Here is a 57,671-nt window from a genome sequence, read left to right on the forward strand (position 1 = left end):
GTTAGCAAAATTGCCGCCGAATCCAAACTTAACCGTGAAACGCTTTACCGAACCCTTTCCGAGCACGGAAATCCAACGATCAGCACAACTAAAAAGATTATCAACGCGGCCGGTATCAGTTTTGCAGCGCTGACGAGTTAAGTGAAAATGCTCGCCATTGACCACCTGGCGAGCATCAATCTGGCTAAAACCCAACCGCCATGCCTTGTGGCGAAAGAATATCTTTCAGACCTTCGCGTACCAGTAACTCAGGGCTGATTTCTGCAATAGATTTAGCGCCGGTCAGCGTCATCGCAACGCGCATCTCTTTTTCTATCAGGTTGAGCAGATTGGTCACGCCTGCCTGGCCATGGGTCGCCAGTGCGTACAGATAAGCGCGCCCTAACAATACGGTGTCAGCGCCGAGTGCAATCATACGCACCACGTCCAGGCCATTGCGAATACCGCTATCGGCAAGAATCGCGATATCGCCTTTTACCGCATCGGCGATGGCTGGCAGCGCGCGGCAAGACGACAGCACGCCGTCGAGCTGGCGGCCGCCGTGGTTAGAAACCACAATCCCATCCGCCCCGAAACGCACGGCATCTTTGGCATCTTGCGGGTCGAGGATCCCTTTGATGATCATCGGGCCGTCCCAGAATTCACGGATCCACTCCAAATCGCTCCAGGAAATAGACGGGTCGAAGTTGTTCGCCAGCCAGCCAATATAATCTTCAAGGCCCGTCGGTTTTCCGAGATAGGTAGAGATATTGCCCAGATCGTGCGGGCGGCCATTCAGACCAACATCCCACGCCCATTGCGGATGGGTCACCGCCTGCCAGTAGCGGCGAAGCGCTGCATGTTGCCCACTCATGCCTGAATGCGCGTCGCGGTAACGGGCGCCGGGCGTGGGCATATCCACGGTAAACACCAGCGTAGAACATCCCGCAGCCTTAGCGCGTTCCAGCGCATTGCGCATAAATCCACGGTCTTTGAGCACGTAGAGCTGGAACCACATCGGGCGGTCAATTGCAGGCGCGACCTCCTCAATAGGACAGACTGAAACCGTAGACAGCGTGAACGGGATCCCTTTGGCGGCCGCCGCTTTCGCCGCCTGAACCTCGCCACGACGTGCATACATCCCGCACAAACCTACCGGAGCCAGTGCCACCGGCATCGACAGCGTCTCGTTAAACAGTTTGGTCTCAAGGCTCAGGGCGGACATGTTTTTTAGCACGCGCTGCTTTAACGCCACCTGCGCCAGGTCGTCAACGTTACGACGCAGCGTATGTTCGGCATAAGCCCCACCGTCAATGTAATGAAACAGGAATGGCGGCAGAATGCGTTTTGCCGCGGCGCGGTAGTCAGTTGCAGCAGAAATAATCATGGATTTTCGTCCCTTATTACGTCGGTGTCTTCATCGGGCAGGCGGCTGATACGCGCCTGGCGGGCTTCGTCTTCATGCAGGGTTTTAATGGTGGTATGGACAAACCCTAGGTGGGTTTTCGCCGCGAGGCGCGCGCGCTCCGGATCGCCTGCCAAAATTGCCTGCAACAGTTCGTTATGTTGTTCGGTGAGTCCCGCAAAAATCGCGGGCACCGTGTACATGCGTTGGCGGCTGTGCATCACCGAGGATTGCAGCAGGTCAAAAAATCCACGCATCGTCTGGAGTAACACGATGTTGTGCGAGGCTTCGGCTATCGCCAGATGAAAGCGCACATCGGCCTGAGCCGCCAGATCGGGGTCGTCGCTTTCCTTGAATTTAACCGTGGCATCAAAGCAGGCGATAAGCTTCTCTTTGTCAGCAGGCGTCGCACGCATTGCGGCATACCAGGCGGTGCTGGCTTCGATGGCATGCCGCGCTTCCAGAATGTCGTAGCGATAGTTTGGGTCGTTCTCAACCAGTGTTTTGAGTGGCTGAACGATACGTTGCTCGGACCACGCCTGAACTTCGTAACGCACAAATGTACCGCCACCGCGACGGCTAATTAACACGCCTTCGCTTATCAGTTTTTGAATCGCCTCTCGAATAGATGATCGCGAAACGCCCATCTCGGCGGCCAACTGACGTTCGGCGGGCAATCGCATACCCGCCTCCAGCTTACGCTCGCTAATTATTGCTTTTACGCGCTCGACCAGATGGTCGGCCAGGCGCGGTTGAGTGCTCATCAAGGGATCATCCAGGTTAAGACATAGGCCTGAAGGGTGGTGATAACACCGACCATGCAGGTGAAAATCAGGCTGTGTTTGACGGTGAAGCGGAACAGATCTGATTCGCGACCCACCAGACCGACAGCGGCACAGGCGATGGCGATTGATTGCGGCGAAATCATCTTACCGGTCACGCCGCCCGTGGTGTTGGCCGCAACCAGCAGCAGATCGGAGACGCCGATTTGTTGCGCGGTCGTCGCCTGCAATGCCGCAAACAGCGCGTTGGACGAAGTATCTGAACCGGTCAGGAATACCCCCAACCAGCCCAGGAACGGCGAGAAGAAGGTAAATGCGTGGCCGGTATGAGCCAGTGCCAGCGCAAGCGTTGCCGAAAGTCCGGAATAGTTAGAGATAAATGCGAACGCCAGCACCATGCCGATGGAGTAAATCGGCAGAGCCAGTTCTTTGAGCGTTTCACCGAAGGTTTCGATAGCTGCTTTCGGCTTCATGCGCAGATACACAATCGAGATAAGCGCTGCTACCAAAATCGCGGTGCCGGTGGCAGAGAACCAGTCGAACTTATAGACCGCCGCATAGGCCATGCTTTGCGCCACAACGGGTGGCATCTTCTCAACCATTTTGTCGAGGAATGGCACGGAGACGTTAAACACCCAGTCAGCCATAGCGCCACCCGGGGCGAAAAGCGCTTTAAACGGCGGGATACTCCACAGCGTGACGGTCGCCGTCAGGAAGATAAATGGCATCCAGGCGCGAACCACCTGGCCTAAAGTGTAGTTTTGGCGAGCCAGCGTTTGGTCGGTAACCGATGCGCCAATATCGCCAAAGCGGAAAATGCGAACCGGCTTCCAGACGCGCAGGAATGCGGTCAGACACACCAGAGAAACCAGCGAAGAAATAATATCCGGCAGTTCAGGGCCAAGGAAGTTGGAGCTGAGAAACTGTGCGATAGCAAACGAGCCGCCAGCGACCATCACCGCAGGCCACGTCTCTTTAATGCCGCGCCAGCCGTCCATAATCGCCATGATCCAGAACAGCACAATAATCGTCAGGAACGGCAACTGGCGGCCCACCATCTGACCGATCTCAAAACTGTCGAGGCCGGTCACCTGGCCTGCAACAATAATCGGAATGCCCATTGCACCAAACGCCACCGGGGCGGTGTTCACAATCAGGCACAGACCGGCGGCGTAGAGCGGATTAAAGCCGAGGCCAACCAGCAGTGCTGCGGTAATCGCCACCGGCGCGCCGAATCCGGCAGCACCTTCAAGAAATGCCCCGAAAGAGAAGCCAACGATCAGCATTTGCAGGCGTTGGTCGGGCGTGATGGAAAGAATCGATGAGCGGATTATGTCGAACTGCCCGGTTTTCACCGAGATTTTATAGACAAATACTGCGGCGATAATAATCCACGCAATCGGCCACAAGCCGTAGAAGAAACCGTAGACCACTGACGACAAGGCGCGGTCAACTGGCATGCGGTAGAAAAACAGGGCAACGAGTAATGCCAGACCAACGGTGATGGTGGCGGCGGTGTAACCTTTCATGCGCAGTTTGATAAGCGCAAAGAAGAAGAAAATAATCGGAATAGCGGCGATGAGGCTTGATAGCCAGATGTTCCCTGCCGGGTCGTAGACTTGTTGCCAGGCTTGCATGCAGGACTCTCCAGAACGTGATGTGCTTATTATTTTTCGCTTGATTGGTCAGACCAATATGGCGTTGTAGGATAAGTTATGCGTAAAGGTTAATCTTTTGTTAACTAATGGCAATGGTCGTGTAACGGATTTTGTCAGTATGGGTAAACCAGTCACATTTTTGGCAGGATTGGTAGGACCAATATTTGAGAGAAGCCCTCACCCCGGCCCTCTCCCCCAGGAGAGGGAGGAAACCGGACATCCCGTCAGGAGAGGGAGAAAACCGGACAATCCCCTCTCCCTTAGGGAGAGGGTTAGGGTGAGGGGGGAAACTACGAAATCTGCAATCTCAATGCGCTTTTGCGCCAGCGCACGACATCCACAGCAATAAACAGCAGCAAACTCACCCCCATAACGGGCAAGCAGTAGCCAAACATCACCGCGACTAACACCATGGCTGCACGCCAGAAGCCTGACAGTGCCAGCCACGCCTCGCTGAGTGTTTGTGCGGGATTGCTCGCAGAAGTCGCAGGGCGTCTGAGCCACCACATGCGATAACCCAGAAGTATCATTGCGCACAGTCCAAAACCAAATGCTGCCAGCAGCAGCTGATTAGGCAGGCCGAATAACACGCCCATGTGCGCATCAATCCCCCAACGTGTGAGTTTGGCCACCATAGGGAAATCGGCGAAATAGGTTCGGTCGATGACTTTAAAGCCATTTGGATCGACGGCGGCGGTATCGACGTGAGTGGGCCACGCGCGGTCAATTTCCGTCACGGTCCAGGCTTTGTTTGCTGAACGCGGCGCGCGGATCTCTACTTTGTTAGATTCAATTCCCGCAGTGCGTGCGGCGTGGAGTACCTTGTCCCATTGGCGATCATCCGTTTCAGGCATCACCATTCCTGGCATCATGGCATGATGTTCTGCGTGCGGATCGGCGTGTTGATGGGTCGTTTGCGGCATAAGCGCGGTGTTCACCTGCGGCGTCATCCACCCCAGCGAGCTGCGCATTTTGTCGATATTACCTCCCGCCCACTGTGACCAGGTCAGCCCTGTTGCCGAGAAAAACAGCAACCCGAGCAGTAACGTAGCACCCAGCGTAATGTGCCAGTGGCGCGCTGTTCTTTGCGGGGTTTGCCGCACTTTGAGTGTTCTCTTTGGACGCGACGTGAGCCACAGCACCACGCCACCTGATGCGGCAATCCACAACCATGAAGCCGCCAGTTCGCTGTAAATTCGCCCGATATCGCCAAGCAATAATCCGCGATGGAACTGGTCAATCCAGGTGCGCAGCGGGAGCACGCCGCTGGTGCCATACACCGTCATATCGCCATGGATCGTGAGGGTGGCAGGAGAAACAAAAATCGCTCGCGATTCGGACTCCCCAAGAGTCGGGTCAACAAACTGTACTCGGGTCGTATCGCCAGCTTCAGGGGCGGGGCGCACCGCATAAATAGCCGCATCTTCGCCGATATACTGGCGTGCAGCGGCAATTTGCTGTGAAAGTGGTAGGCTTGCTCCCGTATCCTGAGTGCGTAGCGCCTGATGGTAAAGCGCATTCTCAATTTGTGGTGTCAGTACGTAGAGTGTACCCGTCAGAGCTGCGACGAAAATAAACGGGCCGACGAACAGGCCGATATAGAAATGCAGGCGACGCAAAAGCGTCAGCAGCGCGCCACGAAAGGCGTGCTGAGAGTGGTTGGCAGACATCATTATCACTTCCGCTAGTTGTAACGTTAAAGGAGATTTTTTTTAACGAAACAGCGCGGCAGGAGGGGCGCGGGGCAGGGCTTCGGCGTCGTCATGCTGAGCCAGAAGGGGGGCGATAACGGGCGGTGGCGGCGCACGTGAAATTCGCCATGCCAGCCAGATAAAAGGAATAAACAGCCAGACGATCAGCGGAATATGCAGCAACAGCTGGCAGTATCCGCAGGCAATATCGTCCATCAATGAAGCGCCTGCACCCGGCATCAGATGGGAAGAGGCGGGCAATTTCATCTCTCCCATCTCCATCATCATGCCGCCCGAGTGAACCATCATTTGATGCTCGCCGTTCTTACCCGCACGCTTTTGCTCCAGTGATTTTGAAATCACCGGGGCGATAAAAAGCATCAGCATCGCCAGTAACGCGAGCGCTGATAACCATTTATGGCGTGAAAGCGTGAAAAGTGACGGCAACCGGCCTATCCGTTGTACAACTATTTTGTTGCGCGATTGTACACGGAATAAAGGGGAATGTTAAAACCATGATGCTGGTGACAAACCGGTTCCCAGGACGGATAAGCGCAGCGTGTCATCCGACGCCACTGACGCAAAGGGTGGATGACGTTAACGCTTATCCACCCTACAAAACCCGTTTATCACCCTTTGTCAGATAATCAGGCCTTCAGCGACGCCATATCAATCACAAAACGGTACTTCACATCGCTTTTCAGCATACGTTCGTAGGCTTCGTTAATATCCGGAATGTTGACCATTTCGATATCCGAAACAATCCCATGTTCGCCGCAGAAATCCAGCATCTCCTGGGTCTCTTTGATGCCGCCGATGCACGAACCGGCGACTGAACGACGTCCCAGAATCAGCGGTAAGGTGCTGACTGGCGGCTCAATGCTACCCAATAGCCCGACGTACACCAGTGTCCCGTCCAGGGTAAGCGTAGGCATATACGGATTAACGTCGTGAGCGTAAGGAACCGTGTCGATAATCAAATCGAACTGATTGCTGACTGACGCCATTTGCGCATCGTCGGTCGACAGTACAATGTGATGCGCGCCTAAGCGTCGGGCATCCGCTTCTTTACTGGCTGAACGGGTGAACAACGTAACTTCTGCGCCCAGGGCGCTCGCCAGTTTCAGCGCCATATGACCGAGCCCGCCGAGCCCAATTACCGCAACTTTGCTGCCTTTGCCGACATTCCAGTGGCGCAGCGGCGACCAGGTGGTGATACCGGCACACAGCAGCGGTGCGGCCCCTTTCAGGTCCATACCTTCCGGCATTTTCAGGACAAAATCTTCTGACGCGACAATCGCTTGCGAATAACCACCATAAGTCGGCTGGTGGTCGTGGCGGTCTACGCCATTGTAAGTCTGGGTGTTACCTTCTTCGCAGTACTGCTCCAGTCCTTCCTGACAGGGATGGCAAGTGCGACAGGAATCCACCATGCAGCCGATACCGGCGTAATCGCCCGGCTTGAATTTCGTCACATTGCTGCCAACAGAGGCTACGCGGCCTACCACTTCATGGCCTGGCACTAACGGATACTGACTGAAACCCCAGTCGTTGCGCGCCTGATGGAGGTCGGAGTGGCACACACCGCAGTACATCACTTCAATGACAACATCATCAGGGCGCGGTGAACGTCGCATAAATTCGAATGGGGCCAGGGGGGCATCTGCGGATTGGGCAGCATAACCGAGCACTTTCATCGTCATGTTAGTTCTCCGAATAAGGAATTATTTTTTATACTGATCGTCGCTAACGTGCTCCATCCATTCAACGGGGCTGCCGTTCAGTGACTCAGCAATAGCAATATGGGTCATGGCGTTGTCGGGTGTCGCACCGTGCCAGTGTTTTACGCCTTCGGGTATCCAGACAATATCGCCCTGATTAATTTCACGAATTTCCGCACCCCATTCCTGTAGCCAGCCATGGCCATGAGTGATAATCAGCGTCTGGCCGAGTGGATGAGTGTGCCAGGCGGTACGCGCACCGGGTTCAAATGTGACGGTAGCTCCACCGGTGCGGGCGGGTGGCGTGGTCTGGAAAGGTGCATCAATACGGACTCGACCTGTGAAGTAACTTTCCGGACCTGATTGAGATGGCTGGGATCCCGCTGGGGTAATTTTCAGTTTTTCTTCCATTTTTTCCTCCAAATCAGCATTTCTGCTGGGGTGAAATGGACAACAGTGACTCTGAAGTATAGGAAATTCATTCAGGCTTGCCGTGTTATCCAAAAATGAGACTTTATCACCCCAGATGTGGCGCGATTACCCCGCTAAATACGAATGGAGTTATGAGCTGTATTCATGAATCATTGCGGCTGGATGAGAGGATGGATGATCAAATTACGCATGTAGTATTCATTAAAGTTCGAGAAGCCACTTTTCTTAATCGCGATCTGTTTGTGATGGCTTACCGTCTTAATCGAGATGCCTAATTTATCGGCGATGTTTTTTGGCTGGATACCCTCAAGTAACATCGACACCACTTCTACTTCACGATGTGAATGGGTATTTCGATAGTAGAATTCAGAATTGAGGTAGCGTTCTCTTTTATTGTATTTCTGCAAGATATTTTGCAGTTCGCTCAGTTTTACCGTTGGTGGGATGAGAATGCCATCAGGTGAGATATTATTTGACTTCAGAATATAAAAAGCCTGTTTTTCAGCGATAAAATAGTTAACGGTATTTTCGTTATCTTCCTGCACACGTAATTCATTAAAAAAGTCATTTAACTGATTGTTACGTATGTGTTTAACTAAGTATCTCACCCCTTGGTAACAAAGGGTCGATAACAGAAGTTTTATGCCGGGTAACAAATAACTATTATCACTCAGAATAAAGATATTCTTCATCAGATGATTCGATGAGTGAGTCATGAAATAAATCCTTTTAACAAGTATTTAATAATGAAATATTCGCTTTTATTTTTTCATCATAAGTAGAGGGAGGGGGGACGTGACTTTAGCAGGTATTTGTATGAAGTAAATTAGCTTCTCGTTAAGTATTAATTAAGTAATGGCTTACATCAGATAATTATATTTATTTCTCAACCACTTTGAGCGTAACGAGTACGCTCCATTGTATTAAATCAGAAAAGTGCAATTATTCACTTGCCCAAACTTCACAATTTTCGCGTACCAGTTCGGTCAACAAACCGCCTTCACGAATGAACTGCCGAATACGAAGGGTGTCACTGTCGTTGCGGCGAACGTAGCCTTCAATCGCTTCTAAAGTTGAGGACGCCTGTAATTGCGCCGCGTAAGGGGCGAGAGTATCCAGCAGTGGCAAAATATCTTCTGCGAGCGTGCGTTGTTCACCGTTGCGCACATCCGTCAGTATCCCTTCTAAGCCAAAACGGCAAGCCTGAAAACGGTTAAAACGGTACAGCAGATAGTCTTCTGAACGTGGCACAAACGGGCGTTCGGTTAGCAGCCAGTGAGCCAGCGCCTGAATAAAACCGGCGATATTCACCGCACGAGTAATAGTTAATGGCGTATCCATCACGCGCACTTCGACAGTGCCAAAATGGGGGCTGGGGCGAATATCCCAGTGCAGGTCTTTCATCGACTGAACGATGCGGCTGGACTCAAGGCGCTGGTACATCCACTTAAATTCCTGCCAGTCGCTGACGAAAGGCGCCGGGCCGTTGTCCGGAAACGCCGAAAAGATATTCAGGCGCGATGAAGCATAAGTGGTATCTCCGCCCTGAATATAAGGCGACGAAGCGCAGAGGGCGATGACGTGCGGAACAAAGCGCGATAAACCATGCATTAAATAGATAGCGTCTTCTTCGTTTTCGCATCCCACATGAACATGCTGGCCAAACACCGTGGCCTGTTTCATTAAATAGCCGTATAGCTCAAGCGTCTGGTTGTAGCGTTCGCTTTTGCAGACCTCCTGACGTTCCCATTTTTGAAATGGATGAGTGCCACCGCCGCAGATGGCCAGATGGTGATCATTTGCCGATTGCAGGACGTGCTGGCGTAAGCTAACCAGCTGCGATTGGGCCTGAGTGATGTCAGCGCAGACACCGGTGGCAATTTCCAGCATGCTTTCGGTGATGTCATGTTTGACCTCACCTTCCGTCACAACGTCTTTTAGTGAGTCAATCAGCAGCGATGAGTCCTGGCTGAGATCGTTGGCAGGCGGGCTGATTATTTGTAATTCGAGCTCAATACCGAGGGTGTAGGGATCAGAATGGGCAAAATCACTGAGTGGCATATTGTCATCTCGCTTTTTGCACCCGCACTGAGTGCATTCATGCATTTAGTATAGCCAGCCGTTTGAAACTCACCCTTGTCAGCAGTGCGGTTTATATCACGAATATTTGGCTTAATATTTACCTTTTACATCAAAGCAATAAAAATCTTGTAAAGAATATTCAGCAAATAATAAGTGCAATAAGGGTTGCAGATGAATTTATCACCCATCATTATATGCGCTGTTTAGGAAGGAGTAATTATGAAAGATTTGGTTTCATTTTTAAGTCATTTTGGAATTGTTCTTGATCCCACAACGTCGATATTAGTGGTATTGGCTATTATTTTTATATTCGCCCTGGTAGTGCATTTTATTCTGCACAGAATTGTGTTGCGGGCGTTTGAGAAGCGCGCAAATTCCAGCCAACATTTATGGCTGCAGATTATTACAGAAAACAAGTTATTTCAACGCGTTGCTTTGACTCTGCAAGGGGTGATCGTCAATATTCAGGTGGTGCTGTGGATGCAGAAAGGCAGCGACATCAGCACCATATTGATAGTCTGTGCGCAACTGTGGATTATGCTGTACTCGCTGCTGTCATTATTTTCGCTGTTGGATGTTATTTATAACTTATCACAAAAATTTACTATTTCGTCGAATATCCCGCTTAAAGGAATATTCCAGGGGGTGAAACTCATCGCCTCAATCGTGATTGGTATCATGATTGTCTCGCGCATTATTGGTCAGTCACCGGCTATCCTGATTAGCGGCCTGGGTGCCATGGCGGCAGTACTCATGCTGGTGTTTAAGGACCCGATACTCGGCCTGGTTGCGGGTATACAGCTTTCGGCAAACCGCATGTTAAAGCTGGGCGACTGGCTGGAAATGACTAAATATGGCGCGGATGGTGCAGTCACGGATATCGGCCTGACCACCGTTAAAGTGCGTAACTGGGATAATACGATTACCACTATTCCCACCTACGCATTAGTTTCCGACGCCTTTAAAAACTGGAGCGGAATGTCGCAGTCCGGTGGCCGTCGAATTAAGCGCAGTATTAATATTGATACCACCAGTATTCATTTCCTGTCTGCCGAAGAAATACAACGTTTAACTCAGGCTCGCTTATTAAAGCCTTATATAGCCTCGCGTAGTAAAGAAATTGAAGATTATAACCGTGAGCATAATAGCGACGGCGGATCAGTACTTAACGCGCGTAGCATGACTAACGTCGGGACATTCCGCGTTTATCTGACCGAATATTTGCAAAATCACCCGCGCATTCGTAAAGACATGACCTTAATGGTGCGTCAGTTAGCGCCTGGTGCAGAAGGCTTACCGATAGAGATTTATGCTTTCACCAATACCGTGGCGTGGCTGGAATATGAGTCCATCCAGGCCGATATTTTCGAGCATATTTTTGCGGTGATAGATCAGTTTGGCCTGCGTATTCATCAGGCGCCGACCGGTAATGATATTCGTTCGATTGTGTTGCCAGGATCGTTGTAGGTCGGTTAAGCGTAGCGTCAACCGACAGAAATGGTGGATGACGCTCGCGCTTATCCACCCTACGTTTCTTTTCAATATCTCTTTTCGTAGGTCGGTTAAGCGCAGCGTCAACCGACAAAAATAGCCCCATCAATCGCGGTCAATTGAAAACCAACGCTTCCAGATAAAACGCCCCACGAAGTATTCAATTGCGCCTAACGCCAGGAACCACAGGCAAAAGATGATGGTGTAAAGCTGGTTCATATCCAGCAGATGGAACATCTTGATGAGCTTTTGCGCCAGTTCAACGGTCAGCGCCGGAGCCGGAAGCAGCAGGCAGGAAAAAAACGCCAGCAGTAAAATGCCGCCAGCGCTCATCAGGGTTTCAAGTGGGTGTTTCATTTGATCGTTACGCCGGAGTTAAAAGGGCATTGTCCGGGAAAATAACCGCTGATTCAAATCCCCGGTACACATGCACCGGGGAAATTAGGGCAGGGAACTACAAACCTTCGGTACTCTCTTTCTTCGCTTCTTTGGCAACAATCGCGCGATACCAGCGCGGATGGTGTTTGCTCGCCCAACGGCGGCTCACCTTGCCGACAATCATGCCTTTAATCGAGCCTTTCACCCAGAACGCCATATACATATGAATCAGAATGGCGTGGATCAAAATAATCGCGACAGTCGCATGAATCAGCAGGCTGTAGCGCACCAGTTTGATGGAAAAGTACGAGGCAAAATAAGGCCGCCAGATAATCACGCCGGTCACCAGCAGCACAAAAATCATGCTCATGATGGTCCAGAACATCATCTTCTGCCCGGCGTTATATTTGCCGACATCCGCCACTTTATGCTCGTTGCCTTTCAGTACTTCGACAATATTTTTGATCCACGGCCAGTCCTGCTTTTCCGGGATATTGTGATGCACGAAACGCACAAACATAAACATCAGCGCCACAAAAATCAGCACCCCAAAGAACGGGTGCAGAATGCGCCCCATTTGCGGGGTGCCGAAGGTTTCCGTCAGCCATTGCAGCGTTGGGAAAAACAGCGCGATACCCGAGAGCGACACGAGAAAGAAGCAAATCACCACCGTCCAGTGGCAGGCGCGGTCGATAAACTTCGTCCTGACGATCATTTTGCTCTGCTTACTCATGATGCTCCTCCTCGTCTTCATCCTCCTCTTCGTTAGGCCCAATACCGATGTAATGGAAAATCAGCCCGGCAAAAGTGGCGATAAAACCTGCCGCCGACAGCGGTTTGAGGATCCCTTTCCACAGGTTAATCGGCACGTCGATTTGCGGATCTTTTGGCAGATTGTGATACAGCTCAGGCTGGTCGGCGTGATGCAGCACGTACATCACGTGAGTGCCGCCCACGCCCTGCGGGTTGTAAACACCGGCGCGCTCAAAGCCGCGTTTTTGCAGTTTCGCGACGCGCTCGTCGGCGACCTCCAGCATCTCCTTCTTAGTGCCAAAGTGAATGGCACCGGTCGGGCAGGTTTTCACGCAGGCCGGCTCCTGGCCTACGCTTACGCGATCAACACACAGCGTGCATTTGTAGACGCGGTTATCGTCTTTGTTCAGGCGCGGAATATTGAACGGGCAACCGGCAATACAGTAGCCGCAGCCAATACAATGTTCCGACTGGAAATCGACGATGCCGTTGGCGTACTGGATGATGGCACCGGCAGACGGGCACGCCTTGAGGCAACCCGGATCCGCGCAGTGCATGCAGCCGTCTTTACGAATCAGCCACTCCAGCTTGCCGTTTTGCGTGGTCTCGCTAAAGCGCATTAACGTCCAGGATTTGGCGCTCAAATCGGCGGGGTTATCGTAAACCCCGACGCAATGACCCACTTCGTCGCGGATGTCATTCCACTCCGAACAGGCGACCTGGCAGGCTTTGCAACCAATACAGCTTGAGACGTCAATCAGCTTGGCGACCTCTTCCTTGTAGTCGCGGGCTTGTGGCGGCGGCGTAATGCTATTGGTAGCCGAACGCTTGATAATATCCTGAGATTGCATGGACATGAGTTCGCTCCTTACGCCTTCTCAATGTTGACCAGAAACGCCTTGTACTCTGGCGTTTGCGAGTTGGCGTCGCCGACGGATGGCGTCAGGGTATTGGCGAGATAACCTTTCTGCGCCGCGCCTTCAAAGCCCCAGTGCAGCGGGATCCCGACGGTTTCCACCTCCTGCCCGCCTGCATTCAGCGTTTGCAGACGTTGTGTGACGACCGCAACGGCACGAATAAACCCGCGCTTGCTGCTGACCTTCACGTGGTCGCCGTTGGCAATGCCTTTGGCTTTCGCCAGCGCCACGCTGATTTCCACAAACTGTTCCGGCTGCACAATGGCATTGAGCCGCGAGTGCTTGGTCCAGGTGTGGAAGTGCTCGGTCAAACGATAGGTGGTGCCGACATACGGGAACTCGGCCCGTTTACCCATGCGTCTGGCATCGGCTTCGTACAAGCGCGCGGCGGGATTGGACACCACATTTGGGTGCAGCGGGTTGGTGCCCAGCGGCGTTTCAAACGGCTCATAGTGTTCCGGGAACGGCCCTTCCGCCATTTTGTCGATGGCGAACAGGCGGCCTAAACCTTCTGGCTGCATGATAAACGGCCCCACACCACTGCCCGGAGGCGCGGTGTTGTAGTCCGGGATATCGTTGCCAACCCACTTCACACCATTCCACTGAATCAACATGCGTTTCGGGTCCCACGGTTTACCCTGTGGGTCAGCCGACGCGCGGTTGTAAATGATGCGGCGGTTAAGCGGCCACGCCCAGGCCCAGCCGAGCGTGTTGCCCAGTCCTGACGGATCGGCGTTATCGCGGTTCGCCATCTGATTGCCTTTTGACGTCCAGCTTCCGGCGTAAATCCAGCAGGCAGATGCGGTCGAACCGTCATCTCGCAATAGCGCGAACGAATCCAGTAACTGGCCCTTTTTCGCCAGCAAATTACCAGCCGGATCATAGAGATCTTCCAGCGCATAGCCGTTGTTCTCTTTCGCGACCTCTTCTGATTCCGGACGATCGGGCTGGTGGTAGTGCCAGCTCATTTTTAACAGCGGCTCCACGCCTTTGCCGCCTTCGCTGCGATACATCTCACGCATACGATGGTAAATCCCGGCGAGGATCTCGCCATCGGTCAGCGCTTCGCCCGGTGCGTCCGCACCTTTCCAGTGCCACTGCAACCAGCGTCCGGAGTTGGCAATCGAGCCGTCTTCTTCGGCAAAGCAGGTGGACGGCAGGCGGAAGACTTCGGTGTGAATCGACGCGGGAGAGACATCGTTCATCTCGCCGTGGTTCTGCCAGAAATTGGACGTTTCGGTAACGAGCGGATCGATGGTCACGAGGAACTTCAGCTTGCTGAGGCTGGCGACGACTTTGTTTTTGTCCGGGAACGAGGCAACCGGATTAAAGCCCTGGCAGATATAACCGCTGACTTTGTTGCGGTCCATCATGTCGAAGTACTTCAGCACGTCGTAAGACTGATCCCACTTCGGCAACCAGTCAAAGCCCCAGTTGTTGTCACGGGTCGCGTCGTCGCCGTAGTAAGCCTTCATCAGGCTGACGAAGAACTTCGGATAGTTGCTCCAGTAATTGACCTGGCCTGGCAGCGTGGCTTTTGGCGTGTTGGCTGCCAGATAGGTTTCAAGGTCTGTGTGCTTATCAGACGGCAGGGTCAAATAGCCTGGCAGGCTGGTGGACAGCAGGCCGAGGTCGGTTAAACCCTGAATGTTGGAGTGCCCGCGCAGTGCATTCACGCCGCCGCCCGCCATCCCCATATTGCCGAGCAGCAACTGGATCATCGCCATGGTGCGGATGTTCTGCGCGCCAACGGTGTGTTGTGTCCAGCCCAGTGCGTACAAGAAAGTGGTGGTGCGATCGGCCGCACTGGTGGAAGCCAGCACGTCACACACTTTCAGGAAATCAGCCTGAGGCGTGCCGCAAATATGCTCGACCACTTCCGGCGTATAGCGGGAAACGTGTTCTTTGAGCAGGTTCCACACACAGCGCGGGTCGCTGAGTTTCTCATCGCGTTTCGCATAACCATTTTCGTCGAACTGATAGTTCCACGTGGTTTTGTCGTACTGGCGTTTTTGCTCGTCGTAGCCGCTGAAAAGCCCGTCTTCGAAGCTAAAATCATCACGCACCAGCAGGCTGGCGTTGGTGTAATGCTTTACGTATTCGGCGTTGATTTTGTTATTGGAAATCAGGTACAGCAAGACGCCCGACAGGAAAGTAATGTCGGTGCCGGAGCGGATTGGCGCATAAATATCCGCCACCGAAGCGGTGCGGGTAAAGCGCGGATCGACCACAATCAGTGTGGCGTCGTTGTTGTTTTTCGCTTCCATCGCCCAGCGGAATCCCACCGGATGCGCTTCAGCGGCGTTGCCACCCATCACCATCACAACGTTGGCGTTTTTGATATCAACCCAGTGGTTGGTCATCGCACCGCGACCAAATGTTGGAGCAAGACTTGCTACCGTTGGTCCGTGTCAGACGCGCGCCTGGTTATCTACCGCTAACATCCCGAGTGAGCGCACAAATTTTTGCGTCAGCATGCCGGTTTCGTTGCTGGCCGCCGAGGCACATAACATGCCGGTCGAGAGCCAACGGTTGACGGTGACGTTCTGCTCATTCTTCTCAACGAAGTTGGCATCGCGGTCGTCTTTCATCAGCCGGGCGATGCGCGAAAACGCGTCTTCCCAACTGATGCGCTGCCATTTGTCAGAACCTGGCGCGCGATATTGCGGGTAACGCAGACGACTTTCGCTGTGGATGTAATCCAGCAGGCCTGCGCCTTTCGGGCAAAGCGCACCCCGGTTAACCGGATGGTCCGGGTCACCTTCGATATGAAAAATGGAAGATTTAGCGTTTTTCGCGCCATCGCCCAGGCTATACATCAGCAAACCACACCCTACGGAGCAGTATGTGCAGGTGTTGCGGGTCTCTTTGGCGCGTATCAGTTTGTAATCGCGCACCTCCGCAAGTGCTGCTTTGGGAGCAAATCCCAGTACTGCAGCGGTTGTCCCTGCCATACCGCCGGCACAGATTTTGAAGAACTTTCTGCGACTGACGTCCATCGTAACCTCATTGTTATGACGTATGAATGGCGGCGAAAATAGCAACCGTAGAAGGGGGGTTATTGAGCAAAATCAAATCGCTAAGCAATGGGGAGCAAATTACCCCTTCATGAGTAGGGGTAATGGCGGGAGATTAATCATAATGGAGATGATGCGCGAGCCTTAGCGCAACGTCGCCCGCCACTGTTCATCCGTGGCAAACCACTCCACCAGATAATCCAGCATCGAACGCAGTGTGGCGGGCATCTGTTTGCGGGACGTGTAAATCCCGTAAATCCCCATCGCCTGCGGTTGGTAGCCCGCTAACAGCTCGACCAGTTCACCTTTTGCCAGCAGCGGGGCAGCAGAATAGTACGGCTGGAGCGAGATCCCAGCACCCTGCAACGTACCCGCCAGCAGCACAACCGATTCATTAGCGCTGAGATTGCCGCTCACCGCAACGGCGGATTTTTCCCCGTCACGGTCAAAATGCCACAGACTTTTGCCAAACCAGGAATAGGTCAGGCAGTTATGGCTGGCGAGATCTTCCGGGTGATGCGGAGTGCCGTGTGCCGCCAGATAAGCAGGGGAGGCACACACCACCGAGGCGCAGGTGGAAAGCGGGCGGGCAATCAGATTGGGGTCCAGTTCGTTGGTGATGCGTAGTGCCAGATCGATGCGCTCTTCCACCAGGTTGACCGCGCGGTTGTTCATTTGCAGATCGACAGTCACTTGAGGATGGCGTTTCAGATACTGCGTCACGGCACCGGCCAGCGCGGTTTGTCCCAGCGACTGGGAGCAGGTGATGCGCAGCAGCCCGCGAATTTCCTCGTTGTGATTATCCTCGACCAAATCTATCGCTTCGGCGACGGCGAGCATTTTGCGCGAAAGCGTCAGGGTGCGTTCGCCTGCATCGGTCAGGCTTAACTTGCGCGTGGAGCGGTGCAGCAGACGCGCACCGCTCCACTCTTCCATCTGCGCCAGATAACGCGTCACCATGGCTCGCGACATCTCCAGGCGGTCTGCGGCGGCAATCATGCTGCCGAGATCGACAATGGTGACAAACACTTTTGCGGCGGTAATGCGATCCATGATTCGTCCGATTTATGCAATGAATAGTTGCTCATTATCCGGTTTTTGTCTCGATTTATGCAACGTAAGATGTGCCCAACGTTAAGACTATTCCAACATCAAGACAATTCAGGACACCTGCTATGTTTACTAAATCAATAATGACTCTGACCCTCGCAACCCTGACCACTCTGGCTCATGCCGCCAGCCCGTTGACAATGGAAGTTTATAATCCCGGTGAGAAGAGCGTGTTCCCGGTATCGTCCGAGATCGTCAGCGGCGAGAAAGAAGTGGTGCTGATTGACGCGCAGTTCCAGGGCAACGATGCCGGGCAACTGATCAACAAGATCAAAGCGACCGGCAAAACGTTGACCACCGTCTATATCAGCCATTCAGATCCGGATTTCTACTTCGGTCTGGACAAAATCAAGGCCGCCTTCCCGCAGGCAAAAATCATCGCTACGCCGGAAACTATCGCCGCGATTAACGCCTCAAAAGAGGGCAAACTGGCGTACTGGGGACCGATATTAAAAGAGAACGCGCCGCAATCGGTGATTGTGCCGCAGCCGCTTCAGGGCAACAGCTTCACGGTTGATGGGCAGAAAATCGAAGTGAAAGGCCCGACGGCAGACCGCACCTATCTGTGGATCCCGGCACTGAAAGCGGTGGTAGGCGGGGTGCCGGTTGCGGGCAATAATATTCACCTGTGGGTCGCCGATACCCAGACGGCAAAATCACGCGCCGACTGGCAGCAAACGCTGGAAACCATCAAAGCGCTGAAACCGGAAGTCGTGGTTCCGGGGCATTTCCTGCCGGGTGCGCCGCAAACGCTTGAATCAGTGACTTTCACGCAGAATTACCTGACGGCGCTTGAGTCTGAACTGCCAAAAGCCAAAGATTCAGCCCAGCTGATAGCGGCGATGAAAAAGCACTATCCTGACCTGAAAGATGAGTCGAGTCTGGAGCTTGGCGCGAAGGTGCTGAAAGGCGAAATGACATGGCCGCAGTAACGGGGAAGAGAGATGACAACTAACACTCTGCATTACATTTTCGACCCGCTGTGTGGCTGGTGCTACGGTGCGGCACCGCTTGTCGAGGCGGCTCGTAAAGTCCCTGGACTGTCGATTGCCCTGCATGGCGGCGGCATGATGGTGGGCAAGCATCGTCGTACCATCGATGCGCAATGGCGCGGACATGTGATTGAACATGATGCGCGGATTGCCGCCATGACCGGCCAGCCGTTTGGCGACGCGTATATCAACGGCCTGCTGTTGGATACCACGGCGGTGATGGACTCTGCTCCACCGACCTGTGCGATTCTGGCGGCGCAAAACATGGCCGGACGCGGGCTGGATATGCTGCACCTTATTCAGGTGGCGCACTATCAGCTTGGGCAGCGTGTGGCGGATTTGGCGGTTCTTGAGGCATTGGCCGGGCAATCTGGCTTGCAGGCCGAAGCTTTTACTGCGCAAATGCAGGCCATCAATGAGACATTGCTGGCTGCGCATATTGCCGAAAGCCGTGAGCTACTGGCGCAGGTTGGTGGGCGAGGCTTCCCAACTTTTGCGCTTCAGAATAGCAGCGGGCAGTTAGCGGTGCTGGATGCCGGGCGCTACCTTGGTGATGTCCCTGCCTGGCAGCAGATGTTGCTGGGCAAAGTGGCAGCGGGTTAATCCCGATACAGCAAATCCCCGTAAATTTCAGCCAGCAACCCGCCAGGTTTAAACTGTTTTTTAATCCACTGCGTGACCTGGCCGGTTGCCGCATGTTGAGTGGCAAGCAGCATGCGTGAATCCTGGCGCGGGTTGCTTATCTGCTTGGTCACCAACAGGCCGCTCTCTTGTGCTTCACGAACCATGTAATCAGGCAAAAAGCCCACCCCTTCACCCAGAATCTGGCACTGGCATTTGGTGTTAAAGTCCGGCACCAGAATCGCTTCCTGTCCGTGCAGCAACCAGCCCACTTTTTTGTTCAGCGTAAGCGCAGTGTCTTCCACCATGATATTGGGGTACAGGCGCAACTGGCTTTCAGCAATGGGCTCCGGCATAAACGCCAGCGGGTGAGTGGGGGCGATGGCAAACTCCCAGCGGATCGCGCCAATTTCGGTGTAGTCGATGCCGCCGCCGTCAAGCAGCGTGTCCGGCGCACCAATCGCGATATTGGCCTGGTTATTAATAATCGCGTCCCAGACGCCGTTGTACACTTCGGTGGTGATGGTAATCAGGCAGGTAGGAAACTGTTTTTTCAGGATTTGCAGCAGCTTTGCGGTGTGGCGCGGGGTGTAGAGCAGCTGGTTAATACAGATGCGCACCTTCACCTCAATTCCCTGAGAAATGGTATCGACGCCGCGTTTAATGGCATGGAAGTCGTTGAGCAACTCGGTGGCTTTACGATAAAAATAGTAGCCCGATTCGGTGAGCTCGATACTGCGGGTGTTACGCACAAACAGCACCACATCGAGATAGGTCTCGATTCTTTTGATGGTGTAACTGATGGCCGAAGTTGTTAACCCCAGTTCTACCGCCGCCTTGCTAAAGCTTGAAAGGCGCGCTGCGGTGGTGAATGCAATCAGGTTTTCTTCGGTAAAAATGGAATTCATGTGCCGCTCCCCTGTGACCTTTTGGTGGATGACGCTGCGCTTATCCACCCTACAAAACCGTAGGTCGGATAAGCGCAGCGTCATCCGACACCCGTCATCCGACACCCATCCCACTCCATTGTTGAATGTATTTGTAATCCTTATGATCCAACCCGGAGTCTTGAACAGAATTTAACACTGCGATTACATCTCATTTGAAGCGAATCACACTTCTGATAATCCTTTTCATCCCACGCCCACCAAGGCATTCGCCATCCACTCCAGCACACACTGTCAGGTGTTTAAACGCCATGTTTCATAGGTAAAAGATTGCGCTAAAGCACATTTTGCCTTCATTGTTGAATACTACTCAATAATGACTCCCCTTACGATGAATGATTTTTAAACGGATGTTAAAGCGCCGACAGTGTTGCTATTCTCAATTCATCAGAAATAGCAAAAGTATGGGAGTATGGATATGTCTCAGAAAGAACTCATTGCCGAATTTCTAAATGCCGCCGAACACGGCCAACTGGAAAATTTAAAACAATGCCTTAATGACGGCGTGGATATTGATGCCACCAACCGCCAGGGGCGCACCGCAATTACCCTCGCCAGTTTGCATAAAAAATATGATTGTGTGGAGTATTTAATTTCATCAGGTGCTGATATTAATAAACAAGACCAAACCTGTTTTAACCCTTTCTTGTTAAGTTGCCTGAATAATGACTTAACCTTGCTGCGTTTAATTTTACCGGCCAATCCTGATTTGAATTGTTTATCGCGCTTTGGCGGAGTGGGTATTACCCCTGCCAGCGAAAAAGGCCACGTGGAAATTGTCCGTGAATTAGTTACGCATACCGATATCAATGTTAATCACACGAACTTTGTGGGCTGGACGCCACTGCTTGAAGCCATTGTGCTCAATGACGGTGGGGCTAAGCAGCAAGAGATCGTCAGGCTGCTGCTGGAACATGGCGCTAACCCGCACATGACCGACAAATACGGCAAATCTCCGCTGTCACTGGCACGTGAAAAGGGTTATCACGAAATTGCCGAATTGCTGGTTAAGTTTGGTGCTTAAAACACAGGAGACGCACTATCGCAGGCTCAATTGAGCGGCAGTGCTTCTTTGCCAGAACGGCAGACGGTGCGTTTTTAAACTCAATTTTTACAAACGGTTATGTTGAGCAGGTATTTTCCCGGGCGGTCAATATTCACCTCCCTGAAAGCCAACAGATTTACACCTTGCTCAGCACCGATTGTGATAACGCACCAAACAGCTGCCGTTTAGCACTTGAGCATTGTCAGGACCGATTCCACCCCGGTGAACGGGTGAGTTTTCACAGTAACGGCATTGATATTGGCAACGATAAACGCATTGATATATCGCGTTGTATACGCTGGCAACCCGATGCACTTTATTTAAGCCAACAACGTAGACAACAAATTGACTGGCAAAATCTGGCGCAAATTATCCAGGCCAGTGTGATGGACAGTTCGTCATTATTCTATTTTCACAGCGATAATATTTTTTATCAGGAAATGAGTCGGTTGCTGCAATGGCATCGCAAGAAACTTATTTTAGCCTTGCAGGATGGAAATCTTTGCGCGATTGAAAATGAGATGACATCGCTGTTGGGATTAGGTATTGGGCTGACGCCAACAGGTGATGATTATCTTTCCGGATTAAGTGCGGTGTTATTTATTAGTGGCCATCCGGCACGTCAATATCGCCCGCTGTTTATTTCGGTATTAGCACGAGCCAAAAATAAAACCACGCTGCTCAGTGCCATTACGCTGCGTGAGGCTATTGACCAACGCTTTCGCGAAAGTATTCATAATTTTATTTATCACGTATTGAATGGCGAACAACAACATATTCAGCAGTTTATTAATGAAATTAAAAAAATAGGGTCAAGTTCAGGATGCGACATGCTTTGCGGCATGGCGGACGCCTTCGCGTTGACCAAAATTAACGGAGGAAATTATGTCGACCAGGATTGTGATTAAAAAGAATACCTATTTTGATTCTGTCTCACTGATGTCCATCTCAACCAAAGCTAACCAGCTTGACGGGGTTGAACAGGCGTTTGTGGCGATGGCCACCGAGATGAACAAAGGCGTGCTGAAAAACCTCGGCTTGTTAAACGACGAGCTGGAGCAGGCCAAAAATGGCGACCTGATGATCGTTATCAAAGGCACGAGCGATGCGGCAAACGACGCCACACTTGAGGCCATCGAAGGGTTGTTCACCCGCAAAGACACTGGCGGCTCACGCCACGAAGCCCGCTACGCCACCCTGACGAGCGCAAGCCACAACGTGCCGGAAAGCAACCTCGCGGTGATTTCTGTCAACGGAGCTTTTGCCGCTCGCGAAGCGCGTCAGGCGCTGGAAAACAATCTTAATGTGATGTTGTTTTCCGACAACGTTTCTCTGGAAGATGAACTGGCACTGAAACAACTCGCGCACAGCAAAGGCTTGCTGATGATGGGGCCAGATTGCGGCACGGCTATCATCAACGGCGCAGCATTATGTTTTGGCAACGCGGTGCGTCGCGGGTCTATCGGAATCGTCGGCGCGTCGGGAACCGGCAGCCAGGAGTTAAGCGTGCGCATTCATGAGTTTGGCGGCGGCGTTTCGCAACTCATCGGCACCGGCGGGCGTGATTTAAGCGAGAAAATCGGCGGCATCATGATGCTCGATGCGATTCAGATGCTGGAAGATGACGCGCAAACCGACGTGATTGTGCTGGTCTCAAAACCGCCTGCTGAAACGGTGGCGCGTAAAGTGCTGCAACGTGCGCAAGCTTGTCGCAAACCTGTTGTGGTGTGCTTCCTCGGTACCCAGCAAACCCCTGAAGATGAAGCGGGGTTACAGTTTGCCCGTGCCACCAAAGAGGCCGCGCTAAAAGCGGTTCTGCTCACCGGAATTAAGAAAGAATCACTGGATTTACATCCGCTTAACTGGCCGCTTATCGAAGAAGTTCGCGCGCGCCTTAAGCCTGAGCAGAAGTACATTCGTGCGCTGTTCTGCGGCGGCACGCTGTGTGATGAAGCGATGTTTGCCGCGCTGGAAAAATACTCTGACGTGTACAGCAATATTCACCCCAATCCGGAATATCGCCTCAAAGACGTGAATATCAGCGTTGCGCACACTTTCCTCGATTTCGGCGACGACGATTTCACCAACGGCAAACCGCACCCGATGATTGACCCGACCAACCGTATCAGCCGCCTGTTGCAAGAAGCGCGTGATCCGGAAGTGGGCGTGATTGCGATGGATTTCGTGCTGGGTTACGGCTCGCACGAAAACCCGGTCGGCGTGATGCTCGATGCCATCAAAGAAGCGAAAGCCATTGCCGCCCGCGACGGACGTCATCTGGAAATTTTGGGCTACGTACTGGGTACGGATTTGGACACCCCTTCGCTTGCGCAGCAGTGCCAGATGCTGACGGATGCTGGCGTTATCTGGGCAAGCAGCAGTACCAACACCGGTCTGCTGGCGCGTGAGTTTGTCTGCAAGGAGAAAGCACAATGAGTCTGTTCAACCAACCGCTGAACGTGATTAACGTCGGCATTGCGATGTTTAGCGACGATTTGAAAAAGCAGAACGTTCCTGTGACCCAACTGGACTGGACGCCGCCGGGGCAGGGCAACCTGGCCGTGGTGAAGTCGCTGGATGCCATTGCCGTACCTGAGCTTGCAGATAAAGTCGCCGCAGCCAACAAGCTTGCCGTTGAGCGCATCATTCAGTCGCAACCGGTTTTAGTGGGTTATGACCAGGCGATAAACGTGGTGCCGGGCATGACGCGCAACACCATTTTGCACGCCGGGCCGCCTGTCGCCTGGGAAAATATGTGCGGCGCGATGAAAGGCGCGGTCACCGGCGCGCTGGTGTTTGAAGGGCTGGCGGCGAATATTGATGAGGCCGCGCAGCTGGCTGCTTCCGGCGAAATCATCTTCTCGCCATGCCACGAACACGACTGCGTGGGGTCTATGGCGGGCGTGACATCGGCCTCGATGTTTATGCATATCGTCGAAAACAAAACCTACGGCAACCGCGCATACACCAACCTCAGCGAACAGATGGCAAAAATCCTGCGCATGGGAGCCAACGACCAGAGCGTAATCGACCGCCTTATCTGGATGCGCGATGTGCTCGGCCCAATGCTGCGTGATGCGATGAAGCTCGCAGGTGAGATCGATTTACGTTTGATGCTGGCGCAGGCGCTGCATATGGGCGACGAGTGCCACAACCGCAACAACGCGGGCACCACGTTGCTGATTCAGGCGCTGACGCCGTGGATTATTCAGACCAGGTTCACCGTTGCGCAGCAAAAAGAGGTGTTCGATTTTGTCGCCAGCAGCGACTACTTCTCCGGCCCGACGTGGATGGCGATGTGCAAAGCGGCGATGGACGCAGCGCACGGCATCGAATACAGCACCGTCGTCACCACCATGGCGCGTAACGGTGTGGAATTTGGCCTGCGCGTCAGCGGTCTGCCAGGCCAATGGTTTACCGGCCCGGCTCAGCAGGTGATCGGCCCGATGTTTGCCGGTTACAAACCGGCGGATTCCGGGCTGGATATTGGCGACAGCGCGATTACTGAAACCTACGGCATCGGCGGTTTTGCCATGGCGACGGCTCCGGCGATTGTGGCGCTGGTCGGCGGCACGGTTGACGAAGCGATTGATTTCTCACGCCAGATGCGCGAAATCACGCTCGGCGAAAACCCGAACGTCACCATTCCGCTGCTGTCGTTTATGGGGATCCCGACTGCCATCGACATCACGCGTGTTGGCAACAGCGGCATTTTGCCGGTGATCAACACCGCCATTGCCCACAAAGACGCGGGTATCGGCATGATTGGCGCCGGGATTGTGCATCCGCCGTTCGAATGTTTTGAGAAGGCTCTGCTCGCCTTTGGTGAGCGTTACTCTTTCTGAGGGATACCCCGATGACAAACGTTAAGCTTGAGTGGAAACGCGGTGACTGGGCGGCATATTTCGGGTTGATGACCAACAACCTGACTAACTTGCTGACCATGATGGGGTTACTCATTTTTGTGGTGGGTATTCCGACGGAGATTGTTTACGGGCGCATTGCGCCAGCCTTCGGGCTGGCGGTGCTGGTGGCGAGCATTTGCTACGCGTGGTTTGGCCTGCAACTGGCGAAAGAGACCGGGCGCAAAGATGTGACCGCGCTGCCTTCCGGGCCAAGTGCGCCGTCGATCTTTACCGTGACATTTTTGGTATTGATGCCGGTCTACCAGCAAACCGGCGATGCCGAATTTGCGATTCAGATTGGCCTGGTGTGGTGTTTTGTTGAAGCGATGATTCTGGTGGGCGGTTCGTTCCTGGGCGAAACCATCCGCAAGATGATCCCGCGAACCGTGCTGCTGTCGTGTTTGTCGGGGTTAGGTTTGTTGCTGTTGGCGATGAACCCGATGTTGCAGGCATTTGAAGCGCCAACGGTTTCCTTCATCGTGCTGCTGCTTATCTTTATTAACTGGTTTGGCAAAAAGCCGATTTTTGCCCGGATTCCTACTGGCTTATTGCTGTTGGTGGCCGGTACCGCACTGGCGTGGATTTCTGGCCTGCAAAGCCCGGAAGCCATCAAAGCGTCGATGTCCTCGTTCGGCTTTAACCCGCCATCGATTCATGTCGATAGCTTCCTGCAAGGCTTGCCGCACGCGCTGCCGTACCTGGCATCCGCGGTGCCGTTGGGACTGGCGAACTACATTTTTGACCTGGAAAACATCGAAAGCGCCCACGCGGCGGGTGACGAATACAACACCCGTAAAGTGATGCTGACCAACGGCCTTGCTTCCACGCTTGGCTGTCTGATGGGGAACCCGTTCCCGGTCACGGTGTATGTCGGCCACGCTGGCTGGAAAGCGATGGGCGCGAGCATCGGTTACACGCTGGCGTCCGGTGTGACGATGTTTATCGTGCCGCTGTTTGGTTTGGGCGCGTTCATGCTCGCCATTATTCCGATGACCGCGATTGTGCCAATTCTGGTGTTTATCGGCGTGGTGACCGCAAACCAGGTGGTGCGCGAAACGCCGAAAATAGAGGTGCCGGTTATCTTCATCTGTCTGTTCCCGTGGATAGCCAACTGGGCGCTGACCATGGTGAATAGCGTGATGGCCGCAGCGGGCACAACGGCGGCGAAAATCGGCCCGGAAGCGCTGGCGCACAAAGGCGTGTTTTATCAAGGGCTGGTGCATCTTGGCAACGGCGCACCGCTTGCCAGTATGTTGTGGGGCTGCGTGGCGATATTCGCGATTATCAACAAGCCGTTACGCGGTGCGGTGGCAGCGGCGGTCGGTGCGTTGCTGGCACTGTTTGGCGTGATCCACGCGCCGATGGTGGGCTTTGCGCAGGGCAGTTCGCTGATGTTCGTCACCGCCTATTTGATGATGGGCGCGATGTTTGTGGTGAAGCATGTGCTGGACAGACGTGAAGCGGCGTCAGAAGTGGCGGCTTCCGTTTAAAAAAATGGCGGATGACGCGTTGCTTATCCGCCCTACGTTTGAATGGCGTAGGGTCGATAAGCGTTAGCTGGTTTTCTCCCTCTCCTGGGGGAGAGGGCCGGGGTGAAGGCGTCCGTACCCTACAAGGATAAAATAATGAAACAACTCGTGGTGGTAGCCATTGGCGGCAACAGCATCATCAAAGATAACGCCAGCCAGTCAGTTGAACATCAGCAAATCGCAGTGAAAGAAGTCGCTCAAACGGTGCTGGAAATGCTCTCGTCGGACTACGACATCGTGCTGACTCACGGCAACGGCCCGCAAGTGGGGCTGGATTTGCGTCGTGCAGAAATCGCCCATGAGAAAGAGGGATTGCCCCTCACGCCACTGGCGAACTGTGTTGCCGATACTCAGGGCGGCATCGGTTATTTGATTCAACAAGCGCTGAATAACCGCCTGGTAAAATACGGCGAGAAAAAAGCGGTCACCGTGATTACACAGGTGGAAGTGGATCCCCGTGATCCGAATTTCACCCATCCCACCAAACCGATTGGCGCGTTCTTTAGCGAACAGCAAAGTGAGGCGCTGAAAGTCGCCCATCCTGACTGGCAGTTTGTCGAAGATTCCGGGCGCGGCTACCGTCGTGTAGTAGCGTCACCGGAACCAAAACGTATCGTCGAAGCGGACGCCATCAGTGCGCTGATCAAGCAAGGTTTTGTGGTGATTGGCGCGGGTGGTGGTGGCATTCCTGTTGTCCGCACCGAGCAAGGTGAGTACCAGAGCGTGGATGCGGTTATCGACAAAGATCTCTCCACCGCGCTGCTCGCCCAGGAAGTGAAGGCCGATATTCTGGTTATCACCACGGGTGTGGAAAAAGTGTGTATTCATTTTGGCAAGCCAGAACAGCGTGCGCTCGATGAAGTCACCGTCGAACAAATGGCGCATTTCAGCGCGCAAGGGCATTTTCCACCGGGAAGCATGCTGCCGAAAATCACCGCCAGCCTGACGTTCCTGCGCAATGGCGGTAAACGCGTGATTATCACTACCCCAGAAAAATTACCCGCCGCCCTGCGTGGCGAAACCGGGACTCACATTGTTAACACTTAAGAGCGGGAGAACTCGATGAATAATGCAGAAAAAAGCCGTCGTGAATTTTTAAGCGGTGGGACTAAAGTGGCTGCGGCCTGCGCACTTTTTGGCGCCACCGGTTCAATGGCGTATGCTGCTAAACCAGCTTCCATCGCCTGTGAAACGGACAATCGAATGAGCGCCATCAAAGAATCGCACTATTACCTCGACAACGTTCTGCTGGAAGCGGGATTTCGCCGCGACGGGCAAAATGTGGTGGGAACGGAAACCGAGCTGAAAACGCTGGAGATTAAAGACGGCAAAATTGCGGCGCTGCTCGGCAATAAACAGCATCCTGACGCCACACTTGCGCATTACGATGCGTCGGGAAAATTGTTGCTGCCTGCGATGCGCGACATGCATATTCATCTTGATAAAACCTTCTACGGCGGCCCGTGGCGCGTGCATAACCGCCCGGCGGGCACCACCATTCTGGATATGATTGCCCTTGAGCAAAAGCTGTTGCCGGAGTTGCAACCCGTCACTCAGGAACGTGCCGAAAAGCTGATTGATTTGATTCAGTCGAAAGGCTCGACCATCGCCCGCAGTCATTGCAACATCGAGCCGGTTTCCGGGCTGAAAAATCTCGAAAACTTAATGGCGGTTTTAGCGCGCCGCAAAGCGGGATTTGAGTGTGAGATCGTGGCGTTCCCACAACATGGTTTGCTGCATTCAAACTCGGTACAGCTGATGCGTGATGCGATGCAAGCGGGTGCCCACTACGTTGGCGGGCTTGATCCGACGAACGTCGACGGTGCGATGGAAAAGTCGCTGGATACCATGTTCCAGATTGCTATCGACTACAAAAAAGGCGTCGATATTCACCTGCATGAAACCAGCCCGGCGGGCATTGCCGCGGTGAATTATATGGTGGAAACGGTGGAGAAAACCCCGGAGCTGAAAGGCAAAGTCACTATCAGCCACGCCTTTGCGCTGGCGATGATGAACGAGCAAGAAGTGGACGCTATCGCCACGCGCATGGCGGCACAACAGATCACCATCGCTTCAACGGTGCCGATTGGCACGATGCATATGCCGCTCAAACAGTTACAAGAGAAGGGCGTGTTTGTGATGACCGGCACCGACAGCGTGATTGACCACTGGTCGCCGTATGGCCTGGGCGACATGCTGGAAAAAGCCAACCTCTACGCGCAGCTTTATATGCGTGTAAGTGAAGAGAACCTTTCGCGCTCGCTGGCGATTGCCACCGGCAACGTGCTGCCGCTGAACGACAAAGGCGAACGCGTGTGGCCGAAAGCGCAGGATGAAGCCAGCTTCGTGCTGGTGGACGCGTCCTGTTCCGCCGAAGCGGTGGCGCGGATTTCCCCACGCACCGCCACATTCCATAAAGGTAATTTGGTGTGGGGCGAGCTCGGCGTTTAGTGGTGGGCGGGTGAGTGGTGTCGGATGACGCTTCGCTTATCCGACCTACGAAGAGATAAGTGTTGTACTTATGTAGGGTGGATAAGCGAAGCGTCATCCACCATAAAGTTTATCAATTGCGCCAGTTTTGTAGGGTGGATAAGCGAAGCGTCATCCACCATAAAATGTATTAACTGCGCCAGAACGTTCGGGATAACAAAATCAACACCGGATAAATCTCCAGTCGCCCCAACAACATCGCCGCGCACATCAGGTATTTGGCACTGTCACTCAATGTGCCAAATCCTGCTGCGGTTTCACCAAATCCCAATCCCATATTGTTGATACAGGCCGCGACGGTGGCGAACGAGGTCAACAAGTCATATCCCTGCAGGTTGAGCATCCAGATAAAGAAACAGGTGCACACCACGTAGAGGAAGAAAAAGCTCCACACCGAGCGCAAAACCCGGTCATTCACCGGCGAGTTACCCACGCGAATACTCATAATCGCGCGCGGGTGCGCCAGTTGATGCACTTCATGGCGGCTTTGCTTAAATAACACCAGGAAACGCAGTGCTTTGATTCCCCCGCAGGTTGACCCCACACAGCCGCCAAAAAAACTCGCCAACAGCAGCAAAACGATGGTGTGTACCGGCCAGGAGGCGTAATCCGCTGTCGCCAGACCGTTGTCGGTAATCATCGAACTGGTGAGGAAAAAGGCGTGCACAAACGACGCAGGCAGCGAGTACATTCCCGCTCGCCAGACTTCGAGGGTAATAATCATAATGACGATACTTGCGACTATCAGGAAGAATCGCAGCTCGGCACTCTTGAGAAACGGGGTAATGCTGCGGCGTGCCAGCGCCACAAAATAGAGCGTAAAGTTGATCGCCGAGAGTAACGAAAATCCTCCCGCCACCATCTCGATAGCGTAGCTATTGTAAAAACCAATGCTCTCAGTCTGGGTTGAGAACCCGCCAAGTGAAACGGTAGAAAGCCCGTGACACAGCGAATCAAAGAACGGCATTCCCGCAAGCCAGAAGGCAAGCGTACACGCAGCCCCTAGCAGCAGGTAAGTCAGCCACAGGCTTTTTGCGGTATCCGCAAGGCGAGGAGTGAGGCGTTCTTCTTTAAATGGCCCAGGCATTTCGGATTGATAAAGCTTCATGCCCCCAATGCCAAGCAGCGGCAGTACGGCGACCGCCAGCACGATAACGCCTAACCCGCCGACAAAATTAAGCTGCGCGCGATAATAGAGAATCGACTTTGGCAGGCTTGAGACATCATGAAAAACAGAAGCACCGGTGGTGGTAATGCCCGAAACCCCTTCAAAGATGGCATCCGCAAGCGACACATTGTAGCTATCGTCAAGCCACAGCGGCATGGCGCTGATAACCGAGAACAGCAGCCAAAACAGCACGATGATGATAAATCCATCACGCGTTTCAAGCTGAATGTTGGTGCGCCCGGTGACGGCCCAACCTATGCCCCCAAGGGAAAAGGTGATGATAAAGGTATAAAGAAAACCAAACAGGCTGCGGTCTTTCTCAATTAATGCCAGCACCATGGGTGGGATCATGGTCAAGCTGTAAAGCACCACCAAAAAAGCGCAGAGGTGGATAACGATTCTAAAACGGGTTGATATATACATCAGATAAATCCAGATACCTGTGTTATTCAGATGCTAACGGGTATGTCAGTCAGGTACGGGTGGCAAAGTATAGGGTATTTTAGGGGGGGAAAGTGGTCTGCTGTGGCGGGATGAGAGATAAATCGAATGGGCAACGCAAAAGTTGCCCATTTTTAGTTAACCAGAATAGCGCTTACTTCTTCTTGTACACATCGGCTGTACCGTGAATTTTATTCTCGGTATCAGCAGAGGTCACAACGTAAAACTGGCCACCCAACTCATCTGCCTTTTTGGATAGCTCTTCTTTGGCATCACTTGGCGCTGTTTCGCCGCTGGTGGTGATAGTCCCGATTTTCACATACTGGTCTTTATGGTCGTTATAAGCTTCCTTGGTCAACAACTCAGCGGACATCGCGCCAAAAGACACTGCGCCCAAAGCGATAGTTGCAATAATGACTTGCGCTATTTTCATGACAAACCTCATTTGTTGGTTGTGGAAAATAAAATGCGATCCCTACGCTAATGACTATGGTTCAGATTTTGAGTTTTGCCACTTTTTATTGTTTAAAAATAGATAAATAGAAATATCTTATGCCTTTTTAAAAGGGTTTTAGAAACGATTTGGTTGCCAGCCAAAGAGAGGGTGAGGAAGTCATCAGGTGACACTTAGCTAACCCGAACGACATATTTATACCGACTTTGTGAGGTGCTCACTAACCGGGAAAAGAAAAGGTGTTGTATGGTGGATAAAAGTCAGAGGCATCCATCTTTAAGAATAAAATAGCGTGAGGCTGTTTATTCCCATCGCTGAAAGTGATGCCAGAATAATAAATTTAATTTTATCCAGACAATAAGTGTTTAATTAAAAATAAAAAACACTTTGCATTTTTATGTGCTACAAGGGTGATTTTTAATTACCGCGCTAACTGAGTGGGCTAAGTCATTCTCACGTCTGGTTTTATAGAGGCAGACTGGTTTTTAATTATTCAATAATACTAAATTATCAGGTTTTACATGCATATAATGCTTATGTATGTTGAGCCGTAAATGCGGTTAAGCTCACTCCTAAGTGGTATTTTCATCGGCATTGCGAGCATTACAACTGCTTACATAACACATGCCAGCAAAAAAGAACTCATTCGCAGCATTAAATGCTGATAACTTGACAGGATAGTTCTTATAAAAACCATTAATTATAAGAAAGTTGAATATATTGAATTGTTTTATATGTCGGTTTTTAGATATTAAACTATTCATTACCCCGCCGCGTTACATTCTTTGCAAGAATGCCTGATTGTTCTATCATGGAAATAGTGAAATCAATTCAGTCATTATTGAATTCATTCTCATTAGCGAAATAAACGTTTAACTATTTTAATGCAATACCAGCTATCTACTGGCGTGCCTTTATTGTGCCCGGCCAGGATAACTACGTGGTCACTATTAATTGGAATAACCTCATCATGGAAAATAACGAACTATCCACCGTCGTAGAAAAAAGACTGGTTGCCAGATTTCTGGATATGTTCATCAAGCTCGGTCTTATCCTGGCGCTAGGTTCCTTCTGTTTTACTATCGTTTCACCCTTTATGAATATGTTGCTGTGGGCGCTTATTTTGGCGGTCACACTGTATCCGTTGCATCAGCGTTTTGCGGCTCGCATGGGCGGAAAACAAGGCTGGGCTGCCACGGTGCTGGTATTGCTTGGGATTTTGTTAATCGTGGTGCCAACCGTTGCGATGTTGAGCTCTTTGGGCGATAGCGTCAGTAACCTGGTGGATAAAGTCGGCAACGATAGCCTGGTTATTCCGCCACCTTCTGCGAACGTCGCTGATATTCCTGTTGTGGGTGATAAAGCGTACGCGATGTGGAACAAAGCGTCGACGGATTTACCTGGTCTTATCAATAACTATCGTCCGCAGTTAGGGGATATCGCGAAACAAGTTGTTGGCGTGCTGGCTAGCATGGGCGGCGGCTTAATTGGCTTTGTCTTCTCCTTCATCGTGGCCGGTATCATGATGGCCTGGGGTGCGGCAGGTGCACTGAGCTCTGAGCGCATCGCCATTCGTATTACCGATGAACGCAGAGGCCTGGCGCTGACCAGACTGTGCACCAGCACCATCCGTGCCGTTGCGATGGGGGTTATCGGTGTGGCCTTCATTCAGGCGTTGCTGGCAGGGATTGTCATGGCCATTGCGGGTATTCCTGCGGTCGGTATCTTCTTTATCCTCGCGCTGATTCTGGGTATCGCTCAGGTTCCTGTTATCCTGGTTACCGCTCCGGCTATCGCCATTATGTGGATGACCGGCGATCACGGCACCGCGATGAATATCATCTTCACCATTCTGCTGGTGGTTGCAGGTATGGCCGATAACGTCCTCAAGCCTTTGTTGCTGGGACGCGGTGTGGATGCGCCAATGCCTGTGGTGCTGATCGGTGCGCTGGGTGGGATGGCGGCTAGCGGTATTCTCGGCATGTTCGTCGGGGCAACCTTGCTGTCCATCGGTTATCGTATCTTTATGGCCTGGGTCAACCAGGGTCCGGACGGGGCGGCGACGGTGGCGAGCGGACCAAATGCTCTTTGATAGTCGCTTTGGGCGCTTCCTGCTATCAGGGGGCGCCTGCCTGGTCTTGTCCGCATGTACTGTTTTGGGGCCTGATTATAAAACCCCACAGGTTCCGGAAATAAACCAGTGGCAGCCAACAACGAAGGGAATGTCTTCTAAAACGCCCTCGCAGAACTACGATCAGTGGTGGATCCAGCTCAACGATCCGACGCTGACGGCGCTGATCAACGAGGCGTTACGAAAGAACCCGGATGTGAAGATTGCCGGGCTGCGGATCCTGGAATCACGCGCCCAACTGGGGATTGCTGAGAGCTTAATGGGCCCGCAGGCGACCATCGGAACGGGTGAGGTGATTACCGGCGGCCAGCAACGTGAGAACCGCTACATCTCAAGCACCACCTATGGTGCAGGCTTCAATCTGGGCTGGGAAATTGATTTTTGGGGCAAGTTCCAGCGCGGTGTTGAATCAGCCGACGCGAATTACTTCGCCACTCTTGCACAGTACGATGATATTCAGGTGCTGATGGCCGCCCAGGTGGCGCAGATCTATGTGAATATTCGCACCCTCGAAGCGCGGCTGGACATCACCCAGAGCAACGCCAAAATTCAACGGCGCAGCCTCGAGATCACCGAGAAGCTGTTCCTCAGTGGCAACAGCGCTGAACTGGATGTGCAACAAGCGAAAACCCAGTACCTGTCGACGCTCTCCAGTATTCCTCAACTTGAAACCAGCCTGCGCCAGAGCCAGAACGCGCTGAGCGTGCTGCTGGCACGAAAACCAGGCCCACTGTCAGAAATGGCGACCAACACGGGCGAGCTGCCGCAAGGCAATCTGTCGCTGGTCTCCGATCTGCCTGCAGATTTACTACGCCGTCGGCCAGATGTGCGGGTCGCCGAACGCCAGCTGGCGGCTCAGTCGGCGCTTATCGGCGTGGCAGAAGCTGAACTCTATCCCTCCATTTCACTTATCGGCAGTGTTGGGATAAGCGGGCGTGATGGTGACAGCAGCACCCTGTCCTGGGCTGCCGGGCCAACGTTTAGCTGGAACCTGCTCGATCAAGGGCGGCTCGGAAATCAGGTGTTAGTCCAGGATGCTCGCTTCCTGCAACTGCATGAACGCTATCGTGATTCCGTGTTCCAGGCGGCGCGCGAAGTCGACGATGCCGCCATCGCCTATGCCAATGACAAAGATGAAATCGAGTTGCTGACCCAAACAGGGGAGGCGGCTAACCGTTCTCTGGAGATTGCTAATACGCAATATCGCGAGGGGATGGCTGACTTCCAGCGAGTACTGGATTCGCAACGAGCCTTGTTCAATCAACAGGAACGTCTGGTGAACAGCCGGGGTGCTCTGATGCGCGATCTGATAACGCTCTACAAAGCCCTGGGTGGCGGTTGGGAAAAAGGGCGACAGCGTCCGTTGGTCGACAAAGAAACAGACGCCCATTTACGTCAGCGGGATGACTGGATCCCACTGCTTGATGCCCCTCTGCCAGCAGCAACCGATCATAAAGAAGGTAAACAGCAATGACCGAACCCACATCCCCGGCGGGAAAAGCAAGTCGTCGCGGAGTGTTCACGCTCCTCGCGGCGATCGTTGTCCTGCTCTGCTGGTATTTAGCGGCTGACAGACTCACGCCGTATACCTCGCAGGCCAGGATCCAGGCGTTTGTGATCCCGATATCCGCCGAGGTCGCAGGCCAGATCCAGAAAGTGTATGTGAAGGACAATCAACAGGTTGAACCCGGTGCCCGGTTATTCGAACTGGATCCTGAGCCTTACGATATCGCACTGGCAAAAGCGCGTTCGGACTACGAAACGGTGCTGAGTTCGGTTAAGGCGAATACTGAAACCATTGCCGCCTCCAAAGCGGGATTGCAGGCGGCGACTGCCGCTTACCAGAATGCCGCTAAAGATGCTGAGCGCCAGGAGCGTCTGTACCGTGAAGACCCGGGCACGATTTCCGTTCGCCGCCTTGAAGTCGCCCAGGCCACACGTGAAACCGCCCGAAGCCAGATGGCAGCAGCGGCAGCTGACGTGCGCCGTGCCACTGAAGCCGCAGGCGTTGCGGGTGACAAAAACTCCCAACTGCTGAGTGCGCGTTCTGCGGTGCATAAAGCCGAGTTGGATCGAAAAAATACCGTTGTCGTTGCCACCAACCGTGGGCTGGTCACCGATCTGCGTACCGATATCGGCCAGTTCCTTGGGGCGGGTGCGCCCGTGATGACGCTGGTGGCGATTAACGATGTCTGGATTAGCGCCGACATGACCGAGAACAACATTGGCAATGTGAAGCCCGGTGCGGAAGTTGCCATTCTGCTCGACAGCATGCCCGGTCATATTTTCAAAGGGCAGGTACGCAGTATCGGTTACGGCATCAGTGCTTCCCAAAGTCAGCCTGCGGGCGTGCTGCCAACGGTCGACAACAACCGTGACTGGTTGCGTCAGGCGCAGCGTTTCCCGGTGAAGATTGCCTTCTCTAAAGATGACTTACCGCCCGTTGCAGGTTTGCGGGTCGGCGGGCAAGCAGATGTGCTGGTGTATGCGAACGGCAGTGGCCTGATGAGCTTTTTAGGTAGCATCTACATACGGTTGATGAGCCTGTTCTCGTATATCTACTAAGGTGCTGCACCATGCATAACGGAGATCGCGCCGTACTGAGAATTAGCATCGGGACAGCCGTTGCGGCGTTTGTCTGCTATGGGCTGGCGCTACCGATGCCTCATCTCGGCTGCATCATGGCCTGGATTGTGCTGTGTCAGGGCAAACCGTTACCGATCAAAAAGGGCATCGTGGTTGGCGTTGTGCTGATGGCGACCATGATTGGCGGGGTGTTGATGGTGCCTTTGCTGACGCACTATCCGATGCCCGCACTGCTGTTTACCGGCCTGTTGCTGTATTTGCTGATGTTGATGGGGCTAGGGGGAAAAGGCACCCAGGCGATGTTACTGATAACGGCGGTCACCATCATCCCGATTGCCGGTCTTATCGAACAGTCACTGGCGATAGGTATCGCCCAGATGATGGGCCTTGGCATCATCATTGGCACGGTAGTAAACCGGTTTGCGCTGGCGCTGTTTCCACCCCATCCCACTCCGGCTGCGGCGGCGAAGGTGGCGCTGGCACCTGATTCGCCACATCACCTGGCGTTACGCGCCGTGATGATTGTGATGCCTGTCTGGCTTCTGGCTCTGAGTAATCCCGCTTTCTATATTCCGGCGGTAATGAAGACCGTGATGCTGGCGCAGCAAACCAACACCCTGGCGGCGAAACAGGTCGGGCGCGAGTTGGTGTTTTCGACACTGATGGGCGCGGTGCTGGCGGTGGTGTTGTGGTTCGGGCTGAGTATCTGGCCCTCGCTGTTGATGCTGGTGCTTTGGCTGGCGCTGGTCAGCATGTGGGTTGGCCGACGGCTGGTGCGGCTGGTGGCTAACCGGTTCACGCCTTCTTTCTGGAGTAACGCCTGGGTTACCTGTCTCATCCTGTTTGGCCCGGCCATTCAGGATAGCGCCTCTGGTAAAGATGTCTGGCTGGCCTCTGCCATGCGTTGCTCGTTATATGTTGCGGTTGCCCTCTATGGATGGGCGTGTGTTGTGATTATTGAACGCTGGCACCCGAGTGGCCGGCCGGCGGTGGAAGCCACCCCTGGAGATTAATATGTTGCTGGTTTTACTAACGGGGATGCCGGTCATCCTGCTGAATATGTTGTTGCAGTCGTGGGTGTCTATCGGCTGTATTCGTTTTTATATTAAACGCTTCCACCACCGGGAAGGGATGCTGGCAGGAGTACTGGCGCTATTCGGCATCATTATCATCGTGCTGATGGGCAACCTGCTACAGATTATGCTGTGGGGGATTTTGTTCCTCTGTCTGGGGGAGTTTGAGACCCTGCAAGAAGCGGTTTATCACTCTGGCGTGAACTTCGCCACACTCGGATATGGCGATATCGTGATGAGTGCTGAATGGAAACTGCTGGGCCCACTGGAAGCGGTGAACGGTGCGCTGATGATTGGCCTGTCTGGTGCCAGTATGCTGGCGGTGTTGCAGCACCATATCCGCAAAGTGTTCGGGCAAAATAACTAACCTGATGCGCAGCCTGGTCTGGTTTCAAACAGGCTGCGTCTTATTTTTGCTGTGATCTTATCTAATACACCCGCTGATAACCCTTTCCCGCACGCACCGTTTGAACAAAATAACCCCTGTTTTTATGCTGGTATCTCTATTTTTCACATGAAGTGTATGCAAATAATTTCAAGGTGTAATTATATGTAATTTGATTTGTTCATTCATGTTATTAGTGACATCTTTGCCGCAGACGAACTCATAATGGAATGATTTAAATGAAGAAATTACTTGGACTCGCCGTTTCTCTTTCTTTACTTTCCGGCTCCGTTTTAGCCGCACCAGCCACTACAGCTGCACCAGAATGTGTCAAGACCAATCAAGCGCAGATTGAAGGTCTGTTTGATAAATGGAACGATTCTCTGAAAACCGGGAATGCGAAGAAGGTTTCTGAAAACTACCTTAGTGATGCGGTTCTGCTGCCAACGGTATCAAACAAAGCGCGCTTAACAGATGCCGAACGCGTTGACTATTTTGAGCACTTCCTGGCGAAGAAACCGACCGGGAAAATTGATACTCGTACCATTCGCCTGGGCTGTAATAAGGCTATCGATACCGGAACTTACACCTTTACCTTCGCAGATAAGTCCACGGTATCAGCACGTTATACCTTCACTTACGCATGGGATGGTAAAGAGTGGAAAATCTCTACTCACCACTCTTCGGCGATGCCAGAAGCTTAATAGACAACCTTGCAAGGAGCGGGCGATTGCCCGCTCTTTTTTTTGAAGAATGCAACAGATGTTAATGTTGTGTTATTCGTCAATTTAAGAAATAAAAAACGTATAAATTTAATAAAAGTAGAGATATGTAACGCGTATTCGTTATGACCCCTATCAAAAGTAGGGAGGGTAATTGTGCTATTATCCCGACTTTTCGCGTTGGGCTCTAGTTATGCAACAACCTGTTGTCCGTGTAGGGGAGTGGCTGGTCACACCGTCTGATAATCAAATCAGTCGGAAGGGACGTCAGCTGACTCTTGAACCGCGTTTAATCGATCTTCTGGTTTTCTTTGCCCGCCATCCTGATGAAGTCCTCAGCAGGGATGAGCTTATCGATAACGTCTGGACGCGTAACGTCGTCACCAGCCACGTTGTCACGCAGAGTATTTCCGAGCTACGCAAGTCGTTGAAAGATGGCGATGACTGTAGCCTTGAGTACATTGCGACAGTGCCAAAGCGAGGTTATAAGCTGACGGTGCCGGTCGTCTGGTGTACCGAAGAGGGTGAAGTGCCCGCGCCTGTTATCACGCAAGTGGCGTCTGTCGCGCTGGCGGATGAGGCTGCCCCGGCGTCTGCTGCACAAATGTCGCCAGATACCCCGACATCGGTAAAACCTAAACACACCGCCACGTTCTGGGTCTGGCTCATGTTCCTGCTGGCGCTGGGTACCTGTGTGGCACTGGTGGCCGCATCGACGATAAACTCGCCCCCGCCACGCAACCGGGCACGCTTGCTACTGAATCCGCGAGACATTGATATCCATCTGGTCAAGGGTAACTCCTGCACCAACTGGGCATCCCAGGACGCCTGGGCGGTAGGGCTGGGCAGCCTGATGACCACCTCGCTCAACACATTTTCCACCTTTATGGTGCACGACAAAACTAACTACAACACCAATGAACCCAGCAGTTCAGGTAAAGCGCTGACCATTGAGTTCGTCAACCAGCGCCACTACCGCGCGCAACAATGTTTTATGTCGGTGCAACTGGTGGATAACGCCGACGGTTCAACCATGATGGATAAGCGTTATTTCATTACCAGCGACAATCAGCTGTCGATTCAGAGCGACCTGATGACCAGCCTGTCGGAAGCCCTGAAACAGCCATGGCCGGAGCAAATGCAGGCGATGCTGAAACTTTATCAGCCGTCGCGCAGCTCAGCGCTGACGCAATTCTACCAGGCGCATCAGCTATTAATGAATGGTGATGTGGATTCATTATATAAAGCCAGTCAGATGCTGGATGATGTGATTAAAGACGCTCCTGACTTTTCTTATGCATTTGTCGAAAAAATGCTGGTAGATGTATTGCGCCATTCGCAACAAACGCTGGATAAAGAACAACTCAGTACCCTGCGTAGCGAAATAAACCAGCTGGGAGAAATGCCGGGAATAAAAGATCTGGCGGTTTATTATCAAATTAAAACCGTCTATCTGCTAGGCCAGGGAAAAGTCGATGAAGCGTACAACGCCATTAATACCAGCATCGAAAAAGAAATGTCGTGGATGAACTATGTGCTGCTCGGCAAAGTCTACGAAATGAAAGGGCAGAACCGTGAAGCGGCAGATGCTTATCTGACCGCTTTCAATTTACGCCCGGGTGATAATACCTTTTACTGGATTCAAAACGCCGTATTCCAGACCTCTGTGACTAACGTGGTCCCGTACCTGGACAATTTCCTCGCTTCAGAATAAATCAACCTTCATCGTGCTCAATATTATGAGCACGATGAGGTTAAACTTATGTTTCTCAACCGCATCCTGAATGTTATCTATATTTAACGCCATTCACTCAGAAGATAACACATTTCTAACACCGAAAATTAACTGTAAGTTATTGTAAGTTAACGTTGTTTATATTTATTTGATGTCAACATGTCATCCTTATGTGTTAAGGCAAAAAGGTCAAGTTGTCATTTGTCTGATGTTTGCTGTTATTTCACTTTATCTTTAGGACTTATTTTTTCTGAGTCAGTAATCTTGTCGGCAGTTGGTCGGGTCAATATACGTTTCAAAATGATTGCCTGTGCCGCCAAAATAAACTCAGGAGATAAGCAACATGGGTTCTGCCAAGAAGATAGGGCTATTTGCATGTACCGGCGTTGTCGCGGGTAATATGATGGGGAGCGGTATTGCATTATTACCCGCAAACCTCGCAGGTATTGGTGGTATTGCAATTTGGGGTTGGGTGATATCAATTATTGGTGCGATGTCTCTGGCTTATGTTTATGCAAGACTTGCAACCAAGAATCCACAACAAGGTGGCCCCATTGCTTATGCCGGGGAAATATCTCCTGCATTCGGTTTCCAGACGGGTGTGCTTTATTATCACGCCAACTGGATTGGTAATCTGGCAATCGGTATTACCGCTGTTTCTTATCTCTCTACATTCTTCCCAATATTGAATAATCCTATTCCTGCCGGGATTGCCTGTATTGCTATCGTCTGGATATTTACCTTCGTCAATATGTTGGGTGGTACCTGGGTAAGCCGCCTGACAACTATTGGTCTGGTGCTGGTATTAATTCCGGTATTGATAACCGCAATTGTCGGTTGGCACTGGTTTGACGCAGCCGTTTATCAGGCGAACTGGAACACTTCCAACACCACTGATAGCCACGCGGTGATTAAAAGTATCCTGCTTTGCTTGTGGGCCTTCGTGGGGGTGGAGTCCGCAGCCGTCAGTACCGGTATGGTGAAAAATCCGAAGCGTACTGTTCCACTGGCAACCATGCTGGGAACCGCGATGGCCGGTGTAGTTTATATCGCGGCCACTCAGGTGATTGCCGGTATGTACCCTGCGGCGCAGATGGCGGCATCGGGTGCACCATTCGCTATTAGTGCTTCAACCATTCTCGGCGGCTGGGCCGCACCAATGGTGTCCGCATTCACCGCGTTTGCGTGTCTGACTTCGCTTGGTTCATGGATGATGCTGGTGGGTCAGGCCGGTGTCCGTGCGGCTAACGACGGTAACTTCCCGAAAGTTTACGGTGAAGTGGATAACAACGGTATTCCGAAGAAAGGCTTGCTGCTGGCTGCGGTGAAAATGACGGCGCTGATGGTGCTTATTACCCTGATGAACTCCAGCGGCGGGAAAGCTTCTGACCTGTTCGGTGAGCTGACCGGTATCGCGGTTCTGCTGACCATGCTGCCTTACTTCTACTCCTGCGTTGACCTGATTCGCTTTGAAGGCATCAACATTCGCAACTTCGTCAGCCTGATTTGTTCGGTACTGGGCTGCGCGTTCTGCTTCATCGCCCTGATGGGTGCAAGTTCCTTCGAACTGGCCGGGACCTTTATCGTCAGCCTGATAATCCTGATGTTCTACGGCCGCAAAATGCACCAGCGTCAGCACGCTAACGATGCGACTGACAGCTCAACTGCCGACGCGCATTAATCCCTGAACCCTTTTCCTGGAGCGCCTTCCGACACCTGTCACACCGTGATGGGAGGGGCTCCCCATACCTGGAGATTCTACTATGAACGTTATCGCAATCATGAATCACATGGGCGTCTACTTTAAAGAAGAGCCTATCCGTGAACTGCATCGCGCCCTTGAACGCCTGGACTTCCGTATTGTCTATCCGAACGACCGTGAAGATTTGTTGAAACTTATCGAAAACAACGCGCGTCTGTGCGGCGTTATCTTCGATTGGGATAAATACAATCTGGAATTGTGCGAAGAGATCAGCAAATGCAACGAATATATGCCGCTGTATGCCTTTGCGAATACCTACTCGACTCTGGACGTTAGCCTGAACGATCTGCGTTTGCAGGTTCGCTTCTTCGAATATGCGCTGGGTGCAGCAGAAGACATCGCCAATAAAATCAAACAGAACACCGATGAATACATCGACACCATTCTGCCGCCACTGACCAAAGCGCTGTTCAAATATGTCCGCGAAGGGAAATACACTTTCTGTACCCCAGGCCATATGGGCGGTACTGCGTTCCAGAAAAGCCCGGTAGGCAGCATCTTCTATGATTTCTTTGGTTCAAACACCATGAAATCCGATATCTCGATTTCAGTTTCTGAGCTGGGTTCTTTGCTCGATCACAGCGGCCCGCACAAAGAAGCCGAAGAGTATATCGCTCGCGTTTTCAACGCGGAACGCAGCTATATGGTGACCAACGGTACGTCGACGGCGAATAAAATCGTCGGCATGTATTCCGCACCGGCGGGCAGCACCGTGCTGATTGACCGTAACTGCCACAAATCGCTGACCCATCTGATGATGATGAGCGACATCACGCCGATTTACTTCCGTCCAACCCGTAACGCCTACGGGATCCTCGGGGGGATCCCGCAGAGCGAATTCCAGCGCGCCACTATCGCAAAACGCGTAAAAGAGACGCCGAATGCCTCCTGGCCGGTGCACGCCGTCATCACTAACTCCACCTATGATGGCCTGCTGTACAACACTGATTTCATCAAGAAAACCCTGGATGTTAAGTCTATCCACTTTGACTCTGCGTGGGTGCCATACACCAACTTCTCACCGATTTATGCCGGTAAATGCGGTATGAGCGGCGGCCGTGTGGAAGGGAAGGTGATTTATGAAACCCAGTCCACGCACAAATTGCTGGCGGCGTTCTCGCAGGCTTCGATGATCCACGTGAAAGGTGATGTGAACGAAGAGACCTTCAACGAAACCTACATGATGCACACCACCACTTCTCCGCATTACGGTGTGGTGGCGTCTACCGAAACTGCCGCAGCGATGATGAAAGGCAATTCCGGTAAGCGTCTGATTGATGGCTCTATTGAACGTTCTATCAAGTTCCGCAAAGAGATTAAACGTCTGAAAGGCGAGTCTGAAGGCTGGTTCTTCGACGTCTGGCAGCCAGAACATATCGATGGCCCGGAATGCTGGCCGCTGCGCTCTGACAGCGCATGGCACGGTTTCAAAAACATCGATAACGAGCATATGTATCTCGACCCGATCAAAGTGACCATGCTGACGCCGGGAATGAAGAAAGACGGCACCATGGATGAGTTCGGTATTCCGGCGAGCATCGTGGCGAAATATCTCGACGAGCACGGCATCATTGTTGAGAAAACCGGTCCGTACAACCTGCTGTTCCTGTTCAGCATTGGCATCGACAAAACTAAAGCACTGAGCCTGCTGCGTGCGTTGACCGACTTCAAACGTGAGTTCGACCTGAACCTGCGCGTGAAAAATATGCTGCCATCGCTGTACCGTGAAGATCCTGAATTCTATGAAAATATGCGTGTTCAGGAACTGGCGCAAAACATTCACAAACTGGTTGAGCATCACAACTTGCCGGACCTGATGTTCCGTGCCTTCGAAGTGCTGCCAGACATGATCATGACGCCATATGTGGCATTCCAGAAAGAGCTGCACGGTCAGACCGAAGAGGTGTATCTCGAAGAGATGGTGGGCCGCGTCAACGCCAACATGATCCTTCCGTATCCTCCTGGTGTTCCGCTGGTGATGCCTGGTGAGATGATCACCGAAGAGAGCCGTCCGGTGCTGGAATTCCTGCAGATGCTGTGCGAAATCGGCGCCCACTATCCGGGCTTCGAAACCGATATTCACGGCGCATATCGTCAGGCGGATGGTCGTTACACCGTTAAAGTGCTGAAAGAAGAAAACAACAAGTAATTGAAGCTCAAGGGGAAGTGGTTAGCCACTTCCCCTTAGATTGCTGACAAAGGTCACTAAACAGGTGTTGCAGGGTGGATAAGCGATAGCGTCATCCACCCGTTTTGTCGGATGACGCTATCGCTTATCCGACCTACCGCTTATCCGACCCTGGAAAAGGTTTGTCATCAATCACTTCCCTTTTTTCACGCACCAGGGAGACCTCATGAAAAGACCCTCACAGCCGCGCGCGATCTATTACATCGTCGCGATCCAAATCTGGGAATACTTCAGCTTTTATGGCATGCGTGCCTTACTCATCCTCTATCTCACCCATCAACTTGGCTTTGATGACAGCCACGCCATCAGCCTGTTCAGCGCCTACGCCTCTCTGGTTTACGTCACCCCCATTCTCGGCGGCTGGCTTGCCGACCGCCTGCTCGGCAATCGCGCGGCGGTGATTGCTGGTGCGCTGCTGATGACGCTCGGCCACGTGGTGCTGGGCTTCGAATCGGATTCAACGCTGAGCCTGTATGTCGCGCTGGCGATCATTATTTGTGGCTACGGCCTGTTCAAATCGAATATCAGCTGCCTGCTCGGGGAGCTGTATGCCACCGACGATCATCGTCGCGACGGCGGTTTTTCGCTGCTTTACGCGGCGGGGAATGTGGGTTCGATTGCCGCCCCGATTGCCTGTGGACTGACGGCGCAGTGGTATGGCTGGCACGTCGGCTTTGCGCTGGCGGGGATTGGCATGTTTATCGGGCTGATGATTTTCTTAAGCGGCCATCGCCATTTCGCCCACACCCGAGGTGTGGATAAACAGGCGCTGCGCGCAAAGAAATTTGTGCTGCCAACCTGGGGCTGGCTGCTGGTGATGCTGTGTGTGGCGCCGGTGTTTTTCACGCTGCTGCTGGAGAATAACTGGTCCGGTTATCTGCTGGCGATGGTCTGCGTATTTGCGGCTCAGATGGTGGCGCGGATCATGGTTTCATCCCCACAGCACCGTCGCGCGTTATGGCAAATCGTTCTGCTGATGCTGACCGGCACGCTGTTCTGGGTTCTGGCGCAACAGGGCGGCAGCTCCATCAGCCTGTTTATCGACCACTTCGTTAACCGTCGCTTACTCAATATTGAAGTGCCAACTGCGCTATTCCAGTCGGTCAACGCGGTGGCGGTGATGGCGGGTGGCGTGGCGTTGGCCTGGTTGATTCGCCCGGAAGGTAACACGCGTTCGGTGTTACGCGTGTGGCTGAAATTTGCCTTTGGCCTGTTGATGATGGGCTGCGGATTTATGTTGCTGGCTCTCAATGCGCGCCATGGTGCCGTCACCGGTCAGGCCTCGATGGGGATGATGGTTGGCGGCCTGGCGCTGATGGGGTTTGCCGAACTGTTTATCGACCCGGTGGCGATGGCGCAGATAACGCGTCTGAACATGCCCGGCGTGACTGGCATGCTGACGGGGATCTACATGCTGGCGACGGGTGCGGTCGCGAACTGGCTGGCGGGGCTGGTGGCGCAACAGACTACCGAGTCAAGTATCAGCGAAACGGCGATTGCCGCTTACCAGCACTTCTTCTCGCAAATGGGTGAGTGGACGATTGGCTGCGTGGCGGTGATTGTGCTGCTGGTCACGGGAACGCGTTTACTGTTTAGCCCAACCGTATCGGGCCTGAATTTTACAGCCGCGCCATCCGACAAAACGGGTGCAAATGGTGGATGACGTTCTCGCTTATCCACCCGACAGCACTTTTCCCGGGTCGGATAAGCGTAACGTTATCCGACAACTGAAGTTTGATTATTGCTAAGTGAAATCAACCTGAAATGAGGAACCAACATGTCTGAACAACAAGCACCAGGTGCCGATGAGGCAATTGACCTTAATAATGAACTGAAAACCCGCCGTGAAAAGCTGGCTCAGCTTCGTGAGCAGGGTATTCCTTTCCCGAATGATTTTCGTCGTGACCACACTTCTGACCAGTTGCATGCGGAATTTGATGGCAAGGAAAACCAGCAACTCACCTCCCTGAACATTGAAGTCTCGGTGGCGGGCCGCATGATGACCCGTCGCATCATGGGCAAAGCGTCATTCGTCACCTTGCAGGATATGGGCGGGCGTATTCAGCTGTACGTCGCGCGTGATGCTTTGCCGGAAGGCGTCTACAACGAACAGTTTAAAAAATGGGACCTTGGCGACATCATTGCTGCCCGAGGCACGCTGTTCAAAACCCAGACCGGCGAACTCTCTATCCATTGCACCGAGCTGCGTCTGCTGACGAAAGCGCTGCGCCCGTTGCCGGACAAATTCCACGGTTTGCAGGATCAAGAAGCCCGCTACCGCCAGCGTTATCTGGATTTGATCGCCAACCAGCAATCACGCCATACCTTTAAAGTGCGCTCGCAGATCCTCGCCACCATGCGCCAGTTCATGGTGGCTCGCGGCTTTATGGAAGTTGAAACCCCGATGATGCAGGTTATCCCAGGCGGCGCATCGGCACGTCCGTTCATCACCCATCACAATGCACTGGATATGGACATGTACCTGCGTATCGCGCCGGAACTCTACCTGAAACGTCTGGTCGTTGGCGGCTTCGAGCGCGTCTTTGAGATCAACCGTAATTTCCGTAATGAAGGGATCTCGGTTCGCCACAATCCAGAGTTCACCATGATGGAACTCTATATGGCGTACGCAGACTACAACGATCTGATTGAGCTGACCGAGTCACTGTTCCGTACTCTGGCGCTGACGGTGCTGGGTAAAACGGAAGTCCCTTATGGTGATCAGACCTTTGACTTCGGTAAGCCGTTTGAAAAACTGACCATGCGTCAAGCAATTAAAAAATATCATCCGGAAACGGACATGGCAGATCTGGATAACTTCGATGCGGCGAAAGCTATCGCTGAGTCTATCGGCATTCACGTTGAGAAGAGCTGGGGCCTGGGGCGTATCGTCACTGAAATCTTTGACGAAGTCGCCGAAGCGCACCTGATTCAGCCGACCTTTATCACTGAGTATCCGGCAGAAGTTTCTCCGCTGGCGCGTCGTAACGACGTGAACCCAGAAATTACTGACCGCTTTGAGTTCTTCATCGGTGGGCGTGAAATCGGTAATGGTTTTAGCGAGCTTAACGATGCTGAAGACCAGGCTGAGCGCTTCCTCGAGCAGGTGAATGCGAAAGCGATTGGTGACGACGAAGCGATGTTCTATGACGAAGACTACGTGACCGCGCTGGAATATGGCCTGCCGCCAACGGCGGGTCTGGGTATTGGTATCGACCGTATGGTGATGTTGTTTACCAACAGCCATACCATTCGCGACGTGATTCTGTTCCCGGCGATGCGCCCGCAAAAATAAGTTTTCATCAAAATAGAGCCCCCATTTGCAGCGCCTGGGGGCTTTTTTATGGCTGTTTCGCAGTAATCCACCATAAGAGATGACGCGAGAAAGACTCTGTCATTCTAAAAAGAAGCGAAAACAGACTTCATCTATACTGGGGAGAGAAATAAAACACCTACTGCGCGCAGGTATAATGAAACAGTTAAATATTAAGCACTTAAAAATTTTACTGGATGTAGTGGCGACAAGAAGTTTTAGTCTTTCAGCAAAAAACACCGGGCTTACCCAGGCGAGTATCAGCAAATCCATTGCTGCGGTGGAGGAAATCCTCGGCGTAAAAATAATCGACAGGGAAAGCCGGCCTGTCAGCCTGACGCCGTTCGGCGAAACATTACTTCCCTATATCAGAAAGCATATTGCAGAAAGCGATGAGCTTGTTGGCTTTGTCGATAACTATAAAAAAGCGCCGGCTGGAGAGATTAATATTTATTCTCCTTCGGGTATGCAGGCCTACCTTTCCGTGAATGTTCTTCCCGCTTTGTTTGAACGTTTTCCAGATTTGAATGTGACGATGACCACTTCAAACCACAATCAATCCGATTATTTTAATGGTGTTGAATTTAATAACTCTTGCGATATTCTCATTTCCTACTCACCGCCAAAAAACGAAAATCTTATTGCCAGAAAAGTGAAAACCATCCGCATGAACGTTTTTTCCACTGCGGAGTTTCATCAGCAACATCCCTTTACCACGCCCGAGGAGTTAGCCAGACATCCTTTTATCTTACTGAGTGCCATGGCAAACAACGGTTATGAAAATGTCTTTGAATTTGTCCATTCAACAACCTCAATGGTTAAACCTGTCAGTGTTACCGGAAAATTAAAGTTTGATAATATCTATACGGCAATTAATTGTTGCAGAAATGGCATGGGCTATATGATTACATCAGGAATGTTGCTGCAAGATGTAAAAGGGATCCAACCGGTACTTGCAGAAGAGTGGGGAGTGTTTATTGATTGCTACGTCATTTACAGAGACAGAAAGACGCTTCCTTTCCGAGTGCAATCCTCAGTAGATTATATTATCGAGCTAATGAAGCAGGGCAAGGATGACTGAATGGCATTGCACGACTGAAAAAGACATGGGCATTCACTATGGGGTAATCAGACTCAACGACCGATCACATTTCATAGTTTATTACTGTCATGTCATTTCCAATAATAGATTCAAGCCGGGTTTTAGGGTGTCGGTTCAAGTTCTGTTTCTGCACTTTTTGCAGAAACCGCGCAGGAAAATTTAGAGAATAACTCACTCAGCATTTTGTGTAGCTCTATCGCATATTTGGTCGGTTTTAGACAACGACCTTCGCGCTCGAAAAGAGGTACAGGGAAGTAAGAGCAAAAGCGTTTTAGCATAATGCTGACTGTCGGTGGTGAGCACTTCATCACAACGCTTGCATTAAATATGGTCTTGTAGTTCATGACTGCTGAAAAATACAAAACGGAATTTAAATCAATATTTATTAAATGCTCAAAATCATGTTTCTCAACCATACACGTACACTTTCTCTTTATTTATTTCACAAGTATCTCATAAGAGATTATTAAAAATAAGGTCATTTAAAACAGTAAGCATTAAAATCAAATGCTGGATTACCGTAACGCCATGGGTAATACGCCTGAGGTTTCAGGTGTATGGCAGGTGTTTATCACGATCCTGATATTAGCGTTAATCGTTAATGCTGATGATTACTGTTTTTTAAATTGTTCGGATTGGTTAAATAATTTATAAATCATAAAGTAATATTCTGCCTTTTAAGGTGCGCAAACAAAACACGCCAGCGGCTTCGTTCATGGATTGCAAGAATACCAAAGCAACAGAAAACATAAACTATTTAAAATAGCAAAACAGAGAATACTATTATTCCAAAATGGATAGCGACGTTTCGAGAAAGGGGTAGGGCGGAGTGCCATCTCGTTGGGTTGCATAGGAAAATCCTATGACGGAATGCTCTTTTTCAGAGGCAAGATGGTATCGGTCTTTTCAGGCTCACCAATACTGTCATCGAGGTCCAGATAATGGCATTCCATACCTGGCTGTTATTTTCTGCAGCTTATCTTGCAACGACGATATCCCCAGGCCCCAATGTTTTGCTGGTGATACGCAACACGGTTCGCTACGGAGCTGCGGGAACTGCCGCAACAATACTGGGAAATCTTCTCACGCAATTAATTGTGGTGTTCCTGGTTGCGGCTGGCGTTGGCGCTGTGCTGTTGGCTATCCCACCTTTGTTTCTGGCGATGAAAATTGCAGGGGCAGGGTATCTGATTTACCTCGGGCTGAAACAACTGCTGAGTCGTTCGGCAAAAAAGAACAACGTCACAGTGGTACCCGTCGCACACGTGGCGGTGCAATCGAAGATCTTTTGGGAGGCGATGCTGGTTTCAGGTAGCAACCCCAAAACGCTGATATTTTTGTCGGCTTTCATGCCCCAGTTTATTGAGCATGGGCGGCCCCTTTCGGTTCAGTTCTTCGTGATGTATCTGTCCATCGCCGCCATCGTCGCGCTGGTGCATTCGGTGTATGCGCTGAGTGTTCGCCGCATCAGTCAGCAGGTGGGAACAAATGGTTGGGTCGATCGCGTTAAACGCCTTAGCGGTGTGATCTTTGTGGGTTTAGGCATCAAACTTCTGACCACCAAAGCGGCGTAGTGATTGTCTGATGCATGGTGGCGTAACGAAAAAAGGCCAGTCATGAGACCGGCCTTTTTCTTGTTCACGATGTGAAGCGGCTATTTGTGAAAAGTAGCCTTATCCCATCAAGCCTGAGTTGCAGGCTTTTGTTCGGTCTTCACCTGAGCATTTTCCAGCATTTTGCGTACCGGAATAATCAGCACGCACAGCACTGCGGCACAAATCAGTAATGCGATGGAACAACGTGCGAACAGATCAGGCAGCATATCCAGCTGATCGGCTTTCACGTGTCCGCCAATCAGGCCTGCCGCCAGGTTGCCCAGCGCACTGGCACAGAACCACAGCCCCATCATCTGGCCGCGCATTCTTTCCGGAGCCAGCAGCGTCATGGTCGCAAGGCCAATCGGGCTCAGGCACAGCTCACCGAGTGTCAGCATCAGGATGCTTCCCACCAACCACATTGGTGATACACCTGCGCCGCCGCTGTTGAGAACGTTTTGTGCCGCCAGCATCATCAGACCAAAGCCCGCAGCCGCACACAGAATACCGATGACAAACTTGGTGATACTGCTTGGGCGGATGTTTTTACGCGCCATCATCGGCCATGCCCAGCTGAATACCGGTGCCAGCAAAATGATAAACAGCGCATTGATTGACTGGAACCATACGGCAGGGATCTCAAAATCGCCGATCATGCGGTTGGTATAGTCGTTAGCGAACAGGTTGAATGATGTCGGTTTCTGCTCAAACGCGGACCAGAAGAAGGCCGCAGAGACCAGCAGAATAAAGCAAACCAGCAGTCTGGCACGCTCTTTACGATTCAGGCCTGCGAACATGAACAGGTAGATAAAATAGAGCGCCACAGAGGCCGCAATTACGTACACCAGCACGCTTGCCACCGCGACCGGGTTAATGACGATCACGCCCTGTGAAATCAGGGTCACGACGATAGCCACACCCACCGCCAGTGCCAGCAACCAGCCGCCCACACCGTTTTTCTTCGAAACCGGGCTGTTCCAGGTGGAATCAAGGCCTACTTCGCTGTCGTAGCGTTTCATCGCCGGAACAGCGAACACACGGAAAATAACCAGCGCAACCAGCATCCCGATACCACCGATACCGAAGCCCCAGTGCCAGCCGTGGGTTTTTATCAGCCAGCCAGAGATCAGCGGTGCGATAAACGAGCCCATATTGATGCCCATGTAGAACAGCGAGAAACCGCCGTCACGGCGCGCATCGCCTTTCTTATACAGCGTGCCCACCATCACTGAGATACAGGTCTTGAACAGGCCGGAACCCAGCACGATGAACATCAGGCCGATAAAGAACAGGTTGTCGCCCATGAACGCGGACAAGGCTATCGACAGGTGCCCCATGGCGATGAGAATTGAGCCATACCAGACCGCTCTTTGCTGCCCGAGCCAGTTATCGGCAAGCCACCCGCCCGGCAGCGCGGCCAGGTACATACAACCCGCAAAGATACCGACGATGGCCGATGCGTTCTCACGCGCAAGCCCCATACCGCCGTCATAAACGGTCGCCGCCATGAACAAAATGAGTAAGGGACGGATCCCGTAAAACGAGAATCGCTCCCACATCTCAGTGAAGAATAGTGAGCCAAGTGGATAAGGATGGCCGAAGAAGGTTCGGCTCTCGTTTTTATTTACCGAGGAATGCATAAGTTCTCCAAAGAAAGGGTGTCGTTGTATTTATAAGTAGCTAAATGCCCGGCGGTTATGGGACTTTCCGCTCTTTAACATTCAGCAATTATTATTAGGTTGTTGGTTTTGTCTAATGCCAACCGCAGAACTTTTAGACGAAAAGTCGTCTAATGTCTACTTTTACAGATTTTATAGCGGCAGATATGCGGGTGAGATCGGTATCCTGGGACGCAGGGATTGAATGAAGATTGTCCAGAGGCGTGTGGTTTTTTGGTGTGGCAGGGAGGTGGGACTCCCTGCCATGTGGATGAACAGCAGAACGGTTTTGTATGAGAACTATCTTGCATCACTCCTTGCAGGGTTGAGCTCGATAGTCTGGCGCACCTTTTAATCCAGCCTGAATTTAAGTGCGGTTAGCGATTATCAAAAGTATCATTTGAATAGTCGTTTTCCTGGGCTACAGAAATAGTGACATCATTAAATTGCAGGCCATTAACCGCAACAATACGGCCAAATTCTTTTGCCTCAATATGGCATTGGCTAAAACGAATGTTCTCCATCGGTTTTTCTGGGAATGCGACCAAATCAAAGGCCCTTGCAGGCAATGCATAATCAGGGGCTAAGGTGGCTTTAACATTCGATATGCTAATATTTCTTACCTTCGTCATCTGCAAGTGTTCGGGTATTTGCAAAGCAACGGACTGCCACATTTCCGGCAACTGCTCAAGATTCTCAAACAGTTTTCTGTTATATGAATTATGCCAGTCCATAATCCATGAGAATGGGAATTGAACATTCTTCATCTGTAGATTTTCTACAATCACGTCTTCGATAAAACCACCCCGTTCTTTGGATGATTTCATTCTGAATCCGCAATCAGAGTTTTCAAATTCAATGTCATGAATATGTACACCACGAATGCCGCCACTGACTTCACTTCCCAGCGTGATACCGTAGCCAGACTTGATTTTGCAATTATCGATTTCAATGTTTTCGGATATTCTGCCAACCCGATATCCATCGCCATCACGTCCAGATTTGATAACGATACAATCATCGCCACACGAGGCTTCACATCCAGTGACGCGAACGTTGGTCGAGGAGTCGATGTCTATACCATCGGTGCTTGGTCCGTGGTTATCACCGATTTTTACGTTACGAACCAGTACATTATTCGCATAGGTGATTTGCAAATTCCAAAAACCCGCGCGCTCAAAAGTCACATCAGAGATCGTGATGTTTTCAGCTTCGTAAATTAAGCAGGAGCGAGGACGCTTAACCAGATAGTCGGCAATCCAGCGAAGACCTTTTTTATCGTAGTCGACACGCATACCGCTATTTTTATCTGCACCGCAATAAATATCCCACCAGTGTTGGCCTTGCCCATCAATAAGGCCGGCACCTGAAATTTCTACATTATTAGCAGAGATTGCATTCAAAATTGCGGCAGGCCAGGACATTTCCACACCAGCCACTCTGGTTTCAATTTCGGGATAATCAGCAAGATCTGTTGAGCCCAGCAGAGTGGCTCCATGCTCAAATTTTAATTTGCTCCCTTCTTTTAAAAACAGGGCGCCAACCAAATAAGTTCCTTTTGAGATGAATACGCAGACACCTTCATCCGCTCCCTGATTAATAGCTTGCTGAATAGCATGGGTATCTTTTTCGATCCCGTTTCCAATTGCACCAAAGTCTCTGATATCAAGTTGTGTCGTCATGCTAAAAATCTCTTAATGGATGAAATAATTAAATACCGTTGATCTTATTCAAAGTTTTTTCCATATCCAGCGTGGTTTTTTTATTCAGTGGATAGAAATAAATCAGGATCATTGCTGAGGCAAATAAGCAGAATGCCGGGAGCAGATTGGCCATGGTATAAATGCTTTCTTGAACTTCCAGGCTTTGCACGATCCCGCCTGTAGAAGAAGACTGATAGTTAATTAATGCCAACATGAATCCGCCAATCCCACCGGCACAGGCTTGTCCAATCTTTCTGGCGAAGAAATTCACCCCGTAAACGGTGCCGTCTTCACGAGTACCCGTGACGTACTGATGATAGTCACAGACATCAGTCATAAATGCCCAGATCATCAGGTTGAACAGGCCCGCGCCAAGCGTCGCCAGGAACAGGAGAACCAAATAGATCTTAGGATCGGTGATTTGGCAAAAATACATAATCACATACATGGCGACGGAGAACAGCAGTGCACAAACGCTGGCTTCTTTCTTGCCAAAACGCTTTGTTAAGAAAGAGGCAGAAGGTGCCAGTAAAACCAAAGAACCAAAGGTAAACAATAGTGCGATGGACATGGCCTGTTTATCGTGGAAGTAATCGTTGAACAGGTAAGTCATATTGGTACCGGATAATCCCTGGTTAATCACAATAAGCAGATCAACCACCACCAGAACGATGAGCGCTTTATTTTTCAGCAGGCCTTTAACCAACTGGGAAACAGGCACGCTCTCTTTCGCTTCAACACGAACGCGCTCGGTTGTTAATTTACAGGTCAGTGTCAGGAAGATGAAAGCAAGGCATGCACAACCGATGGCTATCCAGAAGAAGTGCTGACCGGAAATGACCTGGCTGCCATCAACGAGAGTTTTGTACATCAGGATAGGAATGAAGAACCCTGTTGCACCACCACCGATTGCCGAGCCCACGCTTCTGTATGTGGAGAGGGAGACGCGATCATCCGGGCTGGAGCTGATTGCCGCTGACATTGCGCCATAAGGAATGTTAATCGTCGATAACAGCGCGCCGTATAAGAAATACGAAACACAGATATAAATGATTTTCCCTGTGTAGGAGAGTTCCTGTGCAAACGGCAAGAACAGCAGAATTGCAACGGCACAGAACGGATATTTCATTCTCCGGATCCAGGGATTAAATCGACCTGTTGCCGTCAGTTTTGACGTGTCGCACATGCGGCCAACGGTGACATCCACAAATGCATCAAACAGCTTGGTGCCAAAATACAATGAGCCAACGATAATCCCTGAGACCCCCAGCACGTTGGTGTAATAGATCATGAGGAAGCTATTCACCAGCCCTAAAATAAAACAGGTGCCCAAATCACCACACATGTAACCAATTTTATCTCGCATACCAAACGGCTTTATTGTTGTTATTTTAATTTTTTCATCGATCAGAACTTTGGAACTCATTGAGTTAACCCTCTTTATTCTCACGTAATAAAAATTAAAGAAATGTATGTGGGTGTGTACCAGTTTTCATCGCTGTCATACATCTAAGTGGCGTTGAGAATAATTGGTATGACAGGATTGTTTGTTGTGCGGGGTCACATAAATAAAAATTGAGCGTTATTACTCCAGTTATTGTGATTTTATTCACATCAGTGATGTTTGATTGTGCAATGCAATTTTTTAAATTGCACAAAAGACTGGAAAGTGGTTCACCAAAATTTATTATTAAACGATAATTTTATTGTTTTTCGGGAAAGGCTTTCTTATTGTTATTCGGCTTGTAATGCTTCGTGCAATGGTTCATCTGTTTGATTTTAAAGTGGGTTTTCAGTATGGGTTCTTAAGCGTAGGAGGGCTTTCCGGGAAAGAATAAGAGCCTTATTTAAGACGACATATAAACAATTGTCAGACAGAATATTTAATTGGTGCAATAACCTGGTTGGGTGTGACCTGCATCCCTGCGGATGATGACGAGAATTTTCTAAATGAATATGATAGACATGGTGGGGTTTATAGGTGGTGCTTGCACCACTATTTCATTTATTCCACAGGTGGTTTTAGTTCTTAAAAGTAAATCAACAAAAGACATCTCTTTAACAATGTATTCCGTTTTTGTGTTTGGTATTTCTCTATGGTTAATGTACGGTATTATGTCGAGTGCCTTACCTGTCATCATTCCCAATTTCATTACCTTTATTCTGGCAGGCTCTATTCTTATTATGAAAATAAGAAATGATATTGTTATGAAAAACAGAGAATGAATTCAGAACGGTATCTCGCATGACGACGGCGAGTACACAGAGCGTAAGAATTTCCAGCACGACAATAATGAACGAAACACCCCGCCGCTGTGCGGGTTTTTTATTGCCTGTCTTAAGAGTTCGCGACTACACCAGGTGTTGCAAGGGAGGAAGTGCTTGAGTGAAATGGTACGCCCTACAGGGCTCGAACCTGTGACCTACGGCTTAGAAGTGCGAAGGTTATATGCTTTTAAGCCTTTAAATAATCACCTAAAAATAAATAAAATTCTTTATAAACATGATAATAACTGAAACATTGTGTTGATGTAAATTGATCGATGTTGATGCTTATAGCTATAATTTACTTACACCAGCCGTTACATTAGAATTTGGTGTAAGTATTCTTTCAGGAGGCAACAAATGGCGCTTGCCAGACAAAAACTCACCTTTGAACGGTTGCGTAAATTCGAGCTGACTGAAGGGAAATCGCAAGAGTTTCTTTGGGATTCAGACGTAACAATGCTGGCTTGCCGTGCAACCAAAGGGACAAAAGCATTTATCTTCCAGAGTGTATTTCTTGGTAAAACTCTGCGCATGACGATAGGCAAGATTAGTGACTGGAAAATTGATGATGCCCGTAGTGAAGCACGGCGACTTCAGACGCTTATAGATACAGGGATAGATCCCAGAATTGCTAAGGCCGAGAAAATTGCTGCTGTAGAATCACAGCAAGCTGAATCACGCAGAGGAAAAGTTATGTTCTCTGCCGCATGGGAAGAATATCTCAAGGAATTGAAAACGGGCATCAGTGCCAAAACTAAACGCCCATACTCCCCACGCTACCTTGCTGACCATATCAGGCTTTCTGACCGTGGTGGAAATGTCAGAAAGGTGGGTGGTGGTTTAACTATTGCCGCGCCGTTAGCATTTTTCCTTGATTTACCTCTATCTGACATCTCTCCAGTTCTCATTACAGAGTGGCTAACAAGGGAAAGGCAAACCCGCCCAACCGTTACGGCCAATGCTTACCGTGTGCTTCGTACATTCTTGAAATGGGTAAATGACCATAAGCTGTATCAAGGCATTATTCCCTCCGACATCACACAAGATCGTAATGTCAGAAAAATGGTTCCGGTTTCAGCTAGCAAGGCCGATGACTGTCTTCAAAAGGAACAGTTGGAAGGTTGGTTCGCTGAAGTAAAGCGGCTAAGCAATCCGGTGATCTCAACTTATCTTCAAGTTCTTTTGCTTACAGGTGCAAGGCGTGAGGAAATCGCATCCCTTAGCTGGTCCGATATTGATTTCAAATGGTCCAGTATGCGTATTAAAGATAAGGTCGAAGGTGAACGAACAATTCCACTGACACCATATGTCTCGGCTATTTTGTCTGAACTTGCTAAGTTTTCGAATGTTGACACTAGTACTGACAGCTGGGTTTTCTGTAGTGACAGTAAGAGCGGCAGAATTGTCGAGCCAAGAAAGGCACATAATCGAGCATTAAGTCAGGCGAACCTGCCACATATCAGCCTTCATGGTTTACGTCGTAGCTTCGGTACTCTGGCCGAATGGGTCGAAGTACCAACAGGAATTGTTGCTCAGATAATGGGACATAAACCTAGTGCTTTAGCGGAGAAACACTATCGCCGCCGCCCATTAGATTTATTAAGGAAATGGCATGAAAAAATTGAGAGGTGGATCTTACAGCAAGCAAATATTGCAAAAAAATAACCGTTGATATGTGTTGATTTCATTTAATATCAATAGATTACAGAGCCACACCTATTGTTGACATAAGTATATTTTAAGGTTTAAATTCCATCGTCCACTTTTAAATCAGGAGATATAGCATTATGTATAATTCTTTGATGAGTTCTGCGCAAACAAGCTCACAGGCTCGAATAGTACGAGCCGTGCGTAAGATCATAGTTGTTCGTTCGAGTAAGCAGCGACAAACCTGTGCTGAGTCCATATTTCAGGAAAGACAGATGAACATCAGGATTCGAGCTGCTCTTGGGCACCTTAATGAAAAAAACTCTGTATACAAAAAAAACAATCGTGATAAAATTTTGGGAGTTTTTTTTGCACGTAACATCTCGCACAAAAATCAGGCCGAAAACTCGCAAGGTAATGCGTCTAAATCAACTAAAAGTACCTCATCCGGTTCAAGCGAAGGTAGTGACCCTGACCCTGAGGCTTATTCAAGCTTGAATTTTTCGTTTTCTTTTTGGTCCTTTCTTTCCCTTTTAATTTCATTACTCTTTGTATATGCCTGCATCTCAATCATTGAGGTGGTAGCATGAGCATATATGAGCAATCTAAAACACCTCTATCTGAGCTTGTTTCCACAGGTGAGTTAGCACATCTACTAAATCTTAAAGCCCAAACAATTAGAAAATGGCTTTGCCAAGACAAACTGCCTAATGGTTTACCGCGCCCAAAGAAAATTAACAGCCGACATTATTGGTTACGCAAAGACATTGATAGATTCCTATTAACCTTCTCAGC

48 protein-coding genes and 1 pseudogene (2 of these 49 cut by a window edge) are annotated in these 57,671 nt (G+C 51.1%); 28 read left to right on the plus strand and 21 right to left on the minus strand.

Translation table 11 applies throughout. The features are described 5' to 3' along the window. On the plus strand, positions 1 to 141 hold the 3' portion of the coding sequence (locus WBL83_RS07255; protein ID WP_424588504.1) for a DNA-binding protein. Its footprint begins 162 nt before the window's first position; 141 of the gene's 303 nt are visible here — the last part of the coding sequence; its start codon lies off the left edge, out of view; the stop codon is at positions 139 to 141. 43 nt (positions 142 to 184) lie between these two features. On the opposite strand, the gene lldD is transcribed toward WBL83_RS07255, so the two are convergent. From lldD to WBL83_RS07300, 9 genes and pseudogenes are all read right to left on the minus strand, one after another. Beyond that, entirely contained in the window at positions 185 to 1,366 is a 1,182-nt protein-coding gene (gene lldD / locus WBL83_RS07260; protein WP_424588505.1) for an FMN-dependent L-lactate dehydrogenase LldD, read from the minus strand. Further along, a complete protein-coding gene (lldR, locus tag WBL83_RS07265; RefSeq protein WP_424588506.1) occupies positions 1,363 to 2,148 on the minus strand; it encodes a transcriptional regulator LldR in 786 nt (261 codons plus the stop codon). Before lldR ends, lldD begins: the two co-directional genes overlap by 4 nt. Further along, positions 2,148 to 3,803, minus strand: a complete 1,656-nt coding sequence (lldP, locus tag WBL83_RS07270) for an L-lactate permease (protein ID WP_424588507.1) — start codon at positions 3,801 to 3,803, stop codon at positions 2,148 to 2,150. Before lldP ends, lldR begins: the two co-directional genes overlap by 1 nt. Before the next feature lie 335 nt (positions 3,804 to 4,138). Then, a pseudogene (locus WBL83_RS07275) lies at positions 4,139 to 5,497 on the minus strand (PepSY-associated TM helix domain-containing protein); the annotation flags it as partial. Between the two features lie 39 nt (positions 5,498 to 5,536). Further along, positions 5,537 to 5,962: a DUF2946 domain-containing protein gene (locus tag WBL83_RS07280; protein WP_424588508.1), complete on the minus strand. Its 426-nt coding sequence runs from the start codon at positions 5,960 to 5,962 to the stop codon at positions 5,537 to 5,539. A gap of 200 nt (positions 5,963 to 6,162) precedes the next feature. Next, positions 6,163 to 7,218 (minus strand): NAD(P)-dependent alcohol dehydrogenase, encoded by a 1,056-nt coding sequence (locus tag WBL83_RS07285; protein WP_424588509.1) that lies wholly within the window; start codon positions 7,216 to 7,218, stop codon positions 6,163 to 6,165. Positions 7,219 to 7,239: 21 nt separating this feature from the next. Further along, positions 7,240 to 7,647, minus strand: coding sequence for a (R)-mandelonitrile lyase (locus WBL83_RS07290; protein ID WP_424588510.1), 408 nt, complete (start codon positions 7,645 to 7,647; stop codon positions 7,240 to 7,242). A 170-nt stretch (positions 7,648 to 7,817) separates the two neighbouring features. Beyond that, complete coding sequence (locus tag WBL83_RS07295) at positions 7,818 to 8,213, minus strand: helix-turn-helix transcriptional regulator (RefSeq protein ID WP_424588511.1); 396 nt, start codon at positions 8,211 to 8,213, stop codon at positions 7,818 to 7,820. A 397-nt stretch (positions 8,214 to 8,610) separates the two neighbouring features. Next, positions 8,611 to 9,729: a YbdK family carboxylate-amine ligase gene (locus WBL83_RS07300; RefSeq protein ID WP_424588512.1), complete on the minus strand. Its 1,119-nt coding sequence runs from the start codon at positions 9,727 to 9,729 to the stop codon at positions 8,611 to 8,613. Between the two features lie 240 nt (positions 9,730 to 9,969). Between WBL83_RS07300 and WBL83_RS07305 the strand changes: the two genes are divergently transcribed. Beyond that, entirely contained in the window at positions 9,970 to 11,217 is a 1,248-nt protein-coding gene (locus tag WBL83_RS07305; RefSeq protein WP_424588513.1) for a mechanosensitive ion channel family protein, read from the plus strand. Between the two features lie 129 nt (positions 11,218 to 11,346). Here the strand turns inward: WBL83_RS07305 and WBL83_RS07310 are convergent, their stop codons facing one another. The 5 genes from WBL83_RS07310 to WBL83_RS07330 form a co-directional block, all read right to left on the minus strand. Then, entirely contained in the window at positions 11,347 to 11,598 is a 252-nt protein-coding gene (locus tag WBL83_RS07310; RefSeq protein WP_424588514.1) for a DUF1158 domain-containing protein, read from the minus strand. 97 nt (positions 11,599 to 11,695) lie between these two features. Then, positions 11,696 to 12,352, minus strand: coding sequence for a formate dehydrogenase-N subunit gamma (fdnI, locus tag WBL83_RS07315; protein WP_424588515.1), 657 nt, complete (start codon positions 12,350 to 12,352; stop codon positions 11,696 to 11,698). Next, on the minus strand, positions 12,345 to 13,229 hold the full coding sequence (fdxH, locus tag WBL83_RS07320; RefSeq protein WP_424588516.1) for a formate dehydrogenase subunit beta: 885 nt from the start codon (positions 13,227 to 13,229) through the stop codon (positions 12,345 to 12,347). The genes fdnI and fdxH overlap by 8 nt, the downstream gene beginning before the upstream one ends. Before the next feature lie 11 nt (positions 13,230 to 13,240). Then, positions 13,241 to 16,288 carry a formate dehydrogenase-N subunit alpha gene (fdnG, locus tag WBL83_RS07325; protein ID WP_424588517.1) on the minus strand — a complete coding sequence of 1,016 codons (3,048 nt, stop codon included), beginning with the start codon at positions 16,286 to 16,288 and terminating at the stop codon, positions 13,241 to 13,243. Between the two features lie 162 nt (positions 16,289 to 16,450). After that, positions 16,451 to 17,359 carry a LysR family transcriptional regulator gene (locus WBL83_RS07330; protein WP_424588518.1) on the minus strand — a complete coding sequence of 303 codons (909 nt, stop codon included), beginning with the start codon at positions 17,357 to 17,359 and terminating at the stop codon, positions 16,451 to 16,453. A gap of 122 nt (positions 17,360 to 17,481) precedes the next feature. Here WBL83_RS07330 and WBL83_RS07335 point away from each other — a divergent pair, with 122 nt between their 5' ends. Together WBL83_RS07335 and WBL83_RS07340 are read left to right on the plus strand one after the other, a co-directional pair. Continuing rightward, positions 17,482 to 18,348 carry an MBL fold metallo-hydrolase gene (locus WBL83_RS07335; RefSeq protein ID WP_424588519.1) on the plus strand — a complete coding sequence of 289 codons (867 nt, stop codon included), beginning with the start codon at positions 17,482 to 17,484 and terminating at the stop codon, positions 18,346 to 18,348. A 12-nt stretch (positions 18,349 to 18,360) separates the two neighbouring features. Next, positions 18,361 to 19,011: a DsbA family protein gene (locus WBL83_RS07340; RefSeq protein ID WP_424588520.1), complete on the plus strand. Its 651-nt coding sequence runs from the start codon at positions 18,361 to 18,363 to the stop codon at positions 19,009 to 19,011. Here the strand turns inward: WBL83_RS07340 and WBL83_RS07345 are convergent. Beyond that, positions 19,008 to 19,937 carry a LysR substrate-binding domain-containing protein gene (locus WBL83_RS07345; protein ID WP_424588521.1) on the minus strand — a complete coding sequence of 310 codons (930 nt, stop codon included), beginning with the start codon at positions 19,935 to 19,937 and terminating at the stop codon, positions 19,008 to 19,010. The two genes, WBL83_RS07340 and WBL83_RS07345, sit on opposite strands and share 4 nt — an antisense overlap. Before the next feature lie 457 nt (positions 19,938 to 20,394). On the opposite strand from WBL83_RS07345, the gene WBL83_RS07350 reads away from it, so the two are divergent. From WBL83_RS07350 to WBL83_RS07380, 7 genes are all read left to right on the plus strand, one after another. Next, positions 20,395 to 21,000 (plus strand): ankyrin repeat domain-containing protein, encoded by a 606-nt coding sequence (locus tag WBL83_RS07350; protein WP_424588522.1) that lies wholly within the window; start codon positions 20,395 to 20,397, stop codon positions 20,998 to 21,000. Between the two features lie 251 nt (positions 21,001 to 21,251). Then, complete coding sequence (locus WBL83_RS07355; RefSeq protein WP_424588523.1) at positions 21,252 to 21,929, plus strand: DUF2877 domain-containing protein; 678 nt, start codon at positions 21,252 to 21,254, stop codon at positions 21,927 to 21,929. Then, positions 21,907 to 23,457, plus strand: coding sequence for an acyl-CoA synthetase FdrA (fdrA, locus tag WBL83_RS07360; protein ID WP_424588524.1), 1,551 nt, complete (start codon positions 21,907 to 21,909; stop codon positions 23,455 to 23,457). The genes WBL83_RS07355 and fdrA overlap by 23 nt, the downstream gene beginning before the upstream one ends. Then, complete coding sequence (locus WBL83_RS07365) at positions 23,454 to 24,866, plus strand: DUF1116 domain-containing protein (RefSeq protein WP_424588525.1); 1,413 nt, start codon at positions 23,454 to 23,456, stop codon at positions 24,864 to 24,866. Before fdrA ends, WBL83_RS07365 begins: the two co-directional genes overlap by 4 nt. Positions 24,867 to 24,877: 11 nt before the next feature. Then, positions 24,878 to 26,416, plus strand: a complete 1,539-nt coding sequence (locus tag WBL83_RS07370; RefSeq protein ID WP_424588526.1) for a xanthine permease — start codon at positions 24,878 to 24,880, stop codon at positions 26,414 to 26,416. Positions 26,417 to 26,551: 135 nt separating this feature from the next. Continuing rightward, positions 26,552 to 27,502, plus strand: coding sequence for a carbamate kinase family protein (locus tag WBL83_RS07375; RefSeq protein ID WP_424588527.1), 951 nt, complete (start codon positions 26,552 to 26,554; stop codon positions 27,500 to 27,502). Between the two features lie 15 nt (positions 27,503 to 27,517). Beyond that, a complete protein-coding gene (locus WBL83_RS07380) occupies positions 27,518 to 28,906 on the plus strand; it encodes an amidohydrolase family protein (RefSeq protein ID WP_424588528.1) in 1,389 nt (462 codons plus the stop codon). Between the two features lie 169 nt (positions 28,907 to 29,075). Here the strand turns inward: WBL83_RS07380 and WBL83_RS07385 are convergent, their stop codons facing one another. Together WBL83_RS07385 and yahO are read right to left on the minus strand one after the other, a co-directional pair. Beyond that, the gene (locus WBL83_RS07385) at positions 29,076 to 30,536 is read right to left on the minus strand and encodes a TrkH family potassium uptake protein (RefSeq protein WP_424588529.1); all 1,461 of its coding nucleotides are present in this window, start codon (positions 30,534 to 30,536) and stop codon (positions 29,076 to 29,078) included. Positions 30,537 to 30,708: 172 nt separating this feature from the next. Continuing rightward, a complete protein-coding gene (gene yahO, locus WBL83_RS07390) occupies positions 30,709 to 30,987 on the minus strand; it encodes a DUF1471 family periplasmic protein YahO (RefSeq protein WP_424588530.1) in 279 nt (92 codons plus the stop codon). A 991-nt stretch (positions 30,988 to 31,978) separates the two neighbouring features. On the opposite strand from yahO, the gene WBL83_RS07395 reads away from it, so the two are divergent. The 12 genes from WBL83_RS07395 (at position 31,979) to WBL83_RS07450 (ending at position 47,984) form a co-directional block, all read left to right on the plus strand. Beyond that, the gene (locus WBL83_RS07395; RefSeq protein ID WP_424588756.1) at positions 31,979 to 33,100 is read left to right on the plus strand and encodes an AI-2E family transporter; all 1,122 of its coding nucleotides are present in this window, start codon (positions 31,979 to 31,981) and stop codon (positions 33,098 to 33,100) included. After that, on the plus strand, positions 33,090 to 34,613 hold the full coding sequence (locus WBL83_RS07400) for an efflux transporter outer membrane subunit (protein WP_424588531.1): 1,524 nt from the start codon (positions 33,090 to 33,092) through the stop codon (positions 34,611 to 34,613). Before WBL83_RS07395 ends, WBL83_RS07400 begins: the two co-directional genes overlap by 11 nt. Further along, complete coding sequence (locus WBL83_RS07405; RefSeq protein WP_424588532.1) at positions 34,610 to 35,704, plus strand: HlyD family secretion protein; 1,095 nt, start codon at positions 34,610 to 34,612, stop codon at positions 35,702 to 35,704. The genes WBL83_RS07400 and WBL83_RS07405 overlap by 4 nt, the downstream gene beginning before the upstream one ends. An 11-nt stretch (positions 35,705 to 35,715) precedes the next feature. Beyond that, positions 35,716 to 36,738, plus strand: a complete 1,023-nt coding sequence (locus WBL83_RS07410; protein ID WP_424588533.1) for a DUF2955 domain-containing protein — start codon at positions 35,716 to 35,718, stop codon at positions 36,736 to 36,738. A 1-nt stretch (position 36,739) separates the two neighbouring features. Beyond that, on the plus strand, positions 36,740 to 37,165 hold the full coding sequence (locus tag WBL83_RS07415; RefSeq protein ID WP_424588534.1) for an ion channel: 426 nt from the start codon (positions 36,740 to 36,742) through the stop codon (positions 37,163 to 37,165). Between the two features lie 257 nt (positions 37,166 to 37,422). Beyond that, positions 37,423 to 37,887 carry an SgcJ/EcaC family oxidoreductase gene (locus tag WBL83_RS07420; RefSeq protein ID WP_424588535.1) on the plus strand — a complete coding sequence of 155 codons (465 nt, stop codon included), beginning with the start codon at positions 37,423 to 37,425 and terminating at the stop codon, positions 37,885 to 37,887. A 211-nt stretch (positions 37,888 to 38,098) separates the two neighbouring features. Continuing rightward, on the plus strand, positions 38,099 to 39,619 hold the full coding sequence (gene cadC / locus WBL83_RS07425; protein ID WP_424588536.1) for a lysine decarboxylation/transport transcriptional activator CadC: 1,521 nt from the start codon (positions 38,099 to 38,101) through the stop codon (positions 39,617 to 39,619). 364 nt (positions 39,620 to 39,983) lie between these two features. Continuing rightward, positions 39,984 to 41,321, plus strand: coding sequence for a cadaverine/lysine antiporter (gene cadB, locus WBL83_RS07430; RefSeq protein WP_424588537.1), 1,338 nt, complete (start codon positions 39,984 to 39,986; stop codon positions 41,319 to 41,321). An 82-nt stretch (positions 41,322 to 41,403) separates the two neighbouring features. Then, positions 41,404 to 43,551 (plus strand): lysine decarboxylase CadA, encoded by a 2,148-nt coding sequence (cadA, locus tag WBL83_RS07435; protein WP_424588538.1) that lies wholly within the window; start codon positions 41,404 to 41,406, stop codon positions 43,549 to 43,551. 205 nt (positions 43,552 to 43,756) lie between these two features. Further along, positions 43,757 to 45,253: a dipeptide permease DtpD gene (gene dtpD / locus WBL83_RS07440; protein WP_424588539.1), complete on the plus strand. Its 1,497-nt coding sequence runs from the start codon at positions 43,757 to 43,759 to the stop codon at positions 45,251 to 45,253. 114 nt (positions 45,254 to 45,367) lie between these two features. Next, positions 45,368 to 46,885: a lysine--tRNA ligase gene (gene lysS / locus WBL83_RS07445; RefSeq protein ID WP_424588540.1), complete on the plus strand. Its 1,518-nt coding sequence runs from the start codon at positions 45,368 to 45,370 to the stop codon at positions 46,883 to 46,885. 175 nt (positions 46,886 to 47,060) lie between these two features. Continuing rightward, the gene (locus WBL83_RS07450) at positions 47,061 to 47,984 is read left to right on the plus strand and encodes a LysR family transcriptional regulator (RefSeq protein ID WP_424588541.1); all 924 of its coding nucleotides are present in this window, start codon (positions 47,061 to 47,063) and stop codon (positions 47,982 to 47,984) included. Between the two features lie 122 nt (positions 47,985 to 48,106). Here the strand turns inward: WBL83_RS07450 and WBL83_RS07455 are convergent, their stop codons facing one another. Beyond that, positions 48,107 to 48,421 (minus strand): LysR family transcriptional regulator, encoded by a 315-nt coding sequence (locus WBL83_RS07455; protein ID WP_424588542.1) that lies wholly within the window; start codon positions 48,419 to 48,421, stop codon positions 48,107 to 48,109. Positions 48,422 to 48,946: 525 nt separating this feature from the next. Here WBL83_RS07455 and WBL83_RS07460 point away from each other — a divergent pair. Beyond that, complete coding sequence (locus WBL83_RS07460) at positions 48,947 to 49,579, plus strand: LysE family translocator (protein ID WP_424588543.1); 633 nt, start codon at positions 48,947 to 48,949, stop codon at positions 49,577 to 49,579. Between the two features lie 107 nt (positions 49,580 to 49,686). Here the strand turns inward: WBL83_RS07460 and WBL83_RS07465 are convergent, their stop codons facing one another. The 3 genes from WBL83_RS07465 to WBL83_RS07475 all read right to left on the minus strand — a co-directional run bounded on the left by WBL83_RS07465 (position 49,687) and on the right by WBL83_RS07475 (position 54,387). After that, positions 49,687 to 51,240 carry a peptide MFS transporter gene (locus WBL83_RS07465; protein ID WP_424588544.1) on the minus strand — a complete coding sequence of 518 codons (1,554 nt, stop codon included), beginning with the start codon at positions 51,238 to 51,240 and terminating at the stop codon, positions 49,687 to 49,689. A 395-nt stretch (positions 51,241 to 51,635) separates the two neighbouring features. Further along, positions 51,636 to 52,940, minus strand: coding sequence for a glycoside hydrolase family 28 protein (locus tag WBL83_RS07470; RefSeq protein WP_424588545.1), 1,305 nt, complete (start codon positions 52,938 to 52,940; stop codon positions 51,636 to 51,638). A gap of 28 nt (positions 52,941 to 52,968) precedes the next feature. Then, complete coding sequence (locus WBL83_RS07475) at positions 52,969 to 54,387, minus strand: MFS transporter (RefSeq protein WP_424588546.1); 1,419 nt, start codon at positions 54,385 to 54,387, stop codon at positions 52,969 to 52,971. A 524-nt stretch (positions 54,388 to 54,911) separates the two neighbouring features. Between WBL83_RS07475 and WBL83_RS07480 the strand changes: the two genes are divergently transcribed. The 4 genes from WBL83_RS07480 to WBL83_RS07495 form a co-directional block, all read left to right on the plus strand. Beyond that, positions 54,912 to 55,187 carry a SemiSWEET transporter gene (locus tag WBL83_RS07480; RefSeq protein WP_424588547.1) on the plus strand — a complete coding sequence of 92 codons (276 nt, stop codon included), beginning with the start codon at positions 54,912 to 54,914 and terminating at the stop codon, positions 55,185 to 55,187. 399 nt (positions 55,188 to 55,586) lie between these two features. Next, positions 55,587 to 56,894 carry a tyrosine-type recombinase/integrase gene (locus WBL83_RS07485; protein WP_424588548.1) on the plus strand — a complete coding sequence of 436 codons (1,308 nt, stop codon included), beginning with the start codon at positions 55,587 to 55,589 and terminating at the stop codon, positions 56,892 to 56,894. A gap of 257 nt (positions 56,895 to 57,151) precedes the next feature. Then, positions 57,152 to 57,466, plus strand: a complete 315-nt coding sequence (locus WBL83_RS07490) for a hypothetical protein (RefSeq protein ID WP_424588549.1) — start codon at positions 57,152 to 57,154, stop codon at positions 57,464 to 57,466. Then, positions 57,463 to 57,671, plus strand: the 5' portion of a protein-coding gene (locus WBL83_RS07495) for a helix-turn-helix domain-containing protein (RefSeq protein WP_072004856.1). Its footprint extends 13 nt past the window's final position; only the first 209 of its 222 coding nucleotides appear in the window; it begins with the start codon at positions 57,463 to 57,465; the stop codon falls past the right edge of the window. The genes WBL83_RS07490 and WBL83_RS07495 overlap by 4 nt, the downstream gene beginning before the upstream one ends.

It is taken from the genome of Buttiauxella sp. (assembly GCF_049686335.1).
GTDB lineage: Bacteria > Pseudomonadota > Gammaproteobacteria > Enterobacterales > Enterobacteriaceae > Buttiauxella.

What these genes read in the sequence shown, in the direction of transcription:
- lldD (WP_424588505.1), bottom strand. Translation starts at nt 1,366, where the DNA reads ATGATTATTTCTGCTGCAACTGACTACCGCGCCGCGGCAAAACGCATT.
- lldR (WP_424588506.1), bottom strand. Translation starts at nt 2,148, where the DNA reads ATGAGCACTCAACCGCGCCTGGCCGACCATCTGGTCGAGCGCGTAAAA.
- lldP (WP_424588507.1), bottom strand. Translation starts at nt 3,803, where the DNA reads ATGCAAGCCTGGCAACAAGTCTACGACCCGGCAGGGAACATCTGGCTA.
- WBL83_RS07285 (WP_424588509.1), bottom strand. Translation starts at nt 7,218, where the DNA reads ATGACGATGAAAGTGCTCGGTTATGCTGCCCAATCCGCAGATGCCCCC.
- WBL83_RS07290 (WP_424588510.1), bottom strand. Translation starts at nt 7,647, where the DNA reads ATGGAAGAAAAACTGAAAATTACCCCAGCGGGATCCCAGCCATCTCAA.
- WBL83_RS07300 (WP_424588512.1), bottom strand. Translation starts at nt 9,729, where the DNA reads ATGCCACTCAGTGATTTTGCCCATTCTGATCCCTACACCCTCGGTATT.
- WBL83_RS07305 (WP_424588513.1), top strand. Translation starts at nt 9,970, where the DNA reads ATGAAAGATTTGGTTTCATTTTTAAGTCATTTTGGAATTGTTCTTGAT.
- WBL83_RS07310 (WP_424588514.1), bottom strand. Translation starts at nt 11,598, where the DNA reads ATGAAACACCCACTTGAAACCCTGATGAGCGCTGGCGGCATTTTACTG.
- fdnI (WP_424588515.1), bottom strand. Translation starts at nt 12,352, where the DNA reads ATGAGTAAGCAGAGCAAAATGATCGTCAGGACGAAGTTTATCGACCGC.
- fdxH (WP_424588516.1), bottom strand. Translation starts at nt 13,229, where the DNA reads ATGTCCATGCAATCTCAGGATATTATCAAGCGTTCGGCTACCAATAGC.
- WBL83_RS07330 (WP_424588518.1), bottom strand. Translation starts at nt 17,359, where the DNA reads ATGGATCGCATTACCGCCGCAAAAGTGTTTGTCACCATTGTCGATCTC.
- WBL83_RS07335 (WP_424588519.1), top strand. Translation starts at nt 17,482, where the DNA reads ATGTTTACTAAATCAATAATGACTCTGACCCTCGCAACCCTGACCACT.
- WBL83_RS07340 (WP_424588520.1), top strand. Translation starts at nt 18,361, where the DNA reads ATGACAACTAACACTCTGCATTACATTTTCGACCCGCTGTGTGGCTGG.
- WBL83_RS07345 (WP_424588521.1), bottom strand. Translation starts at nt 19,937, where the DNA reads ATGAATTCCATTTTTACCGAAGAAAACCTGATTGCATTCACCACCGCA.
- WBL83_RS07350 (WP_424588522.1), top strand. Translation starts at nt 20,395, where the DNA reads ATGTCTCAGAAAGAACTCATTGCCGAATTTCTAAATGCCGCCGAACAC.
- fdrA (WP_424588524.1), top strand. Translation starts at nt 21,907, where the DNA reads ATGTCGACCAGGATTGTGATTAAAAAGAATACCTATTTTGATTCTGTC.
- WBL83_RS07365 (WP_424588525.1), top strand. Translation starts at nt 23,454, where the DNA reads ATGAGTCTGTTCAACCAACCGCTGAACGTGATTAACGTCGGCATTGCG.
- WBL83_RS07370 (WP_424588526.1), top strand. Translation starts at nt 24,878, where the DNA reads ATGACAAACGTTAAGCTTGAGTGGAAACGCGGTGACTGGGCGGCATAT.
- WBL83_RS07375 (WP_424588527.1), top strand. Translation starts at nt 26,552, where the DNA reads ATGAAACAACTCGTGGTGGTAGCCATTGGCGGCAACAGCATCATCAAA.
- WBL83_RS07380 (WP_424588528.1), top strand. Translation starts at nt 27,518, where the DNA reads ATGAATAATGCAGAAAAAAGCCGTCGTGAATTTTTAAGCGGTGGGACT.
- WBL83_RS07385 (WP_424588529.1), bottom strand. Translation starts at nt 30,536, where the DNA reads ATGTATATATCAACCCGTTTTAGAATCGTTATCCACCTCTGCGCTTTT.
- yahO (WP_424588530.1), bottom strand. Translation starts at nt 30,987, where the DNA reads ATGAAAATAGCGCAAGTCATTATTGCAACTATCGCTTTGGGCGCAGTG.
- WBL83_RS07395 (WP_424588756.1), top strand. Translation starts at nt 31,979, where the DNA reads ATGGAAAATAACGAACTATCCACCGTCGTAGAAAAAAGACTGGTTGCC.
- WBL83_RS07400 (WP_424588531.1), top strand. Translation starts at nt 33,090, where the DNA reads ATGCTCTTTGATAGTCGCTTTGGGCGCTTCCTGCTATCAGGGGGCGCC.
- WBL83_RS07405 (WP_424588532.1), top strand. Translation starts at nt 34,610, where the DNA reads ATGACCGAACCCACATCCCCGGCGGGAAAAGCAAGTCGTCGCGGAGTG.
- WBL83_RS07410 (WP_424588533.1), top strand. Translation starts at nt 35,716, where the DNA reads ATGCATAACGGAGATCGCGCCGTACTGAGAATTAGCATCGGGACAGCC.
- WBL83_RS07415 (WP_424588534.1), top strand. Translation starts at nt 36,740, where the DNA reads ATGTTGCTGGTTTTACTAACGGGGATGCCGGTCATCCTGCTGAATATG.
- WBL83_RS07420 (WP_424588535.1), top strand. Translation starts at nt 37,423, where the DNA reads ATGAAGAAATTACTTGGACTCGCCGTTTCTCTTTCTTTACTTTCCGGC.
- cadC (WP_424588536.1), top strand. Translation starts at nt 38,099, where the DNA reads ATGCAACAACCTGTTGTCCGTGTAGGGGAGTGGCTGGTCACACCGTCT.
- cadB (WP_424588537.1), top strand. Translation starts at nt 39,984, where the DNA reads ATGGGTTCTGCCAAGAAGATAGGGCTATTTGCATGTACCGGCGTTGTC.
- cadA (WP_424588538.1), top strand. Translation starts at nt 41,404, where the DNA reads ATGAACGTTATCGCAATCATGAATCACATGGGCGTCTACTTTAAAGAA.
- dtpD (WP_424588539.1), top strand. Translation starts at nt 43,757, where the DNA reads ATGAAAAGACCCTCACAGCCGCGCGCGATCTATTACATCGTCGCGATC.
- lysS (WP_424588540.1), top strand. Translation starts at nt 45,368, where the DNA reads ATGTCTGAACAACAAGCACCAGGTGCCGATGAGGCAATTGACCTTAAT.
- WBL83_RS07450 (WP_424588541.1), top strand. Translation starts at nt 47,061, where the DNA reads ATGAAACAGTTAAATATTAAGCACTTAAAAATTTTACTGGATGTAGTG.
- WBL83_RS07455 (WP_424588542.1), bottom strand. Translation starts at nt 48,421, where the DNA reads ATGGTTGAGAAACATGATTTTGAGCATTTAATAAATATTGATTTAAAT.
- WBL83_RS07460 (WP_424588543.1), top strand. Translation starts at nt 48,947, where the DNA reads ATGGCATTCCATACCTGGCTGTTATTTTCTGCAGCTTATCTTGCAACG.
- WBL83_RS07465 (WP_424588544.1), bottom strand. Translation starts at nt 51,240, where the DNA reads ATGCATTCCTCGGTAAATAAAAACGAGAGCCGAACCTTCTTCGGCCAT.
- WBL83_RS07470 (WP_424588545.1), bottom strand. Translation starts at nt 52,940, where the DNA reads ATGACGACACAACTTGATATCAGAGACTTTGGTGCAATTGGAAACGGG.
- WBL83_RS07475 (WP_424588546.1), bottom strand. Translation starts at nt 54,387, where the DNA reads ATGAGTTCCAAAGTTCTGATCGATGAAAAAATTAAAATAACAACAATA.
- WBL83_RS07480 (WP_424588547.1), top strand. Translation starts at nt 54,912, where the DNA reads ATGAATATGATAGACATGGTGGGGTTTATAGGTGGTGCTTGCACCACT.
- WBL83_RS07485 (WP_424588548.1), top strand. Translation starts at nt 55,587, where the DNA reads ATGGCGCTTGCCAGACAAAAACTCACCTTTGAACGGTTGCGTAAATTC.
- WBL83_RS07490 (WP_424588549.1), top strand. Translation starts at nt 57,152, where the DNA reads ATGAACATCAGGATTCGAGCTGCTCTTGGGCACCTTAATGAAAAAAAC.